This window comes from Atribacter laminatus, assembly GCF_015775515.1.
GTDB lineage: Bacteria > Atribacterota > Atribacteria > Atribacterales > Atribacteraceae > Atribacter > Atribacter laminatus.
The window spans coordinates 346029-403699 of record NZ_CP065383.1; the positions used below are offsets into that span (position 1 = coordinate 346029).

The window sequence follows — 57671 nt, forward strand, 5'->3', positions numbered from 1 at the left end:
AAGGATGGGGAGTATACAATACTCCATTTTTAACTATGAAAATATTTTCACCACTTCCTTCTGAAACAAATCCCTGCATATCCAAAAGGATAGCCTCATCATATCCTAATTCTTTCGCTTCGGTCTTTGCCAATGCTGAATTGAGATAGTTGGCACTGGTTTTTGCACGGGGAGAACTGGCATTCATTGAATTACGAGTATAGGATGAAATCTTCGCCCGAATTCCATGTTTTAACCCTTTTTCTCCCATATAGGCACCCCATCGCCAAACTGCTATTGCTGAAATCACCTCGCAACTAGTAGGATCAACACCCATTTCACCATAACCACGAAAGACCAAAGGCCTTATATAACATTCATCAACTTGGTTCTCACGGATAGTTTGAAGAGTTGCTTGATATAATTCATCATGACTGTAAGGGATGCACATTTTGATAATTCTTGCCGAGTCAAATAACCTTTGAATATGATCTCCTAGCCGAAACACCGCTGATCCCTGAAGGGTTTTATAACATCGGATTCCTTCAAACACCGACGTTCCGTAATGAAGGGCATGGGTTAATACATGGGTCGTCGCGTCCTTCCAATCGACAATTTTTCCATTCAACCAAATCGAAGATAATTCCTGCATTCAAACCACCCCGTAATTCTATTTATTATATTTTATTCAGAGTATAACACTCTTTTCGGTAAAATGAGCTATCCTCATTCGCACCTTTTAAAAAAATAACCAGATTTCATAAAAAATATTGCAAACTCATCAAAAACGAATACAATTAAAGAAGATGCGGGGGTGAAAACGACGTATTGGGACGAATATTACGAGTTGATACCACGTCATAAGCTTGAAAAAATTCAATTAAATCGTTTAAAAAGAGTTTTAATTCGTGCTTATCACAATCTTCCCTATTATCAACAAAAAATTGATCAAGCCGGTATTGATATTAATGATGTTCAATCACTTCATGACCTTCAACACCTTCCTTTCACGACGAAACAGGACTTAAGGAATGTTTATCCATTTGGCGCCATTGCTGAACCTTTAAAAAATATTGTTCGGATCCATTCATCTTCTGGTACCACTGGAACAGCAACGGTGGTTGGATACACCCGTAATGATATTGAAATCTGGTCTCAATTATTAGCCCGTACTCTTTGTGGATGCGGTGTTACCGAACAAGACACCATTCAAGTGGCTTTTGGATATGGTTTATTTACCGGAGGATTAGGAGTTCACTATGGAGCAGAAAAATTAGGCGCCACTGTTGTACCCATGTCTAGCGGGAATACTCTTCGTCAAATTCAAATATTAAAAGATTTCCGGATTTCAGTTTTATGTTGTACTCCATCTTATGCTCTTTATCTTTCAGAAACAGCCAAAGAAAACCAAATTGAATGGTCGCAAACTTCCTTTCGCTTGGGAATATTCGGTGCCGAACCTTGGTCTGAAGAGATGAGAATCGAAATTGAAAAAAAACTGCCAATTCGTGCTTTTGACATTTATGGATTAAGTGAAGTCATTGGCCCGGGAGTGGCATTCGAGTGTGAATTTCATCAAGGTCTTCATATTTCAGAAGATTGTTTTATACCGGAAATTGTTGACATTCACACTGGGAAGTCCTTACCTCCTGGTGAAATTGGTGAATTGGTTTTCACCACCCTAACCAAAGAAGGAACACCGGTAATCCGATATCGGACTGGTGACATTTCTTCTCTCAAATATGATGAATGCCAATGTGGTCGAACCATGGCGAGAATGGAACGGGTCACATCACGAACCGATGACATGCTTATAATCCGTGGAGTAAATGTTTACCCATCACAAATCGAAAGTGTCATCTTGAGTTTTGATGGAATTGAACCCTATTATCAAATTTTAATAAGCCGAGAAAATTATTTAGACAAAGTTGAAGTTGAGGTTGAAGTCTCATCAGAAATTTTTTCAGATGAAATTAAAGTTCTTGAAAACCTCAGAAAAAAAATTGAAGAGAAAATTAAATCTGAGCTGAATCTTTCCTGCTCGATAAAACTCATTAAGCCCAAAAGCATCACTCGTTCTGAGGGTAAAGCAAAGCGGGTTATCGACCTGCGGAAAAAAGAGGGATTCTCATGAAACAAATATCGGTTTTTTTAGAAAATAAACCAGGAAGTCTTCATGCGGTTTTAACCAAGCTGAAAGAATGGAATATCAATCTCCGCGCTTTATCATTAGCTGATACTGCGGATTTTGGAGTACTCCGCTTTATCGTTGAAAAACCAGAGCAACTGGTTGAGCAACTTCGCAAAGAAAACTTTACTGCCACTCTCACAGAAATATTGGTAGTCGGTGTTGATGATCGACCTGGAGGACTTTCTCAAATCGTTGAAGTGCTCACTTTAAATTCCATCTCCATTGAGTATCTCTATGCTTTTGTTTCTCCCGAAGGTCAAAAAGCCTATGTGGTGATGAGGGTTGAAGATGTCCAACGTGCTTCAAACATTTTGCGAGAAGCACAGGCATCCTTACTCGATGATATTAACATTTAAAAAAGCTTTTCAAGAGTATGGTTTCTGAACAGAAACCATAAGATAATATTTAAGCTAACCAACCAGTGACAGTGCAATAAGTATGTCACTGGTTGGTTAGTGACATTATGATGTTTTCAGCAATAGTCATTCCACCATTGGATTTTCCTTCCCAAACTTTTTGGCTAAAACTCTCGGCTGCTTTTTGATAACTTTGAATATTCAAAAGAGTATTTTCAAGGACCCGGGCCAGTTGCGAAGGTGTATCCCCCCCCGGAATCAATGCTTCTCGAAGGAGGAGTTTTTGTCGGTTTTCAATAAAATCCCGATTGGCTTGAATCGCATTTTCCTGCCAAGGTTCAATAGAGGGAATTCCTAAAAAAGCTGCCTGTTCAATAGCAGTACCGGCAAAACCAACCACTAAAGCTGATTGAGAAAGATGTTGAAAATAATCGCCTTGACTCCAAGTCATAAAAAAATGATGGTTTTTTAAAAGTGGCATCAAAAAAAACTGTATATCTTGAGTATCAACGCCTGGCGAAAAAACCAAATGGATCTCAAAGTCTTTAATGTATTGAGTATTCGTCTCTTTAAAAGCCTCGAAAAAAAATCCGAGATTATTTTTCCAATCCTTTCGGCTTCCAGGCAAAAAAACGATTTTCTTTCTATTCACTGCCTCTTTTTTAATATCTGGCCCTAAAAATCCTAAATATTCTGCAGTAATCCCCAACTGGAGAAACCATTGCTCAGTCAACCGGTCACGGGTATAGACCCTACGGCAACCATATCGGAAGAGATGTCGGGTCAATCGACCTAACCGCTCCAAAGGTTGATTACTTCTTTTTAATAACCAGGTATGGGCACAAGCCACCATATATAAATCTTTTTGTAAGAATAACTTATTCAATAATGGCGGGATAAAATCACCGATACCAATGACTGCATCAATTTTGTTTTTTATTCTTTTTAATTCGCGCAAAATAAACCCGCTATTCGGTAAAACCCCGCGAAAGTAATCTTCAATGAATCTTTTCGATTTTTGCCAAGCAGATCCTAAGTATACTCCTCCATTCGGCAAAGAAAAGGGTGGAACAATAACCGATACTAAATCCGGATATTGCGATCGGCACTGATAAAATTGCGCCCCTTCTCCGACCAGAGGAATAACCAAAAAAGTACTCGGTATTTTACACCCTCTAGTTAATTGAACGAGTTTTTCTAACAAAAGAGAGGCAAAAGAATCTTCTCCATATCCATTACTGAGTAGTAATAATGTTTTTGGCGACATTGAAAATTTAACCTTAATTAATAGATTTTTATTCTTTTTTAAAAAGATTATCTAAACTTAAAAAAATGCTGTTTACATATTGACCACAACTTTAATTGATTCAGCTTTATGTTCATGGGCAAAAAGTAATGCTTCCTGAGATTTTTCTAAAGGAAAGCGATGGGTAATCAATGATTTTAAATCCACTCGTCCTGAATTGAGCAAATCAACACAACCGGGATAGGCATTCGCATAACGGAAAATTCCTATTATATTCAGTTCTTTATCGATGGTTTTAATGATGTTAAAATTAAATTCAGATTGGGAAGGAAGACCAATTAAAACAACCCTTCCTCCTCTTTTCGTCACTTCAGCGGTCATTTGAGTCGTCGCAACACTTCCTGCTGTCTCAAAAACGACATGAACTCCTTTATTGCCGGTGAGATCTTGTACGGTCTTCACGACATCTTCTTTTTGAGAATTAATGGTGTGAAATGCTCCTAGTTCTTTTGCTTTTTGCAATCTCATATCAACAACATCAACTGCAATTACTTTCGTTATCCCTCTTGCTAAAAGTGATTCAATGGTTACCAAACCGATGGTACCACTTCCTAAAACTAACGCGGTTTGCCCCGGTTCAACTCGTGCTCTACGAGTAGCGTACATACCGACCGAAAGAGGTTCAACCAGAGCCGCTTCTTCAAAAGAAACCTGGTCAGCAATTGGGTAAGTAAAACCAGCAGGATGAGTAACATATTCGCAAAATGCTCCATCAATGGGAGGTGTTGCCCAAAAAATCACATCTGGACAAAGATTGTAACGGCCAACACGACAATTTTCACATTTGCCGCAGGGAATACCTGGTTCCATTGTTACTCGATCACCGGGCTTTAAATCTTTAACTCCAGCACCAATTTCGACAACTTCGCCAGAACACTCGTGACCTAATATAAAGGGAGGCTTAACAATATAGTCCCCAATCCGACCTTCGATAAAATAATGGACATCCGAGCCACAGACCCCAACGCTTTTTATTCGAACTAAAACTTCATCCTCTTTTGGTTTTGGAATGGGGATATTTTCAATTTCAACTTTTTTTATTCCTTTCATCACTGCAGCTTTCATTTGTTGAGACATAATTCATACCTCCTTTTTTGTTTATTATATTGATTCACATCTGTCCAAAATAGCTTTTTCATATTGAAAGGGGAGTCCCAATCGGGTAGATTGGTAATTGCAAGCTAACAAAAAACCCGAAAGGTGGCTTCCCCTATGAATAAGTGTAGCAGTGTTTTTGGTCAAATTCTACAAATATTTAACCGGTATGAATTTGAAAGAATGGTCAGGAAAACCCAATCTGAAAAAGGAAGCAAGGGTTTTAGTTCCTGGGATCAATTCGTTGCCATGTTGTTCTGTCAATTAGGTCAAGCCCATTCCCTCCGAGAGATCTGTGGAGGACTGGCGACGTGCCTGGGAAAAATAAAACACTTAGGAGTGAAAGGAGCTCCCCACCGGTCAACACTGGCTTATGCCAACGAACATCGACCCTGGGAGCTCTATCAAAACATGTTCTATGCTTTGTTAGAAAAGTGCCAACCCCTCCAGAAGGGAAAGAAAAAGTTCCGCTTCAAGAATCAGCTCTTGAGCTTGGATGCTTCAACCATTGAGCTGTGTAGCACTCTGTTTGACTGGGCTCGGTTTCGGCAAACCAAAGGAGCCGTGAAGCTTCATTTGCTTTTAGACCATGAAGGCTATCTTCCGGTCTTTGCCCTCATCACCGAAGGATGCGTTCATGAGGTCAATGTTGCCCGAGAGCTTACCTTCCCCAAAGGTTCAATCTTAGCCATTGATCGAGGTTATACTGACTATGCCCTCTTTGCCCACTGGACCGACACTGGGGTTTATTTCGTCACCAGACAGAAAGACAATGCCAGTTACCGGATCATTGAAGAACGAACCGTCCCCCACCACCGTAACATCCTTCACGATGAGATCATTACTTTTACTGGCTATTATGCCAAGCAACACTATCCTGGTCCTGTGCGACGAATCGAAGTGGATGACCGCGACAATAACCGAGTGATCGTTCTTCTGACCAACCACCTAGAATTTGGAGCCACCACCATTGCCCGTATTTACAAGGACCGCTGGCAGATTGAAACCTTCTTTAAGACCATCAAGCAAAACTTAAAGATCAAGACCTTTGTAGGAACCAGCCAGAATGCTCTCTTCATTCAGATTTGGACAGCACTCATCACCATCCTCCTTTTGAAGTATCTCCAGTTCCAATCAACCCGTGCCTGGTCGCTTTCAACCCTAGTCGCTTTGCTTCGTTACAATCTCTTTACCTATCGGGATTTGTGGACCTGGATCAACCATCCCTTTGAGGTTCCAGTGATTGTTCCAAATGTAACGGTGATTCCTATCCCCTTTCAATAATTTGGACAGCATCCGAAAAGAAAAAGGAGGAACCTGGTTTTGAAATGACTCATGAACCTGTCTTAAATGCTTGTGTGATAAGAGGTGATATTATGATTTCAGATTATTTTGGACAGCAGTGATATTGATTAATAATTAAATAAGTTTTCTAAATGTCTTTTATAACCTGGCAAATTCTCGATATCACCACTGGGACAATTTTCAGAATAACGAAGAATTCCATTTTTATCGATCATGAAAATTGCCCATTCTGCCAAGCCATTCCTTCCTTTCACTCCAAAAGCACGAATGGTATCACCGCTTACGTCGCTAAATAAAGGGTATATCAGCTCCATTTTAGTGGCATAATCTTTCTGAACATAAATACTATCCATACTAACGGCAAGGAATTTTCCACCAAGTTGGTTAATTGATTCCGATAGACGATTGCAATCAACTAAAGCTTTCTGGGCAATGGGGCTAGCAATTGAATCAAAAAAAAGAAGAACTGTCGGTGTTTCTTTCACTATCATAGAAAAACTCATTTTTTCTAAGTGAGTATCATAAAGAAAACCTTCTGGGAATGGATTTTTTAAACGAGGTTTGGATTGTGAGAAAAAACTCATAACTTCTTTCATAAAAACTGGCAAATCATTGGGCCCTTGAGCGGTAAGAATGTTCCCATCAACCACAGTTTGATAATCGACATATTCACCACCAGCATTCACAATATCATCACGAATAGCTCGATTCCCAGTAATTCTTTTCCCCCGAACAACATCTGCAGAAATTAAAACACTTGGTCCATGGCAAAGTGCCCCAATTAGTTTTCCCTGTTGAAAAGTCTCTTTTACTAAATTTATAATTGCTGGATAACGTCGTAAATAGTCGGGGGCAAACCCTCCCGGAATAATTATTCCATCAAAATCTCGTGATGTTATCGAAGAAGCGGTTGTCTCGGGTTTTGCTGGAAAACCATTTCTTCCGGAATATAAATCGGATGATCCTGTACCTACTAACTTGGTCTCTATTCCCTCTTCTTTGAGCCGAAGTAAAGGGTACCAGAGTTCCAATTCTTGATATAAATTCTCAATAAAAATCATTATCCTCCGATTATTCAATTGGCTCAATCTCCTTCATGATTCAATATAAATTATCTACCAAGTTCTTTTTTTATTCCCAATAAAATCGCATAATGTTTTTTCTCCTCCTGAACAACCTTCTTCAACCATTCTTTTTTATTTTCTGGAATCATGACTTCCATGCTTTCATAAAAACGTACACTTTCCTTTTCAACCTGCATACCAACTTCTAATGCTTTTTCCACACTGTTATCACCTTGAGTTAGATCGATACCCTGTAATACTTTTCCAAGCACACCATTTTCAATCAATGATCCAAGGTAGTTAACTGTTTCATCCATGGTGTCGGGAACAAAATCAATTTGAGTATTTAAGTCATCCTTGGTATTTTGAAAGTATTCCAAATGCTTTTTTTCTTCTTCACTTAAAAAAATAAATATTTCTCTTGATTTTTGATCAGAAGTTTTCTTGGAAAGGTTTTCATAGAAAGCTATTCCTCTCCTTTCTAACTCAACAGCCATTTCTAATACCTCATCCGCAGAAAATTGCATGGCCATAAATATCACCCCTTCATAATCACTCTTTTTAATTGTAACATGAAAACCTCTTTATACAGCACTTAAAAACTTATATTTCTTTCAAAAAAGCCACAGGTCAAACAACCGCGCCTGGTAGCTATGAAAAAACCGTATTTTTGTCATCTTGTTTATTTCCTACTAAGGACAAATGATTGAGAAGGAGCAAGGGGTTTGGCTTTTGTTTCTTTTCCCTTGAGAAGAGAAGGTCTGGATGAAAGTGAATCAACAATAAAGTTTTATTTCGGTTTATGTTATGATTAGGCAAAAGCGAAAGGAATCACCATATGGGAACTATCAAAAAACCAAATCCAGTCAAATTTTTTATTGCTGTCCTTTTTGAAAACATTTCAGTTCTTGAGTCAATAATTCCTCAGTTAGAAAAAGAATTTGGTCCAATCCAGTGGAAAAGCCCAATTATCGATTTTACCCACACCAATTACTATCAAAAAATTGGTGAGAAACTAAAAAGGATTTTTCTGGTCTTTCAAAAACTTATTGATCCAGAGGATTTAGCCAGTCATAAAGTATTAACCAATCAGCTTGAGTCCCAAACCGGAGATACCCATGTAGCCAGAAGGATTAATCTCGACCCTGGTTATTTTGACGGGGGTAAAATCATCCTGGCTACCACCAAAAACTTTTCTCATCGTGTATATATAGGAAAGGGAATCTATGCTGAAGCAACCATCCGATGGGAAAAAGGAGATTTTCGACCTTTCGAATACACCTATCCCGATTATGCCAGCAAAGAATACCGACCTTCTCTCATCCAAATTCGGAAACTCTACAGAGAAGATCTATCTCGAGCTTCTATCAATGAGTCAGTTCAAAGATCCCTCCCAAATATTTGATAATAATAAGAACTATTTTTAAGCAGCTCTTGATGGGCTCCTATATCCTGAATCTCTCCGTCTTTGATCAAAACGATTCGATCTAAATCTTTAACCATTCTTAAAGAATGAGCAATCAGAATAACGATTTTATCCTTTCCGATGTGGTTGTGAATAGTATCCAAAATATAATCTTCAGATTCTGGATCAAGGCTGGAAGTCGCTTCATCTAAAACCAGGATAGGTGGATTTTTTAAGAGAGCCCGAGCAATGGCAATTCGTTGTTTTTGTCCACCCGAAAGTCTCTTCCCCAAATCACCCAGGTCAGTATCGTAGCTGTTTTCCAAACGGACAATAAACTCATGGGCGTGCGCCCGTTGAGCTGCATCAATTACTTCATCCATTGAGGCATTCAAGTTTCCATAGAGAATATTTTCTCGAACTGTTCCACCGAGAACCAATGAATCTTGAAGAACCACACCTATTTGTTGACGAAGGGACGACATTTTAATTTTTCGAATATCAACACCATCAACTTCAATTCTTCCTTGATCGGGGTCATAAAATCGAAGAAGAAGATTAAGGAGGGTGGTTTTCCCCGCGCCGCTAGGGCCAACAATTCCAATCTTTTCTCCCTTGGGAATTTGGAGAGAAAAATTTTTTAATATCACTTCTCCTCCATAAGAAAAATAGATATCTTTTAAATTGATCTCCTGATTAACACTATGAATAGGTACCGATTCGGGAAGGTCCTGAATTCGGGGAGCAGTATCAAGAATTTCAAATATTCTTTCAGCTGATGCTAAACTTTGCTGCAAGCTTTGAATACCATTGGAAATATGAGAAAGAGGAGCTGCTGCTGTCGCAATATACCCCAAAAAAGCCACCAATCCTCCCGGGGTAAGTTTTCCAAATACGACTTCTCGTCCTCCAAACCAGATCATTATAGTTAAACCAACCGATGAAACCAATTCAACCAAAGGAGTTAAAAGGGCTTTAGCCTTGGCTTGTTTCATTGCCAAATAAAAATTCAGTTCATTCTCTTTTTCGAATTTTTCTACCTCATAATGGCCGCTGACATAAGATTGAATTATTTTAATACCCGAAACCGTTCTTTCAATGAGTTGGGTTAAGACTGCAGTTTTCGACTGTAAAAGATGTGAGGCACCTCGTATTTTTTTTCCCAAATAATCTATGCTCAATCCTACCAAGGGAAAAACCACAATGGAAAGAGTGGTGAGTTTCCAGTTAATGTAAAAACATACTCCAATTGAACCAATCAGAATGAGAAGGTCCATAAAAATATTCATAAAAGTATGAGAAAATAGGTTTTGTATATTCGTTACATCATTGGTCATACGGGAAATAATGTCCCCGGTTGGGTTTTCTTGAAAAAACGATGCCGATAGAGAATAAATGTGTTGATATAATTCAGAACGGAGCTTGGTAATAACACGAAAACCAGCTTTGGAAACCCAAAGATTCTGAATATAAGAAGTGAGTCCTTTAATAAAAAATATAAAAACAATTCCAAAAGTTATGAATAATAATAATAACAGGTCCTTTTGAATAAGAACTCGATCAATAATAATCTTTACCAGCCAGGGAAAAATGAGGCTTATACCTGCTCCTAAGATTCCCATAATGAGCGCTCCAGCCACCAACCCACCGTAAGGTTTGAGGTAGTTGAGTAGCCTAAAGAGACTTTTCCCTTTTATCATAAAAATTCTCCTGGATTAATTGAGTTAAAACTGAATCGGCTGTTGTTGGAAACTCGTCTTCTGGTATTTCATAATCGAAATCTGAATCATGAATCATATTTTCTATTTTCCTTACCACATCTTCAGGACAAACCTTCCCCCGCAATTCAGGAAAAATTTCTCTGTTCATTAAAATGTTTGGCAAGGATACCCACTTTTTTTGACTATTCATTGAATAAATTATCTTTTTTTTAATGATAGGACCTATTCCAGGTATTTTTCCAATAAATTCTGGGATTCCAGTCAATGGTATGTTTTGACTATTCGCTTCCAAAGGTAAAATGATCAAAGCTTTCTTCTTCCGATAAAATAATTCCAAATTAGAAGACCCAGGAATGGCAATAGCAACATCAGCTTGGTTCATTAAGTGAGAGGTTACACCAAAATAAAATGGCATTTCCAATTCTCCCCAATCATCGGCTGGCACATCTTTTGTCGAATAATGTTCAGGAAAACCAACTACTGATGAGGATTTGGGAAAAATTGGAAGTAATAAACGGGCAATTTTTTTATAAAAAGGAATGAGATAATCGTAAGCAAATAACCGACTCCCTGGAAGAAACAATATTCGAGGCTCACCATGACAAAAAAAACGGTTTTCCTGCTCGGTTGGGTATTTTTTCTGTATAACATAAGAATAAAGCAAATCACCAACAAATTTCTTTTGAGGAAATTGATACTGTTCATAATCGCGAAGAAAACGAGCTAAATATAGATCTACATACTTTGGCCAGCGTAAATGGCTCCCATAAACCCATAGAGGATATCCACTCCTCTTCTTAAGAAGGACAGCGTTATAAATATCTCCGCCCAAAAAAAGGATTAAACCCTGTCGTGGAAAGGGTAAAGGTTTTTTCCCCCAACAAATCTGTTTGGTCTCTGACGGTAAAAATACTTTGGCAATGGAATGGTTTTCTTGAATGACCTTTTGTTCATAACCTGTACTAAATTGACAGGGTGTTAAAAATATCCATATTTGGATTGGCAACTTACTGGCAATGATCGAATTCATTAAGGTCAAAGCCCAATAATAAAGCTCTCCAGGACCATTTACCGTTATCATGACCACCGGTCGATTATCAAAGATAATTTTCAATCACCTCAACAACTTGAGAGTAGGTATCCCCGTGAGTTAAAATCTTCCTGATTTCTTGAGCATTTTTTTGCGTAGAACTGTCTCCTGGACTATCATTAATGAGTCTTTCCATAGCTTGAGATAGATTTTCACTATTAAAATCCTTCTGAATCAACTCGGGACAAACTTCCCTATTCAGGAGGATATTTGGTAAACCAATAAACCTCTTTTTTAAAAATAACCGTGCTAAAAAATAGGTCAAATTTGACAATCGATAGACAATAATCTGTGGTATTCCCATCATGGCGACTTCCAAGGTTATTGTACCAGAACAACTTACGCTGAGTGAACTTCCTTGCAAAACCTGGTATAAGTCCTCTCTAGTCTTTAGGTTTATTGGTAATCCCGATAATTGCTTTTCAACCATATTTTTGTAATGTTCACTGGCTAATACCAGAAAAAAATCGTAATCGGGATGCCGATTGATAAAACCAACCAAGGCTTTTTTTAATATTTTTAGATATTCATTAATTTCCTTTTTCCGACTCCCTGGCAGAAAAACTATTTTCTTGTTGGTCTTATTTGAATCAATAGAATCAAAAAGAGGAATTTTTAATGCGACTGGATGGCCAACCCATTTTACTTGAGCTTGACCGCCCTTAAAATAATTATCCTCCCAAGGAAAAATAGTAAAAATCCAATCTGCATATTGAGAAAGTAGAGTTGCTCTCCGTTGATTCCAAACCCATACTTGTGGAGGTATAAAATAAATGACTGGAATGCCAATTTGGTGACATAAGCGAATAATTCTAAGGTTAAAACCCGGGTTATCTATAAGAATAACCACTGATGGAGAAATGCCCTTGAGAATTTTTGCTGTCTTATCCCAGACCGCTTTCCACTGACGTAAGGTTGTAAGTAGCTCTAAAAAACCAAAAGTAGCAATAGCAGTCGTGTCATAAATTAAGTTGGCACCAGCTTGAACAACACTCTCTCCTCCAAGCGCAAACACCTCCAAATCACATCTTTCCTTGAGGCGTTTAATAATTTCACCAGCGTAAAAGTCGCCTGATATCTCTCCGGTTGAAATAAAAATAGATTTTTTCGGTTTCATGGGTTTGCTATTGATACGCCTACCACACCAACTTCGAGTTCATTAGCTGTTTCCACAACTTCGTCTCGCTGGATAAGAAGAGTCTTTTCGTGTTCGATAGCAATTATTCCTCCACCATGGTAACCCAAAGTCTGAATGGTTTGAGCTCCTATCGTTGGAACATCGATTAAAAAATTTTGCTGGGTCCTCGCCACCTTAATCACAACAACGTTTCCTTTCCCAATCAAAGCTCCCCTTTTAATGGCTTCATTCGTCCCTTCAGCAGCCTCAACTGCCAATATTGCCTTTCTTTTTATAACTAAAGTTTGCCCTATTTCATTATCGGCTAAATATTTCGCAATTTCTAAACCGTAATGGATATCCTCCCATTCATTTTCATTCGGAACTCGACGGGTTAAATTCCCTAACGGGGTTAAATGTCCTCTCAGAAATTCAACGGGGGAAATGAATTGTATGCCTTGTTGCTTTAACTCTTGAAAAATCGCATTTAAAACTTGATCATCACGAAAACTTGAGAGTTGATTAATGAATTGCTTCAGATCGTTATGAATCAAATTTTCCTGAAATAAACAAGATCGAGGAATTTTACCCGACAAGCATAAATAGTTGGTTTGATAGGTTCTCATAAATTGGAGGAGAGTATTTATGGAAAATTCATCCATGAGATGATGGGGTACTTCCGACTGATTATAGTTGAGAAATCGAAACCCAACCCAATTGACATCGATATTCTTTTCCCGAGCATTTTGATAAACTATTGCTGGAATCGATCCCTCCCCGGCTACTAACAAAAGCTTTTTAATAAACATCGTTCAGCCGTTTCTCTTGAATAAATCGGGTGATTCCTCGTCGACCTTGAGAAAAAAAGTTTATTATTTCTGCAACATATTCGCCGGTAAAATCCCTTTGGATGGCTTCGAGAAGTTCTGGTAGATTTCCATGTCTTTCAAATATTATTGAATAGATCTTTTTTATCTGATCTCTTTCCGCTTTTGAGTACCCGTGTCTTCTCAATCCAACAACATTAAGGCCAAAAAGACGAGCTGGGTGTCCGTCAGCAAGAGTAAATGGGGGGACATCCATGACAATTTTCGATAAACCGCCCAACATAGAAAGCTTACCAATTCTTACAAACTGGTGAACTCCCACAAATCCGCTTAAAGTCGCCATATCGTTCACTTCTACGTACCCGGCTAACGAAGCGTTGTTTGCCATGGTTACCTCATTTCCTAATCGGCAATTGTGGGCTATGTGACAATATGACATAATATAGCACTTTCTTCCGATTCGGGTTTCATTCCCCTTTCCCGTCGCTCGATGTATTGTAGAAAATTCACGAATAACCGTTTCATCCCCTATCCATACCTCAGTTTCCTCGCTTTGATAGGAGAGGTCTTGGGGAGGTGTGCCGATTACAACATGATGTCCTATAATACACTTCGATCCAATATGCACCTTTCCTTCCAAAATAACTCCACTCCCAATCGATGTCCCCTCACCAATGGTTACGTCCTTCCCAATGATTGAATAAGGTCCAACCTTAACATCTTCAGCAATAATCGCTCCTTCTTCAATAATCGCTCTTGCATCTCTATTCATCCAATAACCTCGCCTTCTTTGCTATCAGTTTGACCATTTGATGATTCAAGCTGTGTCCAGAACGTATTCCGATAAAATGACCGATAATTCTACGGCCAATCAACATGAGATCGCCAATGAGATCAATAATTTTATGATAGGCCGGTTCTCCTTCAACGCTAAACTTTTTATCCGATTGTCCCTTTTCATCAAGAATCAAGGCTGATTCTCTGACTCCTTTCCCGAGACCAGTTTGGATTATATGTTGAACCTCATCTTGGAAAGCAAAGGTTCGCGCTTTAGCAATTTGGCAAAATTTTCCTTCATTTTCAGAAAAAGTCATACATAAAGCAAAGGCTGACCCAAAAAAATAATCTAATAAATAAGTTATTTTAAAAACATCACTTGGCAAAGCAAACAGATACCGTCCATGATTTCCTACTTCAAGTACCTCTTGTATTTGATAGTAAGCTCGATTGTGTTTTTGCTCTTTTATACCCACTCGATTAAAATTCTTTACCCAAAAAGAGCAACTTCCTTCTCCAGCCGGGAGTTCTTCGCCCTCAACTTTAACCAAAAGATTATCCACATCTGCACCCCATGATGCAGCTAAAAAATGCTCTATCGTTGAAAGAGAAATACCATCTTTAGTTAGTGTTGAATTTCGATTACCAGAATGAAGCTGATTATAATTGGCAGGGATTATTCCGTCTTTTTGATTCTGAAAAACCTGGAATACAATGCCCTGGTCTACTTCTGCGGGATGAACCTCAACTCGGGTATCTCTGCCTGAATGTAAACCTTTCCCAATAATTGAAAAAGAACCAGAGATAGTTTTTTGCTTCTTTGCAGAAATTAAGATTTGAACACTTTTTTCTCCAAATTCTTGATTCTTTGCCATAAATCCGGTAATTTCCGTAATAGCACCTTCTCTTTCATTTCAGTTTTATGGTCCTGAGCGGGAAAGCCTGAAACCATTTGATCATCAGGTATCGAATTGACTACTCCAGATCGTGCGGCTAAACGGACACGGTTCCCAATTTTTCCATGATCAACAACACCACATTGACCTGCCATGATGACATCATCACCCAGACTACTACTTCCTGCTATCCCAGATTGGGCAACAATTATACAGTTCTTACCGATTTTAACATTGTGGGCAATCATAACCAAATTATCAATCTTGGTACCTGTTCCGATCCTGGTTTCTCCCAAGGTCGCCCGGTCAACAGTTGAATTTGCTCCAATTTCGACATCGTCTTCCAAAATAACTTTACCTACATGGGGAACTTTTAAATAAACATCTCCATATTTTTCATAACCGAAGCCATCTCCACCAATGATGACTCCACTTTGAAGAATGACTCGATCACCAAGAATACAATTTTCTCGAACAACTGTCTGCGGATATATTAAACAACTCTTTCCAATCCGTGATCCCTTTCCTATGTAAACCTGAGGAAAGATAATGGTATCATCAGCAATAACGACATCGGTTTCAATACAAGCTCCTGAACCAATTGACACCCTTTCTCCAATCTTTGCCTGAGGATGTATAAAAGCTGTTGGGTGGATACCTGGTTCGGGATAATCTTGAGAATAAAATTTTGGAAGTAGTTTAATAAAAGCTAAACGGGGATTTTCAACGAAAATAAGATTTTTGGCACGAATATCCATTCCTTCTTTACAAACAATAACCTCGGGGATAGAAGAAATCGAGCCGGATATTTTTTGTTGATGAAATAAAAACACCAAATTCCCCGAAGTTATATTGTCTATAGTACCGATACCAAAAACTTCAAATTCGGGGTCACCAACCAGGTGACCACCGATGTAAGACATAATTTCTTTAATTTTCAAAGAATTTCACTTCATTCTCAGGTCAATTGTTCAAAGTCTTCAATTTTTCAATAACTTTATCAGTGATATCAGTCCCACCATATAGAACAACCGGCATGTCAACCGCTTCATTCTGACTGACTGGAACTCGAATTTGAGTCCGAATAACTAAAGAGAGCTTCATCGATTCGGCAACTGCTTTTATTGAGTCAATCACATCACTATATCTCTGATTAATCAGCTCTTGCCTTTGTTTTAGCATTTCTTCTCCAACCGGAGCCCATTCAATATTCATTTGATCTTCTAATTCACGAACCTCTTCCCTGGTCTTCCCTTTCCCTTTCTCGTTAAGGTCTTGTTGTCTTTTCTGCTTTTCTTCAACAAATTGTCTTTCCAAATCAATAATTTTCTGGGTATTGGGATGAGCATTAAATAATTTCTCAACATCAATGAGACCTATATTTTGGGAGGTTGTTGCCGCCCACGAAAAATTTCCCACCACAAGAAGCGACATAACCACCAGTAATCCAATGCATAGTACCTGCTTTTTCATAATAAAGACACTTCTCCTTTCTTTCTCTCAAAAGGGCTATAATCCCTTCACGATGCTTTTTTAGCTAATTGAATTTCTTTTAAAAAGTTTGACCAATACTAAAGTAAGTTTGTCCTCCTTCTTCCCCTAAACCATAATCTAAGCGTATTGGTCCAAGGGGTGTATCGAATCGCAGACCAACCCCATAACCAAATTTAATGTCATCAAGTCGGATTGGTTCATCCAAAGCCCAGGCATAACCAGCATCACCAAAGACGACCAATTGTGTATTGTCAGCGACATCCCAACGGTATTCAGCATTAAAAACCAGCATCTGTTCGCCTTCAAATTCGGCAAGGTCATACCCTCGTAGGGTATTTACTCCACCAACCGTGAACTTTTCATATTCAGGTAAGGTCGTATCGGCTATCCCTCCCATCAAACGAAGGGCGAGAACCGTATCCTGGCCAGTATCGATATAATTTCTCAAATCCAAAATGTATTTATTATAATTATTATCTCCGCCTAAAAATCGACCGGCAATTTCTGCTTGAGCAATTCCATACCATCCATTATGAGGATTAAAAACATCATCTCGAGTATCATAAATGATCATTGGGGTAAGAGAATTGGTAATGCCTCCTCGGTTAGGAACTTCTCCTTCCAAAGCAGTGATCTTTATATTTTCAGTCTTGTAGCTTAGTCTCCATCTCCAATAATCAGAAAATCTCCTTCCAAAAGAAACTTGGCCACCAACTCTTTCTTCTTCATAACGACCAATAATTTCTCCTTCTTCCCGATTTTTTCTCTCACGTATTTGATCATAAACTGAGAGAGAAAAGTAAGTTGGCGTATCAAAAAGCCAAGGTTCTTCAAAATAGAGCCGATATAAAGTCCTTGATCCAAATTCATACCGAAGTTCCAGTTTCTGGGCATTTCCACCAAAATTACTTTCTTGGTAGCGAACAAAACCCAACCAGCCATCTTCGGTGTTATATCCAACTCCCAAACCCGCTTCACCGGTTAATTTTTCAATCACTTTTATAACAATAATGACTTGGTTCGAATCGCTACCGGGTTCAATTTTCATACTAATATCATCAAAAAAACCTAAGTTGTAAACCGCCCTCATGCTTTTTTTGATTTCAGAAAAGTCAAACTTGGTTGGGGTTTCGAAAGATAATTCACGAATAATAACATAATCTTTGGTCTTCTCGGTTCCTTCAATTTTAATTTGTTCAATAATCCCTTCATGAAGGGTGAATTTCAAAATGCCATCCGTAGAAAAATCTGTACCATCTACTGCAGTGATCATATAACCATTATTGCTATACAAGGCTTTTATTCGGTCTAAATCGTTTTGGAATATCTTCCAATTCATGACCTGACCAGGCACTAAAATCATTGCCGATCGGATTTCCTCAATGGTCATTTGGGTGTTCCCCTGGATCTCAATCTCCCTTAAAATTTGATTTTCTTCAACTTTAAATATCAGTTCGATTCCATCTGGATATTGCTTGGTATCAACCCAAACCTTGGTAAAATAACCAAGATCAAATATCGATTTAATATCATTTTTAATTTTTTCTTGATTGAATGATTCTTTGAGGGATATTGAAACTGCCGATAAAATAAGCTGGCTATTGATATTAGTATTACCCTCAACACGTATGGCGACTATGGGAGGACCATTTTGTGCCCATGACATTTGACTTATTGGAGCTAAAAGAAAAAAGATGAGAATAAAACCGATCAAAAATATCTCTAAATGACGATATCGCATAGAATCCCATTCCCTCCATTTCTATTTTCAATTTGAACCCAGTTGACAAGATGTTTCATGCAATCAACTCTCAGTTTAATATTTAGTTCCTTCATTCCCAATTATTTCTATTATTAAAAGGACTCTTCGGTTTAATTTAAAAACGGGAGTAGTCCCTTATACTCTAATTTATAATTTATCCCTTGGCAATTCACCTTTTATATTTTTTCAGAAAAATTTTATTGAACAGGTAGCCTATTAATTTTCCTCCAAAAACTGAAAAAGGGAAATTCTGGTTATCAGCCTCTTAAAACTGAGTCATGATCAACTACCAATATTCTACCATTTAAAATCCCTTTTTTTCAGAATTTAGTAGATTAAAATCGAGTAGTGAATTCCAATTCCCAACCATAATCGCCATCGGTACCAAATTCGGATTTGAAAGACCATTCCCGGCTGAGATCGAGTTCAAAATTCCAAGTAGAATTATCTCCCCCACTTAAGTCATGAGTATAACTTATTGAAGCAATTTCTCCAAGCTCTTTTGTTAATTCAATACCAAAGAACCCTTCATTCTCTTGATTCGGCGCAACCAACTCAACACTGTCAAAAAAAAGAACATTTTTTAAACCTGTCCCTTTCACTCCTAACAAAAAACGCAAAGCGCTTAGCAGGTGAGGCTCTAAGTCCAAAGTATCTAAAGATTGGTAGGCATCTTTATCGCCAACGAACAAGAGAGAAAGTATTTCTTCCTGAATAAGAGGTGGTTCAGATTGGAATTTCACTTCATAATCATCTAAAGGTCCATCAGCTTTCAGAATAATATCATATCGATTTACCTCGAAACGTCCTTCCAAATGAAGTTGAGGAATAAAGCCAAAATAATCTCCAAATAGGACATATCCTTGAATCGGAATCGTTCTCACAACCAAGTCATAACTTCCTTCGGTCACATCTAAACGACCTTTAATTTCCATAGAATCTTGTAAATTTTCAAGAGTTAATCCACCTTTAAGTTTTAAATCTATAAAACGAGTCTTTACTCGAAAATTATCATCAGTTTTTAAAACAAGTTTCAATTTAATTGGAATATTTAGGAACGAATCGTCTAAATTTTGGAAAATTGTTGATGAACTCTGGTTTTTATCTAAATGCGTTGTATCAATAAAACCATCATTCACTTGTATCTCCCCTTCGGCTCGGAGGTCAGAAAATTCACCTTGAAGCGTAATTTTCCCTTGCCAAGCACCTTGGAAATAATCAAACTGACCTAATAAGCCATTTTCTCCGCTAATGTCAAAATTTAAGTTGACTCCCGCCTCTGCTATCGTTCCTTCGGTATGAAAATCAAAACCGAACCATTGGCCATGACCTCTGGATATAGTTAATTCTTTACCATTTATCGTAGAAAACACATCTTCTAATTGAATTAATTCTTTTTCCTGTTGCACAACCTTTCCTTGGTTTACTTGAATCCAACCATTATATTCCGGCTTATCCGTGGTACCTGATAGGTTCAATTCGGCATTTCCGGCCAAATACACATCAAGTCCATAATCAGGGAGAGGGAGGTTGGTATCATATTGGCCGGTAAACTGTCCTTGTATGGTTTTGTCCTTGACATTGTAAGTTCCAGAACCAAGAAGATCAATATTTCGTGCATTCTCTTTCAAATGTAGTTGTTGAATGTCAATTTGATCATTTTTAAAACTTCCCAGAACCGAACCAGAAAAACTTAAAAAGTCTTCAACCTGAAGATTAAGATTCTGGCTCTCTAAGATCCAAATTTTATTTGAAACATCCAACTGTGCTTCAAGATCTCCTTGACCTATCACCTTATAAACATCGTCGATATCCTGTTCAAAATGAATACCTTGAATTTGAATATTTCCTTTTTTAAGAATTTCAGGATTTAAATACCTTTCGAAGCCGATTTTTTCATTTTTCTTAGGAAGTGCACTTTCACCTTCAATTACAATTTGAAAAGTGGTCCCCAATGGCTGTCCTTGATAGGTTAAGCCCTCTCCACGAGCAGTGATCCCAAAAAGCACATCATCCCAGGACCCCTGAGCAGCCAGCAGTATTTCTTGAATTTTACCTTGAAAATCATAGTCATTATCGGGAAATTCGAGATGACGAATTGTCCCATTTAAATTTATTTCTTTATAGGGCATTATTTCGCCCACCAATGACAAATCACCACCCAATAGTTGAGTCTCGCATTTTTCAATAAGTATTGTTTCCGGTGATATTTCACCTTGAAATTTAAAATCAGTTCCGGACCACTCATCATAACTCCAGGTTGGTGCAACAAAATCAGCAGCTATTTCCCAACGTCCTTCAGAATACAGAAATGATCCAACTCCTTTCCCAATCATTTTAAAAGTGCTTTCAGCAATAGGAAACGAAATAGCGTAATCCTTAAAACGAAGATTACCCTTTATATTCTTAATTTCTTTCTCGGTCTCCCCTTCGATCTCCCCTTCAATCACTCCTTCATGGTTTCGAAGTAACAAATCGGTTATGATCATCTTTTCTCCCAAGTAATTCAGGTGAGCCGTTAATTGGTCCCCAATAAAAGTATTATTCCAAAAAAGTGTTCCGTTGGTTACGGTTAAGGAAAAAGCCAAAGGATCACTGTTTGCCTTTTGAACCTCAAATTTACCAGATATACTACCAGTTAATGGGAGATCGTCTCCACCAATAAATTGGTCTATTTTACTCTTTTCGAAAGAGCCGGTAGCTTGTAATTGCTTTTTAAAATAGGTACCGTCTAGAGTTACCTTTCCATCGAATAAATATCCAACTGCTTGAAATAGGATTTTCTCTAAATCATACTGAAATTGCATTTGGATATTTTCAATTCGATATTTCTGATATTGGATCCATTCGCTATTCAATTGCCCTTCTGCCTTGAAAGATCCTGAAGAAAAAGTTGCATTCCCATTGATTATGCCTTTTCCAGTTATCTCGTCATATTGAATCTCCATTGGTTGGGAAACAAATTTGACATTTATCTGCTGATTGGAATATTTCCCTTTAATTTCTCCTTGAATCGGATTTTCATCAATGATTGATCCTGGAAGAAGTTGAAGGGAAAAACTTGAGCTTTCGGGCAAAAAAACTATACTTGAAATAATATCAATTTTAGGTTCGCCTGTTTTTAAATTGAGACTCCCAACTATTTCAGAAGCGTCTTCGAGTTGAAGGTCAAGATTTAAATCATAAGCATTTTCAATTATTCCACTTTTTATTTGTCCGTTTATTTGGATTTTAGGTTGATCTTTTAAGAACAATCGGCTATTCCCAAAAAATTTGATACTATTTTTCTCATCAGTAATATTCTGAATACTAAAATCTTGGAGCTCAACTCCATCTTCTTTTTGAATGAATAAAGCAGAAAAAGAGAAATCCATTTCGCTTTCAATGGTCCCTTTTAAAGTATCATCATTTAAAGAAAAAATCAGTTGACCTTGGAGAGGATAATTCTTATTGAAAACTTTATATTCAGCCTGAATTTCTTTTTCTGAAATAATATCACCGTTCATAGACAATTCAGGGTGATTGATGCGAAAGGATATTTTTTTATCTTTCTTTTGGAGGAACAAAGGAAAAGCGTCTAAGGTGTATGTATCGCTAGGAACACTCAGACTTTTAATATCAATTTCGAAATCCGGCACAACATGAAACTGAAAATCCTTAATACTTTGAATAAAATTGTTTGAATGAGATGAGATTACAGCTTTAGGAATAGTTGCGGCAATGCTCTTTTCTTTACCAAAAAAAAGACCCCAATTTAAAGAAAGATTAACTTGGGGAGCGTGAAAGGAAAAATCATTATTTTGTAAAGAGACTTCAAGAATTTTGATATTCAGAGGAAAGGAAAAACTCACCTGTTGGTAACTCAGCTGAATCGGTCCGGTATTGAAGGAATTTAACAAGCGATCAAGGGTAATGCTTGCTAAACGTTGAAACCCAAAAAAGAAAATTCCAACTAAAAAAAAGACCAATATCGTTATGGCGACTATGAACCTTTTCAAGATTTTACTCCAAAACCACAACGCTGCCCGTAAAAGAACCTTCTAAAACAAAAGGAAGCGAAACGACTTCAGAAAAAAAGTTTTTCTGAGTATCGCTGGAATAGGTTTCACTTTTGCTTCTCATTTCAATGATGAGACCATTCGATTTCAATTGTTTTACTTTTTCATTAATATAATTATCAAGATCAGCTTGCGGAGAGGACGATTGAATGTTTTCATCACTCCAACTCATGCCTCGAACCACCACCTCGGCTTCACCTGGAACAAAATCCCTTGGAACAAACAACCCAAAATCAAGACTTCTGATATCCTGACGATAGAGGTTTAAATCAATTCTTCCTTTTAAATCATTTCCTCTTTTTACATCAACTGGTAAAAAGAGATTTCTAAAGGTTGCTTCTCTAATGTCTGGAATAAATATTATTTTAATACTTATTTTTTCAGCTTTTATCGGTTGAAAAGGATTTTTAAAAATATCTTCAAGAATTTTTCCCAGATTATTCGAGGTATAACTGGAAATATCTATTTTACTTACCCAGAAAAATTCATCTTGAAAGTAAAATTCATTTCCATCAATCGATAAATTCACTTTAACGCTTCCCGGTCTTTGGCTGTCCAGCGCTTGGTCGATAGAATTTAAAATAATCTCTGGAAAAAACTCTACCACAACATTTTCGTCCTGAATGATCTCAAAGTTATTTTGAGACAAAATACCTGTTTCGTTGCCGATTTCAATATCGGCTTTTATCGCTTTGGGAATCACTCCTAATCGACCAGCTATCCCCGCACTTCGGTCCTCATCAACAATCCCTATTGGTTGAATGGGTGTGCCCACTTTAAAAGGAAAATCTTTGCCTTCTAAGCTAAAATTGACATACATCGAAGACAAAAAATAATTCACCTTTCCTTGATGGAGGAAGGGATGTCCAAAGGCTAAAATTTTGTTATCATCTCGCCAGGTTACCGTGCCCAAACTGACCACGTCAACATCACCATGTATTAATTGAACACCAATAGCGCTTCCTGGTTGAATTTCAACTGATTGTATGTTCGAACGTTGGCTATATAAGGTAGCAGGCAAAGAAACAATTTTCCGAGAAAAAAAACTGGTTTTTTCTTCAAGTCTTTTCCCAGCTCTTTCACTCAGTCCAATTGTAAAAATGACCGAACTGGGGGCAACCTGTAAAACCGTTGAAGACTCCGGTATATTCTCCCAGAGCTTAAGCATGGCTTCAATTGGAGTTACCACTCCGATCAAGTTATCTTTGGTTTCCCAACTATAAGCTAAGGCTCCGGCTAATTTTCCGCTAAAAAAAATAGGACTTCCGCTCATTCCAGCCGAAATCCCGCCCATTTTTTTTATTTTTTCATCAGTCACTTTAACCACAATATAACTTTGATTGATGTCCTTCCCTATGACAACATCCAATACTTCAACAGAAAAATTCTCAATCCTGGTTCCATAAAAAACACTCTTCCCTATCCCTTCCATATTACGCCGAATTGATTGAATCGGGAAAAAGGGAACATTCTCAGCATAACTACAATTTGGAAAACCTATTATTAAAAGGGTAAAACAAAATATGAGGAATATCCATCCTAACTGTTGCGCTTTCAAGAACTAACTATTCCTCCTTTTTGTATATAAGAACCCCTCGCGAAGTGATTTTAAATTATCAAGCACTTTTCCTGCTCCTAAAGCCACACAGGAAATCGGTTCTTCAGCTACATAGGTTGGAGTTAAAAGTGCTTTCCCAATCATCTCATCCATTCCATGAAGCAGAGCTCCTCCACCAGTTAAACATATTCCTTTTTCTCCAATATCAGCTGCTAATTCAGGAGGAGTGTGCTCTAAAATAATACGGGCGGCATCTACAATTGATGAGAGTGGCTCTGAAAGACATTTATAAACCTCGGAAGCAGTAATGGTGATCATTTTAGGAAGACCTGACACCAAATCTCGTCCTTTTACATCAGCTGCCTTTTCTTCTCGCGGTGGCACTGCCCATCCAATTTCAATCTTAAGAATCTCGGCAGTACGTTCGCCAATCATAAGGTTAAATTTTTTCCGAAGGTGTCGAATAATTGCTTCATCTAATTTGTCTCCTCCTACCCGGACTGATTGACTGATAACGACACCACCTAATGAAAGAACCGCAATATCAGTGGTTCCTCCACCAACATCGATAACCATATTTCCCGAGGCTTCTGCGATATCTAAGCCAGCACCTAAAGCAGCTGCCATTGGTTCTTCAATGAGAAAGGCTTTTCTTGCACCAGCATGATAAGCAGCATCTAAAACCGCTCTTTTCTCCACTTCTGTTCCACCCGAAGGGACACATATTACAATATCAGGTTTAAAAATACTCCTCCCGCATGTCGATTGTATAAAATGGGTCAACATCTTACGGGTTATCTCATAATTATCGATAACACCACCTTTGAGAGGCCGATGGGCTACAATGTATTCAGGGGTTTTCCCAATCATTTCCCTGGCTTCTTTACCGATAGCTAAGATCTTATTTGTCCCTTTAGCCAGCGCCACTACCGAGGGCTCATTCATCACGATTCCTTTTCCATTAACATAAATAAGAGTGGTTGCCGTCCCTAAATCAACTCCCAATCGCTTATTCCACATAGAGAAAATCCTCCTGTTTATTCGTAAACCCTCTTTATTGAGGCACCAAGTTTATGAAGTTTCTTTTCTAAATTTGCATAGCCTCGATCAACATGAGAAATACCATAAACATCAGTCGTTCCCTCTGCTGCTAAGCCTGCCAAAACCAACGCAGCTCCTGCTCGCAAATCCGAAGCAGTAACCTGAGTTCCAGTAAGTTTTTCCACACCAACTACCACTGCACTTCTCCCCTCAACTTTTATATTCACTCCCATTCTTTCCAGTTCTCCCACATGGGCAAATCGATTCTCAAAAACTGTTTCGGTGATTACACTAACCCCATCAGCCAAACAGAGAAGGGTCATAAATTGAGCTTGCATATCGGTGGGAAAACCAGGATAAGGCATAGTTTTAATATCGGTTGCACGAGGTCTTTCTTTCATAGATATGAATAGACTATCTTCAGATACCTTGGAAATTTTGGCACCAATTTCTTCCAATTTGGTAATAATAGAACGCATGGCAATGTGATTAACTCCCTTGATTTCCACATCTCCACCAGTAATTGCAGCTGCGACACAAAATGTGCCAGCTTCAATTCGGTCGTTGATGATTGAATAATCACAACCATATAATTTAGGAGTTCCGTATATAACAATAGTATCGGTTCCAACTCCTTCGATTTTCGCACCCATTGCCATAAGAAAGTTTGCCAGATCAGTCACTTCCGGTTCTCTGGCTGCATTCGCTATCACCGTATCCCCTGGAATAACCGAAGCCAACATCATTATATTTTCAGTTGCACCTACACTCGGAAAATCTAAGTAAATTTCACCGGGGTGTAACTGATCCGTCCAAGCTTCAACATATCCCGAATGCATTGATACTTGAACACCCAAATGAAGAAATCCTTTTATATGAAGATCTATAGGCCTTGAACCAATTGCGCATCCACCGGGAAGCGGGACTTGAGCTCTTTTTAATCTTGTGATAAGCGGTCCGGTGACCAAAAAAGAAGCTCTCATTTTTCGTATTAATTCGTAAGGAGCATCTGATTTTATGAGAGAGTCAGGAAAAATTTGAAAGGTCCCTTCAGCCAACTTCTCGATTTTGACTCCTAACCCTTGAAGAACCAAAATCATGGTATTTACATCTAATAAATCAGGAATATTCCTAATAATGGAGGGTGTCTCACTTAAAAGTGTTGCGGCAAGAATAGGAAGTGCTGCATTTTTAGAACCGCCAATTTCTACTAAACCTGCTAAAGGATTTCCACCGTTGATTACAAACTTTTCCACGCCTATTCTCCTTTTCAATCCAGACGCATTTTCATTTTAGAAAAATGCGCCCCTTGAATGCTCCTTTTTTTAGTTGTTTATAATCAGATACTTGTAATATTATATCTTATTCTCAATCACATTTTTTATTAATTATAATCTCTTTTTACCTTCTCATTTTGAGCTTTTTTCCTCAAGCGTTGAAACCGAATCATTCTTCTTTTTTTGGGTTGGTGAGTTAAATTCAAATCCAATTTTCCCACCTTCCTGGAGAATCAACCGTGCTTTAAAAAATTTCCCCTTCTTGGATTTAAAACCTGAAATAACATCTGTTCTTCCTTGAGTAATGAGTTTTTGAGCCTGGCTACGGGTAATGGTTTTCCCCAAAATTTTTTTCCATAAAGTAAAAGGACACCCTTCTTTCCATTGAATACAGGCAAAAGCGCTTCGGTTTTCCTGAACTGGCGAACCACATATTGGACAAGAACCAACATTGCTGTTCATTTTGGCCCTTTCACCATTATCTGGTTTTTCTTTAACCTTGGCTACAATCTCCTCGGTCAATTTTTTGATTTCATTTATAAATTCTTTTCGAGAAAATTGTCCCTTTTCTATTAAAATGAGTTTCTTTTCCCACTGGCCAGTTAATTGAGGGGAAGCCAACTCAATAACTGGAATACTTTCAACTAAATTAATAAGTTCAATCCCCTTTGGAGAAGGAATTAAAGTTTTCCCTTCCCTTTCTAAATATCCAACCTCGATTAATCGCTCTATTATTGCAGCTCGGGTAGCAGGGGTACCCAACCCCGACTCTTTCATAATATCCTGCAACTCTTCGTCTTCAACAAATTTTCCTGCTCCCTCCATTGCAGAAAGAAGAGATGCTTCGGTATACCGTGGTGGTGCTTTGGTTTCTTTTTCTTCAACCCAAACTTTTTCGGTTTTCACCGCTGTTCCAACTTCGGCTTCTGGAAGATATTCCGACTCTTCGGATCCGGCTTCTTTACCGTAAACTTTTCTCCACCCTGGCTCAACCAACACTTTCGATTTACTAATAAAATTCTCATTTTCCACCTGAGTTTTAATTCGTCTCTGAGCCCATATTGCTTCGGGATAAAAAACCGAAAGAAATCGCTTGCAAATAAGATCCATAATTTTTTGATCATCTCGTCCCAGAGTATCCCAATCAATTTTTTCTCCGGTCGGTATGATGGCATGATGATCAGATACCCGGCTATTATCAAAAACTCTTCTATCTTTTAATGCCTTTTTTGAGTCAAAAGGGTCTTGGGTCAATTCATCAAAACCGCATTTTCGAAGCATATTCCATCCCGTTGTCACCTGGTCGACCAAATCATTAGAAAGATATCGGGAATCGGTTCGTGGATAAGTAATCAGTTTGCGAGCTTCATAGAGTTTTTGGGCTGAATTAAGAGTTCTTTTGGCAGAAAAACCAAATATTTTATTGGCATCACGCTGTAGTTCAGTAAGGTCATAAAGAAGGGGATGCTGTTCTTTGGTTTTTTTATCAGAATACTCTATCACTTTACCATTTTTCCCTTGAACTTTTTGCTCAATTTGTAAAGCTTGCTGTTGATCGTAAACTCGGTCTTCACCATCAATCCATTTTCCTAGATAAGCCCCTTGAGGTGAAGAAAATTCAGCAAAAATTTCCCAATAGGGAGTTGGTTTGAAGTTTTGAATTTCTTTTTCACGTAAGACTAAAATCGCTAAGGTTGGTGTCTGAACTCTTCCAACCGACAACAGAATTTTAAAACGAGCAGTAAATACCCGGGTTCCATTTATTCCCATCAACCAATCGCTTTCCGATCGACATTTGGCTGCTTCTGCAAGTAATTCCAGTCTCTCTCCTGGTAGGAGATTGTTAAATGATTGACGAATAGCAGGAGCAGTCATTGATGAAAGCCAAAGTCTCTTAAACGGTTTTTGAGATCCGGTAAATTCATAAATATATCTAAAAATGAGCTCTCCTTCCCTTCCCGCATCACATCCATTTATAATTTCTTCAACATCGTCTGATTCAATGAGATCTTTGATTATTTTGATTCTTTTCTCGTTTTTCTTAATAGGCTTTAAAAGAAATTTATCAGGAAGAATGGGAAGAAGGTTTAATCTCCATACCTTAAATCTTTTTTCATAATCTTCAGGTTCAGCTAAAGTAATAAGATGGCCTATTGCCCAGGTAATATAAAATTTCTCGCTTTCTAAGTACTCTTTTCGATTGGTAAATTTCCCTAAAACTTTTGCTATATCTTTTGCGACACTCGGTTTTTCAGTAATAATTAGAGTTTTACCCATACTTTACCTCGATTCCTATATAAAAAAATATATTTAACAAAGATTCCGATCCTCTCATCTTTTAACACAATCGAGCGCTGGAAATCTGTGTCATTCTTAAAAAAATGGAATCCATTTTTAAAAATATTAAAATTCCTTTTTTCAGCAAACTCTGGGTAGGTATTATATTGGACTGGTGTATATCCGTCAAATCATTCACTGATCAAAAACAGTAAGATAGCTGGGCTCTTTAAAGAGATAGCTCTGATCCCCAATCTATAAGGTTGACTCTACGATGGTGAATTTTTCCCGATTCAAAAAGATCTCCCCCATAACTATCATAGGCAACTAACAGTGGTAAATCCCGAACCCAAAGCCGAATTAAAGCTTGAGCTCCTAAGTCTTCGTATCCCAACAAATCGGAGCGAACAACAAAGCTGGATAAATAGGCCGCTGCTCCACCGCAAGTAATAAAATAGACTGAATTGTATTTTTCCAGAAGTTTTTTTATTCCTGAGCTTCGTTCACCTTTACCAATAGTTGACCTCAAACCTCTTTGAAGGAAATATTCCAAAAATTGATCCATACGGCTTGACGTTGTTGGCCCAACCGAACCCACAACTTTTCCTGGTGGCGTCGGGCTTGGACCAGCATAATAAAAAGTGGAATTCATTAAAGAAAAAGGGAGCTCTGATCCCGACTTGATATCAGCAATCATACGACGATGTGTCGCATCACGAGCACAATATATTTCTCCATTCAACAACACCTTATCGCCGCTATGTAAGATTAAAACATCATCTATGCTCAAAGGTGTTTTCAAGATATATTCATTGACATTTTTCATTTCGATCACCAAGATAACATCTTTTGACGAAAAACATGACAGGAGCAAACCATCCCAACCGGAAGGCTGGCTATATGAGATGGATGGCTCTCAATACGAACCTCTAAACAAGTCATCTTCCCTCCTACTCCTTGAGGACCTATGCCGAGTTGGTTAATTTCATTTTTCCATTGTTCTTCCCATTGATGGTATTCTTTACATCGATTGGGCGTTCCCAAGGGTCGCCCAAGGGCACGGGAAGCAAGATACATAGCGTAAGCGGCATTTCCTCCAATCCCAATACCAACAATAAGTGGTGGACAGGCTCGACTGGCGTTTTTATCCAGCTCTTGCAAGACAAATTTTTTTATTTCATCCGAGGCAATTCCTGGAGTCATCATTTTTAAGGCACTAATATTATCGCACCCACCACCTTTAATCAGAAGATTAACACGAAACTCGTTGCCAGAAGTTTGTTGAATAAATACAATTCCAGGCGTATTATCTCCTGTGTTCTTCCCGATTAAGGGGTCAGATAAAATTGACTTTCGGAAATAGCTTTTTTGATAGGCTCGACGGATTGCTTCATTCAAAGCCTCTTGAAAGGTTCCCCCTGTCAACACAACTTCAATACCAATTGATACTTCTGCCATAACCATACCAGTATCCTGGCAAAGAGGAAGGCACTCTTCTTGGGCAATTACATAGTTTTCTAATATTTCGGAAAACATTTCACGAGCGGGATCGCTTTTTTCCTGAGTTAGTGCTCCCATCATGCAATTTTGTAGTTTCTCTGGACTCTTTATATTCATCTCTATCAAAGCGCTTTCCAAAGGCGATATCAGCTCTTCGTGCGAAATATATTTCATCATTGCTTCTCCTGAGGAAGAGGAATATAATCTAATTTTACTAAATCTTTCACCATATCCTGGGCTCTCTGGATAATTTTCTCAACTTCTTTCCGAAGTTCATTAAAATCTTTCTTTTTCTGTGCATGATTTTGTTCAACAGCAACCTGGGCAACTGCTAAAGCCTCTTCAATGAACAACTGCCATTCTTCCATACTGGGAATTATATAATCTGGATGGAGTCCTCTTTTCTGCGCAAATCGATAAATAGCCTTGGAAGCTGCTATGCACATATCGTCATTAATGCATGCTGATTGAACCGAAAGAATACCTCGAAATAATCCCGGGAATCCCAATGAATTATTCACTTGATTCGGGAAATCCGATCGTCCAGTCGCAACAATTTTAGCTCCAGCTTCCTTCGCTTCCCAAGGCCATATTTCCGGATTCGGATTGGCACAAGCAAATACAATGGCATCTTTTTCCATGGTTTGAATCCATTCTGGTTTGATTACACCAGGACCCGGTGTCGACAAGGCTATAAGCAAGTCACGATTGGCGATTGCTTCAGCTTTTCCACCTTTTAAGTTATCACCATTGGTCATTTGGCACAGCTCCCATTTCCAGGGATGATTTTCTTCCAAATCCTTTCTTTCTCGATGAAGCGTCCCACTTCGATCGCAGAGGACAATGTTTTCGGCAAGAACTCCAGCTTTTATAAGCAAATGAGCAATTCGGATATTTGATGCACCTGCCCCTACCAATGCAACTCGAATTTTATCCAAGGGTTTTTGTACAACTTCAACTGCTCCCAATACCCCCGCAACCGTCACTAAGGCAGTTCCCTGTTGATCATCATGCCAAACCGGTATTTTCATACTTTTTTGTAAAGTCTCTAAAACAGTAAAACACTCCGGTTGCGATATGTCTTCTAGATTAATCCCTCCAAAACTCGGTTCAAGAGATTGGACAATTTGTATTAATTCTTCGGTGTTTTGAGTCTTCAAGCAGAGCGGCCAAGAATCAACTCCTCCTAAATAACGAAATAAAAGTGATTTTCCTTCCATAACCGGCATTGCAGCTTCTGGACCAATATTTCCCAAGCCTAAAACTCTTGTTCCATTCGAAACCACCGCCACAGTGTTCCATCGATTGGTGTATTCATAGGAGAGCTTAGGATCACCTACTATTGCTTTGCACACTTCGGCAACTCCTGGAGTATACCATATGGCAAAATCATGGTAGGACCTTACCGGACATTTTAAATTCATTTCTATCTTCCCATGATAAAACTCATGAAGCTTCATCGCTTCTATTAATGGTTGATTCAATTCCATCTCGGTTTTCTTTTGCATTTGAGGTCTCCTTATTTAAAGTCTATTCTTGAAAAACAGCAATGAGCAAAATAGGCGTCATCCTGAGGCTTCGTTTTTCGAAGCCGTGAGGATCTCATCCTTTTAATTTTTTCTTCCTTTGGTTAAAGGCCGAGGCTTTTTTCTTGAGTTTCTCGCTACCAAAATACATCAATTCTTAATTTTTTTTCGACTCACGTATCACTTCTCACGACTCAATGTTTTTAGGAATGATATTGCCACGTCGTTCAACCAAAAAACGGTTGGGTATCCTGCAATGACGATTTTAGATAGATATTTCCTTCATCGTCTAGAGACGCTATAAGCATTTTGCACCATTCATTCATTTATTCACTTAACGATTTTCCCTCATATTCATACAACTCTATTGGGAAATTTTACTACCATAATAATAGGCAGTGGTCAAAACATTCGCAAGAGTTCTTCACCGCTAAATTCTATCATCAATTTAAATTGTTATATTCTAATATGAGTCTACCATTAATTGAAGTAGGTTTTCATCTCCTTTTAAATCTGGTAGTATTGAGAGAAATTTGAAAAAATTAGTAATAGGAGGAAATAGAGTATGCCAGAAGCAACTGAATACCATCAACAGGGATTTAATTGTTGTGAGTCAACATTATTGGGATTGTGCGATCATTTAGGAAAAACCTGCCATTTCTTCCCTCGGTTGGCAACCGGTTTTGGGGGTGGGTTAGGTCATACCGGTGATGTCTGTGGGGCTATAACCGGTTCAATTATGGCATTGGGTTTAGAATTCGGGCGTGACCAGGGGAATGATAAAAAAACCCGGGACGATCTCTATTTATTAGTAGAGCATTTCATAAATGATGTAAAAAAAGAATTAGGAGCCATAGATTGCATTGATTTAATTGGTGTTCCCATGAATACTGAAGAAGGATTAAATGAGTATCGAAAAAATAATATGCACTTAAAATGCCGAGAATTCATTAAAACCATATCCCAAATAGCTAAAGAATATCTCGACCAAAATCGTCATTAACCAAACTATTTATGGAGAAATATCCAGTATTTGTCTATTATCCGACCAAAAATAAAAATAGTTTGAACATCCTAATAGGAGCATTACAAAATCATCCCTCATGGAACCAGCTTCAGTTTTTTTTTGTTCAAAAGAGGTTGAACTATTCTCTGCTCTCACTCATCACCAATCTGGTTTAATATTGATATCAGTTATGACCCCTGATTGTGAACAAGTTCAACCTCTTTTAGTAAAGTGTAAATCCATTAATCCCCAAGTTAAAATTTGTCTTGGAGGTCCTCACATCTCGGCAGAACCAGAATTCTTCCAAGGTCTTGCTGATTGGATGGTTATAGGAGAAGCTGAAAACCTCATTCAAGAGATAATTTCATGTGCTATAAATGATTTTTCCGTTATGAACCCGGTAATCCTTAAATCAAATCAGCGGGTTCATCTTGATCTCTATCCTCCCTCCCCTATTAAACTGGGAAAATATGGCTTCATCGAGATTACTCGCGGATGTCCCTATGGATGTTATTTCTGTCAGACAAGCTCGTTATTTGGAACCGATGTTCGACATCGCAGTCTTGAAGCCATATTTGAGTACTGCCGAGAAATGAAGAAAAAAAATTTGACTGATATCCGTTTCATCACGCCAAATGCTTTAGCTTATGATTCGATTGATGGACGATCTTTAAACCTGAATTCTCTTTTTTCCCTCTTAGAAGGGATTAAAAAAATTATTGGTGAGACCGGTCGAATTTTTTTTGGATCCTTCCCCTCCGAAATCCGTCCCGATTTTATCACTCTTGAGTCAATACAAATTTTAAAAAAATTTTCTGATAGTAAAACTCTGGTCTTTGGCGGACAAACTGGGAGTAATCGGTTATTAAAAAACCTTCATCGAGGTCATTCTCGAGAACAGGTTTTTTCAGCGGTGGATCTGGCCATTCAAAATGGTTTCCAGGTAGCCGTCGATTTTATTTTTGGCCTCCCTGGTGAAAAAGAAGAAGATGAAAAAGAAACCGTTAAATCCATCCAGAAGCTTATAAAGCAAGGAGCAAAAATTCACGCTCATTCTTTCCTTCCTCTTCCTGGAACTCGTTTATCTGATGCTCAACCTACAAGCATGTCAGCATTTTTGAGGCATTTTTTGGGGAAGATAGCCCGAGATGGTTTCCTCTTTGGACAGTGGCAAACCCAGGAAAAACTTGCTCAAATTATTAAAAGAGATTATTAAATTGAAAAACCTTCTCCTCTCATTAGCGGAACTTTTTTTCCAGGAGGAGAACACTCTATTCTATTTCAACAATAGCATCTATTGGTTTTAAAGTATGACCCTTCCGGTTTATTTCGCGAATAGCTTTTTCCAGTTTCTGCCTGGAAACCATAACAAAATGACCACATTTAACACATTTCATCCCAATATCAGCACCAATTCTGGTCACCTTCCATTGTTGGCTCCCACAAGGATGGCTCTTTTTAAGAGTTAAAATGTCCTCAACTTCAATTTTAATGATTCCCATTCTTCTTCTGGTTGTTGTTTATTCAGAAAAGCTTTCCTGACAAATAATCCTTTCCACCGGTCTTCTTGAAGTCGGCGGAACAGTCTTTACTGGGTAACCAAGAGGCGTAATCGCCACAACTCTTACCACATGAGGAATGCTACATATTTCCCGAATCTTATCTTCATCAAAATCTCCTATCCAGCAGGTACCCAGTCCTTTGTTCCAAGCCGATAATATTAAATGGGTCACAGCAATTGCCAAATCAACAGGCCAGCTTTCCATATATTTTCCAATATATCCACCTCTACCTATTGCACAGGCAACAACAATAACAGGAGCTTCTCCAATAAACTCTTGGCCGGCACATGCTTGAGCAATTAAACGTTTCTTTTTATCATTTCGAATCAAAATGAATTTCCATGGTTGGAGATTGTTAGCCGAGGGTGCCAATTGCACAGCTTCAAAGATCTCATTTAAATCTTGTTGGGATATTTCATCAGAACGATATTTTCGAATACTTCTGCGGTTCTTTATGATTTCCATAAGGTCCATAAAATCAAACCTCCCTTATTGCTAATAATCTTGTTTCGACTAATTCAAAGTACTTAAACGAGGTATTTTTATTTCAGTATAAGGCTGCAAGTTATAAGGGCTATCTATTATTTCAGAATTCGCTTCAAGGATTTTCTCCCATTTGGTTCCATCACGATAGTATCTTCTAGCAATATTCCAAAGGTTATCCCAGGGAAGAATGACATAGGAAGTGTATTTTTTTGACTCATCTAATTGTGTAGAAAGCTCCTGTATTTTTTTCTGGAGTATTTCAATTTGACTCAACTTGTTTTCGAGGTCTCTGGTTAAATTTTGTACTTCTTTTTCTACTCGTTTTTTTTCTTCCTCCAGTTTTTGGATATTTTCTGCTGACTGTTTTTCTTCCTTTAAAATGACCAACTCTTTGTCTATTCTATTCAACTCTTCCTGTTTTGTCCCCAAACCCTTTTCAAGGTCAAATTTTTCCTGACTCAGTCTTTCTATTTCAACTTGCAAATTATCCTTTTCCTGGTTCATAATTTGAAGAGATTGTTGGGTTTCTTCTATATGTTTTTGCCCATCAAGAGCTTCATATAACAAATCAACCCTTTCTTCGATTGCTTGTTTTTCCTGTTTTAAATCATCAATAGCTTCCTTGATAGTTTCAACCTCTGGAATACTTATTCCATATTCCTGAACAATAGTATTTATTTTCCCTTCAACTACTGATATTTTTCCTTCTATTGCATCGACCCGATTGAATATTTCTTTTTTATTTAATTCTTGGTTAAATTGTTCAAGTGTTCCAACTCGGTTTAAAACTTGATTCATTGAATTATTAAAAGTATCTAAAGACATCTTTAATTTTTCGTCATCAATTTTCTTGGAAATGTCAGTCTGAATTTTCTGATATTCTTCCTTCACTTCTTCAACAAACTGCTTTACATCAACAGTATTTTTTTCCAATAGACTACTCATTTCATCCCATTTATTTCCCCAATCTTGAGTGGTTGATTCCAATAATTGAATCTGTGCGTCAGTTTTAGCGAGTCGATCCTCTAATTCATTTTTTATATTCTGAAGGGATTGGACCTTCCCCTCAATAATGACCATAGTCTCATCACCTGACGTTTGTTTACTCCGAACATTTTCTAAGTTTTCCTGCAGTAAAGCAATATTTTTTTCATTCCCCTCAATTTCAGCAAGAAGCATCGCTTTTTCATTTTGAATGAATTCAATTTTTTGCTTTAATGATTCTTCATTTGCTAACAACTCACTAATTTTTGATTGCATTTCATCTAATGATTCAATATTCGGCAGAGAGATTCCAATTGCTTCAAGTTGATCCTGGAGCTCCAGTAAAGTTTTTTCCTGTCCAACCGAAATTTCATTTTTTATTTGGTCAAATTGTTCATTGATTTTTTCTGATAAATTGACCATTTGGCTTTTAGTTGCTTCTAAAGAATGGTTAAAACCATTTACTAAACTTTCTAGTTGATCTGAACGAGACCTGATGGCCTTTTGGGTTTCCTCCAGTTGGTTAATATTGGATTCCAAAACATTTGTTTTGGAATCCAAATTAGTTAGCTGAGTATTTATGAGCGAACTGAGGTTGGTCAGTTCATCAACGTAAGATTGTTGAGAAGTTTCCATTCCCTGCAGTGAACTGGAATAGCTATCAATTTGTTCGCGAATGGATTGTACTTGGCTTTCTACCGTTGTCTTCATGGTATTCATTTCACTTCGCAGGTCCTCAACGGTCTTTATCGAATCGACCAATTGCTTTTCTAGCTGTTGTTTCCAACTTTCAAATTGACTGGTTGTCTCAGTTAAAGTATTTTTAACGGTATCTAAGTTCGCATTGAGCGTTTCATATTCAGGAAGAATTGTAGAAAGTTCAGCTAATTGAGCAGATTGATTCTTAAGGTTGGTCAGTTCATCAACGTAAGATTGTTGAGAAGTTTCCATTCCCTGCAGTGAACTGGAATAGCTATCAATTTGTTCGCGAATGGATTGTACTTGGCTTTCTACCGTTGTCTTCATGGTATTCATTTTTTCTCTAATATCTTTTATTGATTTATCCGATTCAACTGTCTTTGTTTCTAATTCCTGAACTTGAAGGAACTTATTATCCAGAGAGGTAATATTTTGCGTAAGTTGAGCAAAAGACTCTTTCAGTTGATCTATTTCAGAAATACGGGTTTTAATAATGTTCTGTTGGGTATTCAGTTCATCATGAAGGGTGGTTAAGGCTGTCTGGTTTTCATTTTTGAATTTTTCCAGTTCTTCTTGCCAATTACTTTGGAAAGATACCAGTTCTTGCTTTTGTTTTCCGACATTTTCTTGGAAAGAATCCAACTTTTCTATAAAAGAAAGCTTTTCGGATTCATTCTTCGTCCAGTTTTCTTCAAATTCCATTTTTAAAGATTCTATCTGGTTTAATAAGCTGTTTTTCTGGGTTTCAATTATTTCTGCAGTGTCAATAAACCTTTGATCGACATTTAGAGAGAGAAGTTGGTCTTTTATGACTGGAATCTCGGTGCTCATGGTTTCCAGTTGGCTTAATTTTGTATTGAGTTCAGAGAGTTGCGTATCTTTATTCTTGCTTAAATGTCGTAATTCGATGAACGCCTTTTCTAACCCCTCGACTCGACTAACAGAATCGTTAATGGTTTGATCAAGCATATCAATCTGGGTACCGAAACTCTCGAAATTTTTTAATTTTTGAGCTAATTGATCACCTTGTTCGCTTAATACATTTAATCTGTCACCAGCTTCCGCAATACTTTTTTCATAAGAGGAAAAATCCGGTAAAGCAGAAATTTTTTCGGTGACTTCTGTAAGCGAAGTACCTTGATTTTTTATGCTCTCTTCTAATACCTTCATTTTCTCTGTCGTTCCAGTAAGTAACCCTTTCACTGGATATAAAAGTGAAAACATCACTAAAGACAGAATAATCGCAATAATAGCCAATACAAGTGAAGGCCAATTTCTCAAAAAATCACCCCCAACTCAATCTTATCTGTGACTTCTTGCTAAATCACAAGTAGAATAATTTAACTTTGTAATAATAAACTTTTCACTCTCTCGAAAACCTGATAATCGTCTACCGAAGCAGGATAAGAATACATATCCAAAAAAATGACCACAAAAAAAAGAAAAAAAAGAATTAAAATGAATACCCAATTCCGGTCGTAAACTCTTTTTTGACCAAGGTCAACATTTTGAATCCAAGTCGGTAATGCTTTTTTTCTTTTAATCATGCTCTTTCTCAAAAAAACAACAGTATTTTAGCTAAACATTTTCTTCGCCTGAACCTTCAACTATTTGCGCATATACTGCCCGGGCAAAATCTTTTTTAGTTGAACGATCAACAAATTTCAAAGCCTTAAGTAAATTATATTCCTCACCGGAAAGAGTACCATTTCTCAGCAAGCGATCTAGATCAGGTATGATAAAATGTGATAAATAAAGAGATGCAACCAAAAACTCTCGCCCTTCTCTTGACCTTAGACGAGCTTCTAATTTTTCAACAACCGACACATCTCCAGAACGATACATTTCAATTACATCTTCACCTGACAAACCGGGAATACTCTTAAAAACTGTATGGATAACAATATCTCCCAGTGGTTCCCCTGATTGAACTTTTTCTTTTACATCCCACAGTAATGGAGAAAAATCAATGGTTTCTTCGGTTAAATTAACTTTTATGTTTTTGGCGTCTAAACTTAATTCTTGTAATTTCTTCAATCCTCGTTCAATGATTGCCTGTCGGGGTTCCTGTGTTTTTTTCTGGTCAACAAGGGGTATTTTTGGAGCTTCTTTTTCCTTTTCCGGTTCAACATAACGTTCTTCAGTTTCAAATTGTTCCATTTCTTGGTTTTCAAAACTCATTTTTTGCTCAGGAGGAACAACAAAATCTTTTTTCAATCTCACTTCTTCTTGAGGTAGTTCTTTTTCCCGAGGGATTCTTTGCCATAGACGTTTCTCCTCGATTTCTTTTAAATCATTTTCCATTGTCGGAGGAGTTGGTCTTGCTTTAATTGGAAAATTAATCTTTTTTTCGGTAAAAAGACGCTTTTTAATCTTCGGTTCCTCTTCAAAATCCTCATTCTCTTCTTTCCAAAGCTTTCTTTCCCGAGCGCTTTCTCGAAGAATAAGAATAATACTGATTAATATAGCAACAATTAATATCGCTAAAATCAAACCAATTATATCTTGAATTCTTAACATACCTTGCATAGGCCCACCTCTAACCCTTTCGATCAAAATATATGTTTTTCCCTTGGGCAGAAAGAGGAATTCCCATTACTACGTCATCCTGAGTATAACCCATTTTTCTTGCTAACGCCCCCACTCTATACATAATACGATTGTCAACATTTAATAGTGAGGCAGTTTTTACCGCTGACCCAAGAGCAATACCCAAATCAAGTAAACGAAACATACATTGAGGCCCTTTAAATTCGTTTTTCTCAATCGGCTGCAACTCTTGACAGGTATCTAACCCACAAGCTCCACAATTTAAATTCATTACTGCTGCGTCCTTAATTCCTATTAATACTAAAACTTCCGATGCAACTAGATTTTTCCCGTCACGAATAAAACCTGGAATGTTTTTTTCCTCGCCGTACCGAATCATCCCTTCTCCAATTTTTTGGACATCATCCCCTTTTACCACGTGAACATGAACAAAATCAGTTCCACCTGATTTAGGAGCCGTTCGGGCTGCAATTGCCATCAATTCTCCAACTTGCTCTAACACTTCTCTCATTCTATCACCTCTCGGTAGAAACGCCTCTCTCTGGCTTCTATAATAACTGAAAAACCTTTTTAGGTCCACCTTCTTATCAATGATCCTTTTTTAAAGCAATTACCATGATGATTTGAGTAATTCGGCCATTTCTGATGACTGGAAAGGTCGTGGATTTTCAGTAATATTTTTACCGATATTATTAATATTTAAAACCGATATTAATTTGTCAAGAGGAACATTAAATTCTTTAAATCTTTTCCGTAAATGGATTTGGTCAAGAAAATCTTCAAAAGCCAGAGCAAATTCCTCTGCTGGGTCCTTCTTTCCAGTTTCTTTAATACCGATTTTGTTAACAATATGTAAGTATTTTTTAGAAAACACTTCTCGATTAAAACGAATAACCTGGGGCATCAGAACCGCACAGGTTTCTCCGTGGGAAATAGAAAACTTTGGCCCAATAAGATGAGAAAACCCATGAGCAGGTCCAGATGATGAATTTGCAAATCCCATAGCACTCAACATGCTTCCTTTGGCTACATATTCACGGTTTAAGAGGTTCGCTCCGTCTTGAACCACCTTAGGAAGATATTTCCAAAGGAGTTCAATGGCTTCTAACACCAGTGCATTACTAATCGGGTTAGAACGAGGGCTCGTATAAGCTTCGATTGCCTGTATTAAAGCATCTATTCCAGAAACAGCTGTGAGATAAGGACTCATTGATAAAGTAAAATTAGGATCAATGATAACTAACCGTGAAATTAAAAAAGGACTGCGAACGCTTCTTTTAATTCCAGTATCAACATCGGTTAAAACCGAATTACTGGTCATTTCCGAACCGGTTCCTGCCGTCGTTGGAAGTGCGATCCAAGGAACACCGGCCTTAACTATTGGTACTCCTTCAAAAAAAGGCTGTATGGTTTTTCCATTCCCAATCAATCCGGCAATAACTTTCCCACAATCAAGAACACTTCCTCCACCCAGTGAAATAACCATTTCACAATTAAAATCAATTGATAGTTTTAATCCTCTGTTTACAGTATCCAAAGAAGGTTCGGGTTCAACCTGGTCAAATATAGAATATATGAGCCCATTTCGATCAAGAGACTGGGTAATTTTATCGAGAATACCACTTTCCTTAACCGACTTTCGGCCGGTTATAATGATCGCTCTTTTCCCAATATTTACCAAAATTTTACCAATATCGTTCCCTTGGTTGGTTCCAAAAAATATTTCCCTGGGCAAACGAAAAACAAATGAATCTCCCATTATTACTTCCTTTTCCTTTCTTTTTTTTTCGAACGCTAAAACCAGTATTAAGTTTTATTTTATTCTTATCCATGCTTATTCTATCAACAAAAAAACCGAATTCCTCTTATTTCAATCCTAAAAATATAATAATGTTTAAAAAATCCGTCATCCTGAGCAGTGCTTTTCCGCGTGAGGATCTCATTTTTTAATTATTTTAAAAAAATACTAAATGAGATTGCCACGTCACTTCGTTCCTCGCAATGACGGAACAGTAGAAAATCAAATCCCCCTTACCCCCTTTTCTAAAGGGGGAGATTCATTTCTGAATGAGTAATTTTCATCCTCATCTGGTGCTGCTAATCAGTATGAGGGTCTATCCTGAAAATCTAAGGGCATGATAAATCAAGCCCCCTACCAAAGAATTAAAATTGTAGGAGCACAATATATTGTGCCCATTCTTTAATAATGTAGCGGCATGCCATGGCATGTCGAATCCTTGTTTTCGTCATCATCTAGCGCAAACAAGCAACATAAATACCTATCCTATCAAGCTGACAATGCAACTTTCATCTCGATTTTTTTCTCTCTTAAATTCTCCTCTTTCTCCTTTGGTAGGCTAAATATGGAAACCTCTAAATATGATAATATCCCTAAATACCCTATTCTACGGAGTCTCAATAATCTTATCACTAGGCTTCAACATTATGAAGATTTTTAAATATTAAATAATTGGACAGGTTAAAGTAGATTTTACTTCATGAATTTTTTGAATTTCTTTAAGCAGTCTTTCCCCAATTTCTTGGTTATCCTCGGCTTCAACCAAAAGAATAAGGTCAAAAGGACCCATCACTCGATCTATTCGAATAACCCATGAATACAAAGCTAACTCTTTTTTAACATTCTGTGCTTTCCCAACCTGAATTTGGAGAAGAATATATGCCTGAACAGCCATAGTTTCTCCTTGACACCTGACAATCTATTTGAATTAATATTTATTAAATTAATAGAATTCTAAATAGAAATTTTTCTATAAAACAACCCAGCTCACACCAAAAAAGAGAATTTTCATCATTGATCTTTAATAACCAATTTCTCCTATTCTATCCAATGAAGATATCAACTTTTGAATTTTTTTATTATAACATGTAACTCATTTTTTGAGGTATTTATGTTAAAGAAAATGAGATGGTTAAAGAAGATTAAATTCACTAATTAAAAGTGCTACAATAACTCTGGTTTTAGATTCACTCGCCAGAAAAAAGCTGAATACCCGGGAAAGGATGATGAAAACATGAAAAAGAATAGGATGGGAAAGCTTGACCTACAGGTTACTGAATTTTGTTTTGGTGCTCTTCCCATGGGACCTCTCCAAGCAAATATTCCAATAGATTACGGAGTTCACTTGATTCGTAAAGCCTGGGATAATGGAGTAAACTTTTTTGATACTGCCGAAATTTATCAAACCTCCACTTACCTTCGAGAAGCTCTGGTTGATTTTCCAGAAGCTATCATAGCTACGAAATCTACTGCATCGACCTATGAAGAAATGGAAAAAAGCATCAATAGAGCTCAACAGGAACTAGACCGATCTATGATCAACATTTTTCATTTACATGCAGCCCGGTCTACAGCAGCAGTTTTCGAAGAAAGAAAAGGTGCATTTGAGTGTCTAAAAGATTATAAAAAGAAAGGAATTATTCAAGCAGTTGGAATATCAACCCACGCCGTTGACGTTGTTGAAAAAGCAGCTGAAGAACCGGATATTGATGTTATTTTTCCTATCATTAATATTGATGGAATGGGTATCATCCGGGGAAATACTACAACAATGATTAAAGCAATTCAAAAAGCTTCCATAAGGGGAAAAGGAATTTATGCAATGAAAGTCCTCGCTGGTGGTCACTGTATTGATCGAATATTTGATGCTATCGAATTTGTACGCAATATCCGAGAAATTAGCTCAATAGCAATAGGTGTGGTCAGGGAAGTCGAATTAGATTTTCATCTCCTTCACTTCAATCAACAACCAATTTCTAAAGAACTCATGAATCAGTGTCTAGATCGGAAACAGAAAAAACCGGTTATGCTAAATAATTGCCGAAAATGCCGATTATGTGTGGAAACCTGCCCCTCTGGAGCGATTACCATGGGATCTGATCGACCTTTAATAAACCTGGAAAAATGTCTAACTTGTGGATATTGTTTACCTGTTTGTCCTGAATTTAATATCCGCTTTGTCTAACCATTTCTCGATTGCTTATTTTCAGTGTATTTTTTTCATTTTATATAATTAGCAAAAAAATCTAAGCCAGAATGACTTTTGGTTTTTCAAAACCATTAAAGGTTGTCGCCGAAGCCCATGAATAGGCACCAATATTGGGAACGAACACCAAGTCATCCAATTGCATCTCGGGCATCAAAACTCCATCAGCAATAATATCGACTGAGTCGCAAGTTGGTCCTGCCAATATGCAAGGATATTTTTCACTTTCATCTTTAAAAGTATAAAATTCAAAAACTGATTTATCAAAAGGAATAGCTGTAAATGTCCCATAATATCCATCGTCTAAATAATACCAGTTTTTACCCGAGCGTTTCGCTCGTCCTATTACTTTTGAAATCAACAATCCAGCACTTCCCACCAGACTTCTTCCCGGTTCGGCAACAAAAGTACAATCTCTGCCAAAATATTCCAATAAGAGGGGAGTGAGTATTTTACCCATCGATTCAACACTCACTTTGATATTTTTAGTCTGGTAAACCTGAAGAGGAAAACCGCCTCCGATATCAATGGTATGAAGGTGAATCCCTTTGGATGCTGCCTGTTCGAAAATTTCTACCACTAATTTGAGAGAAGCAATATAATTTTCTACATTCGTGCAAGGTGAACCGACATGAAAACTGATACCAATTGGATTCAAACCAGCATCTTGTGCCTTGAGTAACAAATCCAAAGCTTCATTGGGTTCGGCACCAAACTTATAGGATAGATTAATCCGACTACCTACCGAAGGTGTCTTAATCCTTAAGATAACCGACGCCCCTTGAAAAACCCGAGCCATTTTCCCTATTTCATCAAAATTGTCGTAAGTCAAACGGCTAACGCCACTATCCTTGGCAAAACGAATACCTTTTTTTCTTTTAATCGTATTAGCAAATATCATGCGTTGTGGAGAAATACCGTGGCTTAAAACCAATTGAATTTCTTGAAGGGATGCCACGTCAAATGAAGATCCAATTTCCCCTAAAACCTGGATAATATAGGGATGTGGATTTGCTTTCAAAGCATAATAAACTTCAACCCCTGGGAAGAAAGATCGAAAAGCCTGATAGTTATCTATTAACCTCTCTCGAATTATAATAAAAAGTGGAGTGTCATGCTGTTCAATTAACTTGTCAATTTTATCATAGCTTAAACCAAACACACCGGCTGAAAGGTTACTTTTCTCCAAAAATAATCAACTCCCGCTTTTATAATATGGAAATTATTAAATACCAAAATTGGAGCAAAAAGAACGATCATCCTTAGGAGGAAAAATTTGAATCAATACTCAAGAAGTACTTGCTCTGACAACTGTGAAGTATAAACTTTCATCACCGGATTTTCAAGAGTTTAGAACCATCGAGTCAACAAAATTTTTAGACGACCGCTGCTGGCTCGATGGTTACTTCAAGTGTTCTTTAATGTCCAGCGCTATTTACTGGCTTACCGGAATTTCTCCTTCTACTCCTTCGACAAACCACGAGAAAGACAAGATATCTTGATCAGACATTTTTTGCCCTTCAGCAATTTTCTCATTTCCATTTTGGTCTTTTATCGGACCCCAGAATACATCCCAGGTTCCATTAATTATTTTTTCCTGCTCTTCTTGAACCAAGGTTTTTACTTCTTCCGGCACATCTTGGCTAAAGGAGGTAAGTTTTACAATTCCCGTATCCATACCCCACCAATCGTCAATTGGTTTCCAGTTTCCTTCAATAACCTTTTTTATTATATCGACATAAATTGTTGACCAATCCCAAACCGAGGAAGTCAGGCATTTCGTCGGAGCATAGCTGGACATATCATTGTTATAACCAATAACATATACCCCTGACTCTTCAGCAGTTTGTGGAGTTGACCCAGAATCGGCATGCATACCAATCATGTCGGCTCCTGCATCAATAAGTGCTTTAGTAGCTTCTTTTTCTTTTCCAGGATCAAACCAAGAATAAAGCCAAACAACCTTCACTCTTGCGTCGGGATTCGCCTTACGGGCTCCTAAGGTAAAAGCATTAATCATACGGATTACTTCAGGGATTGGATGGGCTGCCGGAAAACCAATGATATTACTTTTTGTCATGCTTCCCGCCACTAACCCCGATAGATATCGAGCTTGGTACATCCTACCAAAATAGAGACCAACATTGTCAGCCATTTTATACCCCGAACAATGCATGAAAATTACGTCTGGGTATTTCTTAGCAACTTCAATAACCTGGTCCATATATCCAAACGATGTGGCAAAAACCAGCTGCGCTCCGTTTCGAACAAATTGTTCCATAACTCGTGCACAATCTGGCCCTTCTGGGACCGATTCAGCATACATGGTCGTTACCCCGGGAAACGCTTTTTCTATTGCTTGGCGTCCTTGGTCGTGCATATAACTCCATCCCCCGTCACCAACTGGACCTACAAAAACAAAGCCAATCTTGAGATCTTCCGCTGGAATCGGATCAAAAGCTAGAGCAACCGATCCCATGGCAAAAAAAACCACCAGAATTAATAACCATACCCATTTGTTCATTTTCTTATGACACTCCCTTTCCTTATTTAGTAAAATTAATGTCAAAAAAATTATACTTGATTTTGGTTCACTTATTCACTTTCTTCGCGAAAATAAGGTTGACCCAAAGAAGCTGGGGCTCCAAACAGGATACCCTTGCCTTTTCCAATTGAAATAAAAATGAGGACACAAACCGTAAGAAGATAGGGAAGCATTAGAAGTAAAGGCGTTGGGATGCTCGTTCCAGTTGCTTGAAGTCTTAATTGAAAAGCTTCTACGCCTCCAAAAAGATAAGCCCCTAAAGCAGCCCGGGTTGGATTCCATATTGCAAATATAACCAGAGCCACTGCAATCCAACCTCTTCCTGCAGTCATTGATTCAGTCCACATTTTATTATAAGCTACTGAGAGATAAGCTCCGCCTATGGCAACGATGCCACCACCAATTGCCACTGCTAAATAACGAATCCGATTAATGTTTAATCCCATCGCATCAGCAGCCCTGGGACTGTCACCTACTGCTCGTAAGTTTAAGCCTATCCGAGTCGAGATTAAAAACCATGAAAGGAAAATAACCAGGAAAAAGGAAAAATAAACCAGCAGGTCATGATTAAAAAAAATCGGACCAACAAAAGGAATGCGGTTTAAAACTGGAAAAGGAGTTTTTAATAAACCTGGAATGGTCTTACCGATGAATGCTTTTCCCATAAGGGAGCTGACCCCGGTTCCAAATATTGTCATTGCCAAGCCACTTACCACTTGATTGCCTCTTAATGTGATAGAAATAAAACCATGGATAAGAGTTATAAGAGCTCCTAAAATAAAGGCTGCCATTATTCCCAACCAAGGATTACCGCTCACTAAACTTACAGAAAAACCCGTGAGAGCTCCTATAAGCATTATTCCTTCTAAACCCAAGTTTAAAATTCCCGATTTTTCGATGATAATTTCCCCTAAAGTTGCAAATAAAATGGGAGTACCACTTCGAACTGCTGCAGCCAGAATGGAAACAACCATTTCCACTTAGCGCTCATCTCCTCTAATAAACCGTATTCGGTAATTCCTAAAAAATTCTCCCCCTAAAACAAAAAACAGTATTAATCCTTGCAAAACCAAGGTGCTAGCGATGGGTAATCGCATTACAATCTGCAGGCTTTCGCCTCCTACCTGAAGGGCACCAATAAGAAAGGAAACCAGCATAACCGAAATAGGATTCAAACGAGCCAACCAAGCAACAATAATCGCAGTAAATCCGAATTCTGCAGTAAAACCATGCTGTAGGCGTCCCTGTAAGCCTGAAACCTCACACATTCCGGCAATCCCTGCTATTGCCCCAGATATAAACATAATTAGGACAATATATCTTAAATAATAAATACCAGCATATTGAGCTGCTTTTGGGCTTTCGCCAATAACTTGTATTTCATACCCCCAACGGGTATAACGAAAGATAAACCAGAAAAAAATTGCAAAAAAGATTGCAATAAAGAGCCCGTAATGGATTCTCGTCCCAACGAGAAGAGGAATCCGTGCCGCCTCAGGAAAAGGAGCAGTCATGGGAAATCCCAAGCTATCTGGGTCTTTCCACGGCCCATAGATAAAATAATCAACCAGGTGTATAGCGACATAGTTAAGCATTAATGTAGTAATAGTTTCGTTTACATTCCAACGAGCTTTTAAATATCCTGCTATAGCGGCCCAACTTCCACCAGCAATACCAGCTAATAAAAACATGATAAAAAACATCATCCAGTGGTTATCTACATAAAAATACCGAACTGCAGCAGTCGTTGCCAAAGCTCCCAAAAAGATTTGGCCGGCAGCACCAATATTCCAAACGGTGGCTTTAAAAGCCAAAGTAACCGCTATGCCTGATAGAGTTAAGGGAATGGCTTTTACAATGGTTTCACTAATTCCATACCAATCACCGAATGCGGTTTGAAACATTCCACGATAAGCTTGAAGTGGGGATACCTTGAGAAATGCTAAGAAAATTGATCCACCGATCAAGGCTAACAATACCGATATGATAGGAAGAAAAACACTTAAAAACCAGGAGGAATAAGTTCGTTTATCAACTCGAACAGAAATACTCATGCAGAAACCTTTTGAATATTTTTTAATGGAGTTCCTGCCATCATCAAGCCTAAAACTTCAGGTGTGATCTCCTGTGGTTGGTCAACAATTCCCATGATTTCTCCTTTACATATGACGGCCAGTCGGTCACTCAAAGCAACTAGTTCTTCTATGTCTTCAGAAATTAAAAGAACCGAAGCCCCTCGGTCTCTTTCTTTTAGAATTTGTTCCCGAACAAATTTGGTAGCCGCAACGTCTAAACCCCATGTTGGATGCATAGCAATAATAACTTGAGGTGAATCGCTGAGTTCTCGCCCTAACATTAGTTTTTGAAGATTGCCCCCGGAAAGATTCTTTACCGGATAGCGACTATGAGGAACGGCAATATAAAATTTTCGAATTAAATAGCGGGCATATTGATCCACTTCATACCAATTAATTAATGATCCCTTTGAAATGGGGTTTTTCCAATACTTTTTCAAAATTGCATTTTCATCGACCATCATATTCGGAATTAAACCAACTCCACGTCGGTCAGCCGGAATATATCGAAGACCTTTATTTATAAAATGTCGGGGCGGTCGGTTGGTAAGTTCATGTTGATTTATTTTTATTTTTCCTGACTCGATCCTTCGTAAGCCTGATAGCGCTTCGCATAATTCCTGTTGACCATTCCCTGCCACACCAGCCATTCCAAGTACTTCTCCTTGATGTATTTGTAACGAAAGATCTCGAATAACCTGAAATCCACGATCACCACGAACTTGAATATTTTCAACATCGAAAACTAAAGGACCGGATAATTTTGGTTGCTTTTGAATCGAAAAAACAAATTTCTGCCCCATCATCATTTCCGCTAATTTTTCCTTGGTGGTTTCACAGGTAAGAACCGACCCAACTTTTTCACCTTTGCGAAGAATGGTTACCCGATGGGATAACCTCATAACTTCATCCAATTTGTGTGAGATAAAAATTATTCCATACCCTTCCGATGCCATAAAAGCAAGCATTTTAAATAAATTCTGGCTTTCTTGAGGAGTTAATACTGCCGTTGGTTCATCGAGAATGAGCAGTTTTGCCTTCCGATAGAGCATCTGTAAAATAGCTACCCTTTGTTGTTCCCCGATCGACAATTGCCAAACAAATGACATCGGATCTATCTGAAGACAATATTTTTCCGATAATTCCATTATCTGCCTTTTTATTTCTTGTTTGGGAAGAATTTGAGGAAGATTATTTAAACCCAAAATCATATTTTCCCAGACGGTTTGACCAGGAATCAGCATAAAATGCTGATGAACCATCCCTATTCCAGCCCGAATTGCATCAAAAGGTGAACGAAAATCACATTTTTGACCATTAATAAAAATGTTTCCCGAGTCGGGAAGGTAAAGACCATATAAAATATTCATTAATGTTGATTTACCGGCGCCATTTTCTCCTAATAAAGCATGAATTTCTCCATATTTTAAATCAAAGTCAACCTTTTGATTGGCTATAACGCTCCCAAAAGTCTTGGTGATTCCTTTCATTTCAACGCCACTCATCAACTTAACCTCCAAAAATGAATACCTTCCACCTTAGAAAGAACAATTTTACTCTACGAATTAAATATGGGCAAAATAAAAGTATCGCTGAACAGAATACCAAGAAAAAAACTGGTTTTTTTATACAGAGTAGGTTAAAACTTACCCTGTTGAGGGCATAAAAAGTACTCGTTGCAAATTATATCAAATATTACTGGTTGAAAAAAAGCATTATATTTATTAATATTGCACAAGTGTTACTATTTATGTTTTATCTTTCGAAATACTTCTCCAATTTGAAATATTTTATTCTCGGAATAATCCTTTAGAAGGAGAGCGATATACCATGAAACACACCATAACCCTCATACCGGGAGATGGCACCGGTCCAGAGATCACCAATACGGTAGTCAGTGTTCTGGAAGCAACTGGTCTCGAAGTTGAATGGGATGTTCAGGAAGCTGGGTCTGATGTTCTTGAAAAATATGGAACCCCGTTACCAAATCATGTTCTTGAATCAATAAAAAAGAATAAAGTCGCACTCAAGGGTCCGATTACGACTCCGGTTGGAACTGGTTTCCGGAGTGTAAATGTCGCTCTTCGGAAGGAACTGGATCTCTTTGCTTGTGTACGACCTTGCAAAACCTATCCAGGGGTTCGGTCGCGATATGAAAATATTGATCTGGTTATCATTCGGGAAAATACCGAAGACCTTTATGCCGGTATCGAGTTTGAAGTAAATAAAGAAACCACGACTCATTTAATCCAAAACATAAAAGAATTAAGTGGTCACTCAATACGCAGTGATGCCGGTTTAAGTATTAAACCAATATCGGTTTTTGGTTCAAAGCGAATTATTACTTTCGCATTTGAATATGCCCGTCAGAATAAACGGCACAAGGTCACTGCTGTTCACAAAGCGAATATCATGAAATATTCTGATGGTCTTTTCCTTCAGGTTGCTCGTCAAGTGGCAACAAGTTATCCGGATATAGAATTTGAAGATCGCATTGTTGACAATATGTGTATGCAATTAGTGCAAAAACCAGAACTTTATGACGTATTAGTTCTCCCCAACCTCTATGGTGATATTCTTTCTGATTTAGGAGCTGGTCTGGTTGGAGGTCTAGGTGTTGCACCTGGAGCAAATATCGGCAATGACTATGCTGTATTTGAACCAACTCATGGAAGTGCTCCCAAATACAAAAACCAAAACAAAGTAAATCCTATTGCTATGATTCTTTCGGGAATGATGATGCTTCAGTATATCGGTGAAAAAGAAAAAGCCCAGAAGTTGGAAAAAGCTGTTGCCAAGGTTATTCAAGAAAATCGTTTTGTAACCTATGATATGAAGCCTATTTCCGATCAACACCAAGCAGCCAAAACCCATGAAGTTGGAGAAGCTATTAGCCGAATTCTTACCAAATAATTCTAAAAATTGATTAAAAGGGGTGTCCTTCCATGAAATATTTACGGTTTCTAAAACCTGATACCAATCAGTGGAGTTGGGGCATTATTGAAAAAGATTCAATCATAGAAGAATTTTCCGATTCTTATTTTAATTCATCAGAAAAAAATGGATTTTCGCTTAATCTGTCTCAGGTAAAACTAGGATCACCCACTCTCCCATCAAAAGTTGTTGCTGTAGGCTTAAACTACCGCGACCACATCCAAGAATTCGGCCACCAAGTTCCCGATCATCCTATCCTGTTTATCAAACCATCAACAGCGGTTCTTGAACCAGGAGGAACTATACTCCTTCCCCAACAATCAAACCAAGTAGATTTTGAAGGCGAGCTTGCAGTGGTAATAAAACAAACTGCCTATCAGATAACCGCCCAAGATGCTCCAAATTATATTCTCGGTTATACTTGTTTTAATGATGTCACCGCTCGTGATTTGCAGAGCATTGATGGACAATGGACCCGAGCCAAATCTTTTGATACTTTTGCCCCAATCGGTCCGTGGATAGTTTCCAAGTTAAACCCCAACCGCCTCCAAATCCTCACCCGGGTAAACGGGACAATTCGACAACAATCAAATACTAAACATCTGGTTTTCCCAATAAACGAATTAGTTGCCTATATATCTCAAATTATGACTCTACTTCCCGGGGATGTTATTGCAACCGGTACTCCATCAGGCGTTGGTCCTTTAAAACCAGGAGATCGTGTAGATGTTGAAATTGAGGGAATTGGAATTTTAACCAATCTCGTCAGGAAAATATAGATTATGTACCATGTTCTATTGATAATGCTAATCCTGATGGGTTTGGGAATCGTTTTGCAGATTTTTAAAATATTCCCGCCGGGCACTGCTTCTCTACTAAATAAATTTGTACTGTATATTTCTTTCCCCTGCTTGGTTTTTCGGTCTTTACAACCAGCAACTATTGAAGCCGCTTACTGGAAAATCCCACCGTTAGCTCTTTCCATCATAACCATCATTTTTCTGCTTTCTTATGGTTGGGGAAAATACCGATTAAAATTCTCCCCGGCAAGTAGTGCAAGCTTTGCTATGGGGGCTGCTTTTGGCAACACAGCTTTCCTTGGCTATCCCTTTGTTATGGCTTTGCTGGGTGAAAATGCGCTCCCTCCGGCAATTTTTTTTGATCAGATGGGTAACTTTTTAGTAGTCTATACTGTAGGGGTAGCCATCTGCGCGTATAGTAAGGACCAGAAATTTTCTTTTACTAGTTTCAAAGAAATTTTAAAATTACCACCCTTTTTAGCTTTTATTGTCGCTTTGCTCCTCAATGGGGTTTCGATACCTGCAGTCTTTATGGATTCCATAAAACGATTAGCCGATACCACTGTCCCAGTTATTATGATTGCCATTGGTTTATCGCTTTCAATAAAGCATCTATCACGCCGTTTGGTTCCAATACTTTATGCCACCGGTATTAAGTTAGTCCTTCTGCCAATATTATTTTTAATTTTGACTCGATTCATTCTTTTTGAACCGGTAACCCGACAAGTCATGGTTATTCAATCCGCGACTCCCACTCTCATGAGTTCTTTTGCTTTAGCTTCGCTTTATTCACTTGATACAGAATTATGTTCCAGTATTATTTTTACTACAACGATCATATCCTTTGCAACTTTACCGTTATGGAACTTTATCCTTCACTATTTCTAAGCGAACTCGTAATGGTCCGATGGTATAAATATCGTTTTCTGCTATAGCATTAATTAAAACTTGATCACTCAATTGAGAGAGCTGACGGCTTACATCGGTCAGGTTCAGAGCGGAAACCAAACCGATTCTTCCTCGCTGCGGTATAATCCCCTGTTTTACGCCAAGGGTATTTAATTCACTTAAGATTTCGGTGAGTATTTGCTCAACATTGCTCTGGTCAGAATCCACACTAACTTCCTTTTGATAAACCAATTGACCAGCAGCAAAGATTTTTTTATTATCATCTAATAAAAAACGGGTAATAACTGGCTCTCCCTTTAGAGTATTCAGTGCTGAAACGAGCCGAATTACCGTCTGGTTTTGTGATAATATTAATTTTTCTAAAGCTTGATCAAAATTATCACCCATCACAAAAACTGCCCTCTGGCTAGAACTATCTTGCCCAGCTCCCCTTCTTAATGCTAATTCGTCAGCCCTTTGCAACAAGGTAAGTAAGTAGTTTTCAGCTTCTTCTCTTGCCAACCCGGCCGGTGCAAGACCCCTTAGCATCTCTTCATCTTCCTGGAATACAATCTCACCCTGGCGAATAGCAACAATGGTTTCTTGAGTCCGTCTCAATTCTAATTGAAGAGATTGAATTTCTTCATTGAGACTATTTCTCTGTTCAACCAGGTCATGGATATTTCCATTTAAAATTTCAACCTGACTTTCTAATTGAGATCGAGACAAAATTAAATCTTTTTCCTTTTGTTCTAACTCAGCAATCCTCTTTTGAAAATTTTCTGCTTCCTTTCTCATAACATCTAATTCCGTGTTTCTTTGTTTCACCTCATAATTTAAAGAGTCAAGCTTTTCTCTCAATTCTCTCATGCCAAACAAGGCAGTTCTTACATCCTCTGATGCAACAGTCAATATCGCCAGGGTTATAGTTGCAATCATAACTCCAGTGATAATACTCATTAAAATAGCCGTATAGCGAGGGCGCAGTTTTAATACTGATAAGCGTTGTTTACCTATGCGTCTCCCTAAAACATCTCCTAAATAAGCAACAACTCCACTGATAATAATAATTGAAATTATGAGCAGGAAACCGGAAAAGTCCAAATGTGGTTCTCCTTTGATTAATATTTCTCTTTAAACTGTATCAGACCGACACCAAGAATACCAGTGATAATATTACTCAGCCATGCCCCTAAAAAAGGAGACATACCGCCCCCCTCAGCGACTGTCCCGCTAACCGAAAACAACACATAATAACCGAAAACCATTAAAATACTCATTCCTATCCCCATTACTTTACCCGAACGAGGCGACGCTATTCCAAGTGGAACTCCCACCAAGGCAAAAAAGATTGCTGCAAAAGGGATAGCGGTTTTTTGCCAAAGCATAAGCTGTAGTCGGTATTTTTGTTCAGGGTTTTCATGTTCCTGAGAAATATACTCTTGAAGTTCTTTATAACTCATTTCTTGTGGATTTTTTTGACTCTTTAAAACATCTTCCATGCTTTGTTGCGTGTACATTTCCTCTTTTTCAAAACGTACAACTCTTTCCACCTCACCACGGGAACCAACCTCATACATGACTCCTTTAATAAAAACCCATTTCCCATTATCCAAAAATGCTTGATCGGCATTCAAAATCCGCTTTAACCCATTGTGATCATATTCTTGAACAATAACTCCTGACAAGAGTGGTTGTTCTCGATCAATTTTCTTAACGTAAAAAATTCTTTCTTGGGATTCATCAATCCGATCGCGGAAAAATGTATTTTCCTGAAATAACCAGCTGGTTACCGAAGTTCCACCAATCAAACTCTGTAGTTTTTGAGAAGAAGTCGGTAATATCCTTTCTTGTATATAGATGGTAAAAATACAAGACCAGATTCCTATTAAAAGAAAAGGAATAACCAAACGTTTTACACTGATACCTGATGCTTTTAAAGCAATTACTTCGCTATCGGCTGCCATTCGATTCATGGTAAGAAGAACTGATAGAAGGACTGACATAGGAAACACGTATACTAAAAAAGATGGAAGGCTATACAAAAAAACCTGGGCGATGGTCATAAATGGCACTTTGGATTGAAGCCATAGTCGGGTAAGCCGAAATAACAAATCGCCAGCGGTGAGGATGGTTAGAAAGAGCGCAACACCAAGAAAAAAGTTGTGAAGCGCTTGTTTGAGGAGATACCAATCAAATACTTTCATGCTCTCTACATATTAAATCTTTCGCCCAAGTAATATTTTCGGCTTACCTCAGAAGATATTATTTCTTCCGATGTTCCAGAAATTAAAATTTTTCCGTCAAACATTATATAAGCTCGATCGGTTATAGACAAAGTCTCTCGAACAGCATGATCAGTAATCAGGACGCCAATATTTTTCTGGGCAAGATATTTGATAACACCTTGAATCTCCTCAACTGCAATTGGATCTATCCCTGTAAAAGGTTCATCCAATAAGACAAAAGAGGGGTCAGTTGCTAAAGAGCGTGCGATTTCCAGCCGTCTTCTTTCTCCTCCGGAAAGAAGGTTTGCCGATGTCTTTGCCAAATGACTTATTCCAAACTCTTCTAACAATTCCTCCCGTCGTTTTATGATATCTTTTCTTTTCAAACCTTGCATTTCAAGGACCAAATCAATATTTTCCCAAACTTTAAGCTTACGAAATACCGATGGTTCTTGGGCTAAATACCCAATTCCTAGCCGAGCTCGCAAATACATTGGTAAGTGATTAAGTTCTTGGGAATCGAGAAACACTTTGCCTCCACTAGGACGAATCAAACCAACAATAATATAAAAAGTAGTAGTTTTCCCTGCTCCATTCGGTCCTAACAGCCCAACGATTTCTCCTCGAGAAACCTGAATACTCACTTCCTGAACGACTCTTTTTTTGGAATATTCCTTGGCTAATCCTTCACCCTTTAACGATTGCCAACTTCTTTCTTGGATCAATTGGTCTCTTCTCCTTCAATCGCCATTATATTTATTTCAACATTTCCTTCCACTCTCACTTTTCCAGTTTCAACATCAATTAAAATTTTCTCTCCGCGTAGCTGATTCCCATCCTTCTCGACAGTAGCATTCCCCTCTAATACAATAAAATTTGATCCTTCTTGATATGTGGCGCTTTTTGACTGGCCCGACCATCCTTCCTTTGCAATCACGACCGAAGATGCTAACCATTTTTTTTCATTTAAGCTATAATCAACTTGTTGAGGTCTTATTTGGAAACTATTTATCATTAATAATGGGTTACCGGTTAGAAGGATCTTTCCGGGAGATAGAAAAAAGTCCATCTTTTTGGTCTGGAAACTAAAATCCTTTCCTTTCCCTTGGATATCGGTCATTACTACCTTTTTTTCCTTTCCATAAAAAAACAAAGACTGGGAAAAAATCGTTTTGTCTTCCCAAACCACCTGGATTTCACCCTCACTTTTTGCTTCTTGCTTGACGGTATCGACTTCAAGATAAGGGCAAATCATGGTAACGCCCTGCCATTGTATCGTAGATTGTCCCTTGGCATAAATAATACCGGTTTTTTCATCAAATTCAGCCGATGAGGTTTTTAAAGTTACATCGGATGAGCTTTGAGCAGCCGTAATCCCTTCCCTACTCAATAAAAATAGAAAAATAATTAAAACTAAAACAGGCCAAATATTTATTTTTCTCATAAATTCCCCTCGCTCTTTAAAGTAATAACAACCTCTTCGGGAAAAGCAAGTAATCCTCGAGATAAATCGTACCAAAGCTTCTTTGATTCAATCAGCATATTTTTTTTCTCAACCAAAACATTTTCTATTCTCATAAATTGCTCATTACTTAGCCACGTCAAGGTCTTACCAACGATAGAACCACCTCCATCAATCTTTACGAGATTGATATCTTCAAGCCGTGCATCTGAGTTTTCAACATCCACTTGTCCCTTTTTCGCCTTAATCTGATATTGCGGTTGGTTCTCTTGAAATAAAAAACCTTGAACACCATTTAAATAAATGTTTTCTCCGTCTTTGCTTAGGTCGTCGGTATGGATTTCCCATTCCTTCCCTGAATCGGACACTCTGCTAATTTCTGCTTTTTCCAACTGGATAACCAAAGAACCCTGGTTAATCGGGGTAGGAGAAATCAGCGCTGTTCGGAAAGTTTTTGATCTTTCCAGCGGATTGATCCAAAAAACCAATATCAATATTACCAATAAGACCAAAGAAAGGTATAACCATAAAAGCGTTTTCCAATCATTACTCATTCTCAACATTTAATTGATAATAGACTTTTTGAAAGCCTTTGAGTGCCATTTGCTGGCAAATCTCACGACTCTTTTCATTATTACTGGAAAAAACCAAATAGGTCAAATTTTTATCATGAGTTTCTAAGGCTTGATTCAGATCAGTTATCACCTGATAACTAACATTTAGTTTATCAGAATAGGGATTTTCATTTTCTAAACGGAAATCAAGCAATTGAACCTGGGGAGATATTTTGATAAGATTCTCAGCTTCTATCGGTAATAACCCCCTATACCACATTATCCGTCCTAACTTTTTCATGATATTATCGCGATTGGTGGCTCCGATAATGAAATCAACGATATTCCCCAAGGGATCAATAAAATATGCAGTTGGAACTCCAAATATTTGATAAAGTCCTACTAATTGTGCTTCCTGATCAAGTAAGGTCAAATAATCATAAGGAATGTTTTCCAACATTCTACCAACGGTGTCTTGGCTCTCACCGAGATTGATTGCAATCACTTGAAGACCGGAATTTTCTTTATAAGTATGATAAATTTCGTTTAATAATGGAAGTTCTTCGGCACAAAATCCACATTTGGTAGTAAAAAAGCTTATAATAATAGGCTTTCCTAAAAATTCACTCAATGAATACATTTTACCATCAAGATCGGGGAGTTGAAATTGAGGCGCAGGTTTTCCCGCAGCAAATAGAGAGAAGAAAATCATGGTAGTTAAAACGAATATTGTCATAAAGAAAAATCTCTTGGTTTTCATTGAACGTTTAACCCCCTATTTGAAGTCATTGTTGTATATCTTTATTGAGAAACAAACGTTCAAAAAACAGAAATATTCCGTATCTTTCACAAAATTTTTTTATTTTCTTTTCCTCAAAGAGATATTTCCGAAACAAAAAAAGGGATTGGATCCAAAAAGAGGAACAAAAAAAAGACTCAAGAATCTTGAGTAGAAACACCGAGTAATATGCAGGAAAAAAGACAAAACGAAGAATTCTTAGAATTCACATCGCTATCAAAAATTCAATCTCGCTTTTTGAAAAAGATCATTCACTGCTTGAAATATCACTTAATAAATCAGCAGCTTCCCGACCCATCAATTTTTCAACGATATCGAGACCATGAATGTTGTAAGTTCCGCTTTGAATTTTATTCTTTAAATCCTGAACAAGGTTTTCACGAACAGTTGGTATTTCACGATACTTCGCATGATATCTTTTCAAATCAAGAGAAACCAGAAGCAGCGAAGTATTATGAAGTATAACATGAGTA

Annotated in this window: 52 protein-coding genes (2 of these 52 cut by a window edge); 10 read left to right on the forward strand and 42 right to left on the reverse strand. The window is 37.9% G+C overall.

Annotated elements, in window-relative coordinates; all coding sequences use genetic code 11:
• Nucleotides 1-631, reverse strand: the 5' portion of a protein-coding gene (gene ilvE, locus RT761_RS01700) for a branched-chain-amino-acid transaminase (protein ID WP_218112371.1). Its footprint begins 296 nt before the window's first position; the window shows 631 of its 927 coding nt (coding positions 1-631); it begins with the start codon at nucleotides 629-631; its stop codon lies beyond the left edge, outside the window.
• A 162-nt stretch (nucleotides 632-793) separates the two neighbouring features.
• Here ilvE and RT761_RS01705 point away from each other — a divergent pair, with 162 nt between their 5' ends.
• Nucleotides 794-2113 carry a phenylacetate--CoA ligase family protein gene (locus RT761_RS01705; RefSeq protein ID WP_246465176.1) on the forward strand — a complete coding sequence of 440 codons (1320 nt, stop codon included), beginning with the start codon at nucleotides 794-796 and terminating at the stop codon, nucleotides 2111-2113.
• Nucleotides 2110-2526 carry an ACT domain-containing protein gene (locus tag RT761_RS01710; RefSeq protein ID WP_218112372.1) on the forward strand — a complete coding sequence of 139 codons (417 nt, stop codon included), beginning with the start codon at nucleotides 2110-2112 and terminating at the stop codon, nucleotides 2524-2526. The genes RT761_RS01705 and RT761_RS01710 overlap by 4 nt, the downstream gene beginning before the upstream one ends.
• An 85-nt stretch (nucleotides 2527-2611) precedes the next feature.
• Here RT761_RS01710 and RT761_RS01715 read toward each other — a convergent pair whose 3' ends face one another.
• Nucleotides 2612-3793 carry a glycosyltransferase family protein gene (locus RT761_RS01715; RefSeq protein WP_218112373.1) on the reverse strand — a complete coding sequence of 394 codons (1182 nt, stop codon included), beginning with the start codon at nucleotides 3791-3793 and terminating at the stop codon, nucleotides 2612-2614.
• Nucleotides 3794-3865: 72 nt separating this feature from the next.
• The gene (locus RT761_RS01720; protein ID WP_218112374.1) at nucleotides 3866-4909 is read right to left on the reverse strand and encodes an NAD(P)-dependent alcohol dehydrogenase; all 1044 of its coding nucleotides are present in this window, start codon (nucleotides 4907-4909) and stop codon (nucleotides 3866-3868) included.
• A gap of 135 nt (nucleotides 4910-5044) precedes the next feature.
• Here RT761_RS01720 and RT761_RS01725 point away from each other — a divergent pair, with 135 nt between their 5' ends.
• Nucleotides 5045-6211 (forward strand): IS4 family transposase, encoded by a 1167-nt coding sequence (locus RT761_RS01725; RefSeq protein WP_218112375.1) that lies wholly within the window; start codon nucleotides 5045-5047, stop codon nucleotides 6209-6211.
• A 128-nt stretch (nucleotides 6212-6339) separates the two neighbouring features.
• Here the strand turns inward: RT761_RS01725 and RT761_RS01730 are convergent, their stop codons facing one another.
• Together RT761_RS01730 and RT761_RS01735 are read right to left on the reverse strand one after the other, a co-directional pair.
• Nucleotides 6340-7311: a DJ-1/PfpI/YhbO family deglycase/protease gene (locus RT761_RS01730; protein ID WP_218112376.1), complete on the reverse strand. Its 972-nt coding sequence runs from the start codon at nucleotides 7309-7311 to the stop codon at nucleotides 6340-6342.
• A 32-nt stretch (nucleotides 7312-7343) separates the two neighbouring features.
• Complete coding sequence (locus RT761_RS01735; RefSeq protein WP_218112377.1) at nucleotides 7344-7829, reverse strand: ferritin family protein; 486 nt, start codon at nucleotides 7827-7829, stop codon at nucleotides 7344-7346.
• Nucleotides 7830-8134: 305 nt separating this feature from the next.
• On the opposite strand from RT761_RS01735, the gene RT761_RS01740 reads away from it, so the two are divergent.
• Nucleotides 8135-8701, forward strand: coding sequence for a DUF4416 family protein (locus RT761_RS01740; RefSeq protein WP_218112378.1), 567 nt, complete (start codon nucleotides 8135-8137; stop codon nucleotides 8699-8701).
• On the opposite strand, the gene RT761_RS01745 is transcribed toward RT761_RS01740, so the two are convergent.
• The 17 genes from RT761_RS01745 to RT761_RS01825 form a co-directional block, all read right to left on the reverse strand.
• Nucleotides 8677-10401 carry an ABC transporter ATP-binding protein gene (locus RT761_RS01745; RefSeq protein WP_218112379.1) on the reverse strand — a complete coding sequence of 575 codons (1725 nt, stop codon included), beginning with the start codon at nucleotides 10399-10401 and terminating at the stop codon, nucleotides 8677-8679. The two genes, RT761_RS01740 and RT761_RS01745, sit on opposite strands and share 25 nt — an antisense overlap.
• Nucleotides 10376-11536: a glycosyltransferase family protein gene (locus RT761_RS01750; protein WP_218112380.1), complete on the reverse strand. Its 1161-nt coding sequence runs from the start codon at nucleotides 11534-11536 to the stop codon at nucleotides 10376-10378. The genes RT761_RS01745 and RT761_RS01750 overlap by 26 nt, the downstream gene beginning before the upstream one ends.
• Entirely contained in the window at nucleotides 11520-12629 is a 1110-nt protein-coding gene (gene lpxB, locus RT761_RS01755) for a lipid-A-disaccharide synthase (RefSeq protein WP_218112381.1), read from the reverse strand. The genes RT761_RS01750 and lpxB overlap by 17 nt, the downstream gene beginning before the upstream one ends.
• Entirely contained in the window at nucleotides 12626-13438 is an 813-nt protein-coding gene (locus tag RT761_RS01760; protein ID WP_218112382.1) for an LpxI family protein, read from the reverse strand. Before RT761_RS01760 ends, lpxB begins: the two co-directional genes overlap by 4 nt.
• Nucleotides 13428-14228, reverse strand: coding sequence for an acyl-ACP--UDP-N-acetylglucosamine O-acyltransferase (gene lpxA / locus RT761_RS01765; protein WP_218112383.1), 801 nt, complete (start codon nucleotides 14226-14228; stop codon nucleotides 13428-13430). The genes RT761_RS01760 and lpxA overlap by 11 nt, the downstream gene beginning before the upstream one ends.
• On the reverse strand, nucleotides 14221-15108 hold the full coding sequence (gene lpxC / locus RT761_RS01770; RefSeq protein ID WP_218112384.1) for a UDP-3-O-acyl-N-acetylglucosamine deacetylase: 888 nt from the start codon (nucleotides 15106-15108) through the stop codon (nucleotides 14221-14223). The genes lpxA and lpxC overlap by 8 nt, the downstream gene beginning before the upstream one ends.
• Complete coding sequence (gene lpxD / locus RT761_RS01775; protein ID WP_218112385.1) at nucleotides 15063-16070, reverse strand: UDP-3-O-(3-hydroxymyristoyl)glucosamine N-acyltransferase; 1008 nt, start codon at nucleotides 16068-16070, stop codon at nucleotides 15063-15065. Before lpxD ends, lpxC begins: the two co-directional genes overlap by 46 nt.
• Nucleotides 16071-16092: 22 nt before the next feature.
• Nucleotides 16093-16602 (reverse strand): OmpH/Skp family outer membrane protein, encoded by a 510-nt coding sequence (locus RT761_RS01780; protein ID WP_218112386.1) that lies wholly within the window; start codon nucleotides 16600-16602, stop codon nucleotides 16093-16095.
• A gap of 79 nt (nucleotides 16603-16681) precedes the next feature.
• Complete coding sequence (locus tag RT761_RS01785) at nucleotides 16682-18364, reverse strand: BamA/OMP85 family outer membrane protein (protein WP_218112387.1); 1683 nt, start codon at nucleotides 18362-18364, stop codon at nucleotides 16682-16684.
• 356 nt (nucleotides 18365-18720) lie between these two features.
• Nucleotides 18721-22383: a translocation/assembly module TamB domain-containing protein gene (locus RT761_RS01790; RefSeq protein ID WP_218112388.1), complete on the reverse strand. Its 3663-nt coding sequence runs from the start codon at nucleotides 22381-22383 to the stop codon at nucleotides 18721-18723.
• A gap of 4 nt (nucleotides 22384-22387) precedes the next feature.
• Entirely contained in the window at nucleotides 22388-24001 is a 1614-nt protein-coding gene (locus RT761_RS01795) for a SpoIVB peptidase S55 domain-containing protein (protein ID WP_218112389.1), read from the reverse strand.
• A 3-nt stretch (nucleotides 24002-24004) separates the two neighbouring features.
• Nucleotides 24005-25021 carry a rod shape-determining protein gene (mreB, locus tag RT761_RS01800; protein ID WP_218112390.1) on the reverse strand — a complete coding sequence of 339 codons (1017 nt, stop codon included), beginning with the start codon at nucleotides 25019-25021 and terminating at the stop codon, nucleotides 24005-24007.
• Nucleotides 25022-25038: 17 nt separating this feature from the next.
• Nucleotides 25039-26298 carry a UDP-N-acetylglucosamine 1-carboxyvinyltransferase gene (gene murA, locus RT761_RS01805; RefSeq protein ID WP_218112391.1) on the reverse strand — a complete coding sequence of 420 codons (1260 nt, stop codon included), beginning with the start codon at nucleotides 26296-26298 and terminating at the stop codon, nucleotides 25039-25041.
• A 153-nt stretch (nucleotides 26299-26451) separates the two neighbouring features.
• The gene (locus tag RT761_RS01810) at nucleotides 26452-28596 is read right to left on the reverse strand and encodes a type IA DNA topoisomerase (RefSeq protein WP_218112392.1); all 2145 of its coding nucleotides are present in this window, start codon (nucleotides 28594-28596) and stop codon (nucleotides 26452-26454) included.
• Between the two features lie 229 nt (nucleotides 28597-28825).
• A complete protein-coding gene (locus RT761_RS01815) occupies nucleotides 28826-29422 on the reverse strand; it encodes a fumarate hydratase C-terminal domain-containing protein (protein ID WP_218112393.1) in 597 nt (198 codons plus the stop codon).
• 5 nt (nucleotides 29423-29427) lie between these two features.
• Nucleotides 29428-30273, reverse strand: coding sequence for a fumarate hydratase (locus RT761_RS01820; protein ID WP_218112394.1), 846 nt, complete (start codon nucleotides 30271-30273; stop codon nucleotides 29428-29430).
• On the reverse strand, nucleotides 30270-31604 hold the full coding sequence (locus RT761_RS01825; RefSeq protein WP_218112395.1) for an NAD(P)-dependent malic enzyme: 1335 nt from the start codon (nucleotides 31602-31604) through the stop codon (nucleotides 30270-30272). Before RT761_RS01825 ends, RT761_RS01820 begins: the two co-directional genes overlap by 4 nt.
• A gap of 583 nt (nucleotides 31605-32187) precedes the next feature.
• On the opposite strand from RT761_RS01825, the gene RT761_RS01830 reads away from it, so the two are divergent.
• Both RT761_RS01830 and RT761_RS01835 read left to right on the forward strand, forming a co-directional pair.
• On the forward strand, nucleotides 32188-32625 hold the full coding sequence (locus tag RT761_RS01830) for a C-GCAxxG-C-C family protein (RefSeq protein WP_218112396.1): 438 nt from the start codon (nucleotides 32188-32190) through the stop codon (nucleotides 32623-32625).
• A 100-nt stretch (nucleotides 32626-32725) separates the two neighbouring features.
• Nucleotides 32726-33844 (forward strand): TIGR04013 family B12-binding domain/radical SAM domain-containing protein, encoded by a 1119-nt coding sequence (locus RT761_RS01835; protein WP_218112397.1) that lies wholly within the window; start codon nucleotides 32726-32728, stop codon nucleotides 33842-33844.
• A gap of 55 nt (nucleotides 33845-33899) precedes the next feature.
• Here the strand turns inward: RT761_RS01835 and RT761_RS01840 are convergent, their stop codons facing one another.
• The 8 genes from RT761_RS01840 to RT761_RS01875 form a co-directional block, all read right to left on the reverse strand.
• Nucleotides 33900-34130, reverse strand: a complete 231-nt coding sequence (locus RT761_RS01840) for a DUF951 domain-containing protein (RefSeq protein WP_246465178.1) — start codon at nucleotides 34128-34130, stop codon at nucleotides 33900-33902.
• 18 nt (nucleotides 34131-34148) lie between these two features.
• Complete coding sequence (locus RT761_RS01845; protein ID WP_218112398.1) at nucleotides 34149-34664, reverse strand: nitroreductase family protein; 516 nt, start codon at nucleotides 34662-34664, stop codon at nucleotides 34149-34151.
• 39 nt (nucleotides 34665-34703) lie between these two features.
• The gene (locus RT761_RS01850) at nucleotides 34704-37640 is read right to left on the reverse strand and encodes a LysM peptidoglycan-binding domain-containing protein (protein WP_218112399.1); all 2937 of its coding nucleotides are present in this window, start codon (nucleotides 37638-37640) and stop codon (nucleotides 34704-34706) included.
• Between the two features lie 59 nt (nucleotides 37641-37699).
• Complete coding sequence (locus tag RT761_RS01855; RefSeq protein WP_218112400.1) at nucleotides 37700-37906, reverse strand: hypothetical protein; 207 nt, start codon at nucleotides 37904-37906, stop codon at nucleotides 37700-37702.
• A 31-nt stretch (nucleotides 37907-37937) separates the two neighbouring features.
• Complete coding sequence (locus RT761_RS01860; RefSeq protein WP_218112401.1) at nucleotides 37938-38879, reverse strand: hypothetical protein; 942 nt, start codon at nucleotides 38877-38879, stop codon at nucleotides 37938-37940.
• 19 nt (nucleotides 38880-38898) lie between these two features.
• Nucleotides 38899-39420 carry a ferredoxin domain-containing protein gene (locus RT761_RS01865; RefSeq protein WP_218112402.1) on the reverse strand — a complete coding sequence of 174 codons (522 nt, stop codon included), beginning with the start codon at nucleotides 39418-39420 and terminating at the stop codon, nucleotides 38899-38901.
• 99 nt (nucleotides 39421-39519) lie between these two features.
• Entirely contained in the window at nucleotides 39520-40668 is a 1149-nt protein-coding gene (locus tag RT761_RS01870) for an iron-containing alcohol dehydrogenase family protein (protein ID WP_218112403.1), read from the reverse strand.
• Nucleotides 40669-41371: 703 nt separating this feature from the next.
• Nucleotides 41372-41602, reverse strand: a complete 231-nt coding sequence (locus RT761_RS01875) for an Lrp/AsnC ligand binding domain-containing protein (RefSeq protein WP_218112404.1) — start codon at nucleotides 41600-41602, stop codon at nucleotides 41372-41374.
• Nucleotides 41603-41941: 339 nt separating this feature from the next.
• Here RT761_RS01875 and RT761_RS01880 point away from each other — a divergent pair, with 339 nt between their 5' ends.
• The gene (locus RT761_RS01880) at nucleotides 41942-42892 is read left to right on the forward strand and encodes an aldo/keto reductase (protein ID WP_218112405.1); all 951 of its coding nucleotides are present in this window, start codon (nucleotides 41942-41944) and stop codon (nucleotides 42890-42892) included.
• A 61-nt stretch (nucleotides 42893-42953) separates the two neighbouring features.
• On the opposite strand, the gene RT761_RS01885 is transcribed toward RT761_RS01880, so the two are convergent.
• From RT761_RS01885 to RT761_RS01905, 5 genes are all read right to left on the reverse strand, one after another.
• Nucleotides 42954-44102, reverse strand: coding sequence for a type III PLP-dependent enzyme (locus tag RT761_RS01885; RefSeq protein WP_218112406.1), 1149 nt, complete (start codon nucleotides 44100-44102; stop codon nucleotides 42954-42956).
• A gap of 246 nt (nucleotides 44103-44348) precedes the next feature.
• Nucleotides 44349-45437, reverse strand: a complete 1089-nt coding sequence (locus RT761_RS01890; RefSeq protein ID WP_218112407.1) for a BMP family ABC transporter substrate-binding protein — start codon at nucleotides 45435-45437, stop codon at nucleotides 44349-44351.
• Nucleotides 45438-45508: 71 nt separating this feature from the next.
• On the reverse strand, nucleotides 45509-46438 hold the full coding sequence (locus RT761_RS01895; RefSeq protein ID WP_218112408.1) for an ABC transporter permease: 930 nt from the start codon (nucleotides 46436-46438) through the stop codon (nucleotides 45509-45511).
• Nucleotides 46439-47512 carry an ABC transporter permease gene (locus RT761_RS01900; protein ID WP_218112409.1) on the reverse strand — a complete coding sequence of 358 codons (1074 nt, stop codon included), beginning with the start codon at nucleotides 47510-47512 and terminating at the stop codon, nucleotides 46439-46441.
• The gene (locus RT761_RS01905) at nucleotides 47509-49038 is read right to left on the reverse strand and encodes an ABC transporter ATP-binding protein (protein ID WP_218112410.1); all 1530 of its coding nucleotides are present in this window, start codon (nucleotides 49036-49038) and stop codon (nucleotides 47509-47511) included. The genes RT761_RS01900 and RT761_RS01905 overlap by 4 nt, the downstream gene beginning before the upstream one ends.
• A gap of 325 nt (nucleotides 49039-49363) precedes the next feature.
• Here RT761_RS01905 and RT761_RS01910 point away from each other — a divergent pair, with 325 nt between their 5' ends.
• From RT761_RS01910 to RT761_RS01920, 3 genes are read left to right on the forward strand one after another with little or no spacing between them, the layout of a single operon-like run.
• Nucleotides 49364-50446 carry an isocitrate/isopropylmalate dehydrogenase family protein gene (locus RT761_RS01910; protein WP_218112411.1) on the forward strand — a complete coding sequence of 361 codons (1083 nt, stop codon included), beginning with the start codon at nucleotides 49364-49366 and terminating at the stop codon, nucleotides 50444-50446.
• A 32-nt stretch (nucleotides 50447-50478) separates the two neighbouring features.
• The gene (locus RT761_RS01915) at nucleotides 50479-51246 is read left to right on the forward strand and encodes a fumarylacetoacetate hydrolase family protein (protein WP_218112412.1); all 768 of its coding nucleotides are present in this window, start codon (nucleotides 50479-50481) and stop codon (nucleotides 51244-51246) included.
• Nucleotides 51247-51249: 3 nt separating this feature from the next.
• The gene (locus RT761_RS01920; protein WP_218112413.1) at nucleotides 51250-52155 is read left to right on the forward strand and encodes an AEC family transporter; all 906 of its coding nucleotides are present in this window, start codon (nucleotides 51250-51252) and stop codon (nucleotides 52153-52155) included.
• On the opposite strand, the gene RT761_RS01925 is transcribed toward RT761_RS01920, so the two are convergent.
• The 7 genes from RT761_RS01925 to RT761_RS01955 form a co-directional block, all read right to left on the reverse strand.
• Nucleotides 52126-53259, reverse strand: a complete 1134-nt coding sequence (locus RT761_RS01925; RefSeq protein WP_218112414.1) for a DUF3084 domain-containing protein — start codon at nucleotides 53257-53259, stop codon at nucleotides 52126-52128. The two genes, RT761_RS01920 and RT761_RS01925, sit on opposite strands and share 30 nt — an antisense overlap.
• A gap of 17 nt (nucleotides 53260-53276) precedes the next feature.
• On the reverse strand, nucleotides 53277-54362 hold the full coding sequence (locus tag RT761_RS01930) for an LptF/LptG family permease (RefSeq protein WP_218112415.1): 1086 nt from the start codon (nucleotides 54360-54362) through the stop codon (nucleotides 53277-53279).
• Nucleotides 54363-54367: 5 nt separating this feature from the next.
• On the reverse strand, nucleotides 54368-55108 hold the full coding sequence (lptB, locus tag RT761_RS01935) for an LPS export ABC transporter ATP-binding protein (RefSeq protein WP_218112416.1): 741 nt from the start codon (nucleotides 55106-55108) through the stop codon (nucleotides 54368-54370).
• Complete coding sequence (locus RT761_RS01940; protein WP_218112417.1) at nucleotides 55105-55827, reverse strand: LptA/OstA family protein; 723 nt, start codon at nucleotides 55825-55827, stop codon at nucleotides 55105-55107. Before RT761_RS01940 ends, lptB begins: the two co-directional genes overlap by 4 nt.
• On the reverse strand, nucleotides 55824-56399 hold the full coding sequence (lptC, locus tag RT761_RS01945) for an LPS export ABC transporter periplasmic protein LptC (protein ID WP_218112418.1): 576 nt from the start codon (nucleotides 56397-56399) through the stop codon (nucleotides 55824-55826). Before lptC ends, RT761_RS01940 begins: the two co-directional genes overlap by 4 nt.
• Nucleotides 56392-57159, reverse strand: a complete 768-nt coding sequence (locus RT761_RS01950) for a TlpA family protein disulfide reductase (RefSeq protein ID WP_218112419.1) — start codon at nucleotides 57157-57159, stop codon at nucleotides 56392-56394. The genes lptC and RT761_RS01950 overlap by 8 nt, the downstream gene beginning before the upstream one ends.
• A 286-nt stretch (nucleotides 57160-57445) precedes the next feature.
• Nucleotides 57446-57671: the 3' portion of a flagellar biosynthesis anti-sigma factor FlgM gene (locus RT761_RS01955; RefSeq protein WP_218112420.1), read on the reverse strand. Its footprint extends 86 nt past the window's final position; only the last 226 of its 312 coding nucleotides appear in the window; its start codon lies beyond the right edge, outside the window; the stop codon is at nucleotides 57446-57448.

Coding starts and splice junctions, on each gene's coding strand:
- RT761_RS01710 (WP_218112372.1), top strand. CDS start 2,110: ATGAAACAAATATCGGTTTTTTTAGAAAATAAACCAGGAAGTCTTCAT.
- RT761_RS01715 (WP_218112373.1), bottom strand. CDS start 3,793: ATGTCGCCAAAAACATTATTACTACTCAGTAATGGATATGGAGAAGAT.
- RT761_RS01720 (WP_218112374.1), bottom strand. CDS start 4,909: ATGTCTCAACAAATGAAAGCTGCAGTGATGAAAGGAATAAAAAAAGTT.
- RT761_RS01725 (WP_218112375.1), top strand. CDS start 5,045: ATGAATAAGTGTAGCAGTGTTTTTGGTCAAATTCTACAAATATTTAAC.
- RT761_RS01735 (WP_218112377.1), bottom strand. CDS start 7,829: ATGGCCATGCAATTTTCTGCGGATGAGGTATTAGAAATGGCTGTTGAG.
- RT761_RS01740 (WP_218112378.1), top strand. CDS start 8,135: ATGGGAACTATCAAAAAACCAAATCCAGTCAAATTTTTTATTGCTGTC.
- RT761_RS01745 (WP_218112379.1), bottom strand. CDS start 10,401: ATGATAAAAGGGAAAAGTCTCTTTAGGCTACTCAACTACCTCAAACCT.
- lpxB (WP_218112381.1), bottom strand. CDS start 12,629: ATGAAACCGAAAAAATCTATTTTTATTTCAACCGGAGAGATATCAGGC.
- RT761_RS01760 (WP_218112382.1), bottom strand. CDS start 13,438: ATGTTTATTAAAAAGCTTTTGTTAGTAGCCGGGGAGGGATCGATTCCA.
- lpxA (WP_218112383.1), bottom strand. CDS start 14,228: ATGAATAGAGATGCAAGAGCGATTATTGAAGAAGGAGCGATTATTGCT.
- lpxC (WP_218112384.1), bottom strand. CDS start 15,108: ATGGCAAAGAATCAAGAATTTGGAGAAAAAAGTGTTCAAATCTTAATT.
- RT761_RS01780 (WP_218112386.1), bottom strand. CDS start 16,602: ATGAAAAAGCAGGTACTATGCATTGGATTACTGGTGGTTATGTCGCTT.
- RT761_RS01785 (WP_218112387.1), bottom strand. CDS start 18,364: ATGCGATATCGTCATTTAGAGATATTTTTGATCGGTTTTATTCTCATC.
- mreB (WP_218112390.1), bottom strand. CDS start 25,021: ATGTGGAATAAGCGATTGGGAGTTGATTTAGGGACGGCAACCACTCTT.
- RT761_RS01810 (WP_218112392.1), bottom strand. CDS start 28,596: ATGGGTAAAACTCTAATTATTACTGAAAAACCGAGTGTCGCAAAAGAT.
- RT761_RS01815 (WP_218112393.1), bottom strand. CDS start 29,422: ATGAAAAATGTCAATGAATATATCTTGAAAACACCTTTGAGCATAGAT.
- RT761_RS01820 (WP_218112394.1), bottom strand. CDS start 30,273: ATGATGAAATATATTTCGCACGAAGAGCTGATATCGCCTTTGGAAAGC.
- RT761_RS01825 (WP_218112395.1), bottom strand. CDS start 31,604: ATGCAAAAGAAAACCGAGATGGAATTGAATCAACCATTAATAGAAGCG.
- RT761_RS01830 (WP_218112396.1), top strand. CDS start 32,188: ATGCCAGAAGCAACTGAATACCATCAACAGGGATTTAATTGTTGTGAG.
- RT761_RS01835 (WP_218112397.1), top strand. CDS start 32,726: ATGGAACCAGCTTCAGTTTTTTTTTGTTCAAAAGAGGTTGAACTATTC.
- RT761_RS01840 (WP_246465178.1), bottom strand. CDS start 34,130: ATGGGAATCATTAAAATTGAAGTTGAGGACATTTTAACTCTTAAAAAG.
- RT761_RS01845 (WP_218112398.1), bottom strand. CDS start 34,664: ATGGACCTTATGGAAATCATAAAGAACCGCAGAAGTATTCGAAAATAT.
- RT761_RS01855 (WP_218112400.1), bottom strand. CDS start 37,906: ATGATTAAAAGAAAAAAAGCATTACCGACTTGGATTCAAAATGTTGAC.
- RT761_RS01860 (WP_218112401.1), bottom strand. CDS start 38,879: ATGTTAAGAATTCAAGATATAATTGGTTTGATTTTAGCGATATTAATT.
- RT761_RS01865 (WP_218112402.1), bottom strand. CDS start 39,420: ATGAGAGAAGTGTTAGAGCAAGTTGGAGAATTGATGGCAATTGCAGCC.
- RT761_RS01870 (WP_218112403.1), bottom strand. CDS start 40,668: ATGGGAGATTCATTTGTTTTTCGTTTGCCCAGGGAAATATTTTTTGGA.
- RT761_RS01875 (WP_218112404.1), bottom strand. CDS start 41,602: ATGGCTGTTCAGGCATATATTCTTCTCCAAATTCAGGTTGGGAAAGCA.
- RT761_RS01880 (WP_218112405.1), top strand. CDS start 41,942: ATGAAAAAGAATAGGATGGGAAAGCTTGACCTACAGGTTACTGAATTT.
- RT761_RS01890 (WP_218112407.1), bottom strand. CDS start 45,437: ATGAACAAATGGGTATGGTTATTAATTCTGGTGGTTTTTTTTGCCATG.
- RT761_RS01900 (WP_218112409.1), bottom strand. CDS start 47,512: ATGAGTATTTCTGTTCGAGTTGATAAACGAACTTATTCCTCCTGGTTT.
- RT761_RS01905 (WP_218112410.1), bottom strand. CDS start 49,038: ATGAGTGGCGTTGAAATGAAAGGAATCACCAAGACTTTTGGGAGCGTT.
- RT761_RS01910 (WP_218112411.1), top strand. CDS start 49,364: ATGAAACACACCATAACCCTCATACCGGGAGATGGCACCGGTCCAGAG.
- RT761_RS01915 (WP_218112412.1), top strand. CDS start 50,479: ATGAAATATTTACGGTTTCTAAAACCTGATACCAATCAGTGGAGTTGG.
- RT761_RS01920 (WP_218112413.1), top strand. CDS start 51,250: ATGTACCATGTTCTATTGATAATGCTAATCCTGATGGGTTTGGGAATC.
- RT761_RS01930 (WP_218112415.1), bottom strand. CDS start 54,362: ATGAAAGTATTTGATTGGTATCTCCTCAAACAAGCGCTTCACAACTTT.
- RT761_RS01940 (WP_218112417.1), bottom strand. CDS start 55,827: ATGAGAAAAATAAATATTTGGCCTGTTTTAGTTTTAATTATTTTTCTA.
- lptC (WP_218112418.1), bottom strand. CDS start 56,399: ATGAGTAATGATTGGAAAACGCTTTTATGGTTATACCTTTCTTTGGTC.
- RT761_RS01950 (WP_218112419.1), bottom strand. CDS start 57,159: ATGAAAACCAAGAGATTTTTCTTTATGACAATATTCGTTTTAACTACC.